The sequence below is a fragment of the Moraxella boevrei DSM 14165 genome (genome assembly GCF_000379845.1).
Taxonomy (GTDB): Bacteria; Pseudomonadota; Gammaproteobacteria; order Pseudomonadales; family Moraxellaceae; genus Faucicola; species Faucicola boevrei.
In genome coordinates this window covers 1-57,671 of the sequence record NZ_KB903779.1, presented here as the reverse complement: position 1 = coordinate 57,671, position 57,671 = coordinate 1, and the positions used below count along the sequence as shown (strand labels likewise).

The window sequence follows — 57,671 nt, the reverse complement described above, 5'->3', positions numbered from 1 at the left end:
ATGATGCCAAAACTAAAAAATAACGACACTTTAGAAATTTTAAACGACAATCCAGTTATTACTAATCCTAAACGCAAAGAGCGTTTAGCCCACCTTATCAAAAATTTGCCAAATTTACCCGGCGTGTATCAAATGCTTGGTAAAAATGGTGATATTTTGTACGTTGGCAAAGCCAAATCCTTGAAAAATCGGGTATCTAGCTACTTTGCCAAAACCATTGAACACCCAAAAACTCGTGCATTGGTGCAACGCATTGACAATATTCATACGCTGATTACTCGCTCGGAAACCGAAGCGTTATTGCTTGAGCAAAATTTGATTAAACAGCACCGACCCCCGTATAATGTACTGTTACGAGATGACAAATCCTATCTGTATGTGTTTGTTTCTGCGGATAAATTTCCCCGTTTGGCATACGGTCGTGGTAAAGGGCAACACCAAAAAGGACGGTTTTTTGGACCTTTTCCGTCTGCACATTCTGCCAAAGAAACCTTGTTACTTATGCAAAAAATGTTTCAAGTGCGTCAATGTAGCAACGCTTTTTTTAACGCTCGCAAACGCCCTTGTTTAGAGTACCAAATTAAACGTTGCCGTGCCCCTTGTGTGGGTTTGGTTTCACAGGCAGATTATTTAGAAGATGTGAATAATACCCTACGATTTTTAAAAGGGGAAGGCAACGAATTACAGCAAACCTTGATTGAAAAAATGGAACAATCGGCGGAAAATCTAGACTTTGAACAAGCAGTTTTTTACCGAGACCAGTTGTCTATGCTCCGTGATGTACAGGCAAAACAAGCAGTTTACACGGTCAAAGGCGAAGCGGACATTATCGCCATTAGCCAACAGGCAGGGATTACCTGCGTACACGTCATGAATGTGCGTGGCGGACGAATGCTCGGCGGTAAGAATTATTTCCCCGATGTGGATAGTTTAGAAACGTTAAACGATAATTTATCAGCATTTGTGTCGTCTTTTTATTTTCAAGTAAGCGATGATTTGCCTGATGAAATTATTTTAAGCCATGAACTTGCCGATCAACAAGCGATTACCGAAGCATTAAGTGAAACTTTTGCCAAAAAAGTAGTACTAAAAACCAACGTGCGAGAACAACGTGCCGAATGGCTATCTTTAGCAAAACTAAATAGTAGCAATGCGTTACATAGCAGATTAAGCGATTATCTAGAAATTCAATCACGTTACCAAGCCTTAAAAAATACATTAGCAGAGATTTTAAATGGTCGTACGCTTGACCGTATTGAGTGTTTTGACATTTCGCATACCATGGGCGAAGCGACCATTGCCAGTTGCGTGGTGTGCGATAGCGGTGGACTGCGAAAGCGAGATTATCGCCAGTACGCCATTCATGGGATTGTCGGTGGCGATGATTATGGGGCGATGAAGCAAGTGTTGACACGGCGTTACAGCAAAATGGCGTTACCTGACGTGCTACTGATTGACGGTGGCAAAGGGCAACTTAATATGGCAAAACAAGTGCTAGATGAGCTTGGCAAAACTCATGAAACTTTGCTAATCGGCGTGGCAAAAGGCGAAGGGCGAAAAGCTGGGCTAGAAGTGTTGCATTTTATTGAATATGAGCCTTTGGACTTGCCTGCCGATAGCAAGGCGTTGCACTTGATTATGCACATTCGGGACGAAGCCCATCGTTTTGCCATTACCCAACACCGCAAAAAACGGGACAAACGCCGTAGTAGCTCGGTGTTGGAAGTTATCCCAAATCTTGGTGAAAAACGGCGACGAGATTTGCTATCACATTTTGGCGGTATGCAACAACTGCTAGGGGCATCGCAAGCGGAAATTGAACAAGTCAAAGGTATTGGCAAAGTCATGGCAAATACCATTTATAAAGTATTGCATCAGTAATTTTGCTAAAAATATGCCCAAAATTCTCACTAAAATTGTGCTAAAATAACCAATACGTAAGTAATTTAGCCGTTTATCATGGATTTTTTCACACTCACACCCGAAGAATGGGACATTATCCGCCTATCCTACAAAGTCGCCCTGTGCTGTCTGTTGGTGAACCTTATCCCTGCCATCATCACAGGCTATCTTTTGGCACGGGTAAATTTTTTTGGCAAATCGCTTGTGGAGACGCTCATTTATCTACCGCTTGTGCTACCGCCTGTCGTTCCGGGCTTTGTGCTACTGGTGTTATTTGGTAATAATGGCGTGATTGGTAAATATTTGTCGCCTTTGGGCATTGAGTTTGCCTTTAACTGGAAAGGGGCGGTACTAGCAAGTGCGGTGATGGGCTTTCCGCTCATGGTGCAGTCTGTGCGACTTGCTTTTGAGATGGTGGACACACGCCTTGAAAATGTCGCCAAAACCTTGGGAGCGTCGCATGTTGCCACGTTTTTTAGTGTAAGCCTACCGCTTGCTAAGTCTGGCATTTTGGTGGGGACGATTTTGTCATTTTGCCGAAGTTTAGGCGAATTTGGGGCGACGATTACCTTTGTTGGTAATGTCGAAGGCGAAACTCGGACGCTACCGCTTGCCATGTACACTTTTTTGCAGTCGGTGGATGGTGAGAGTCAAATGGTGCGTTTGCTTGTGTTTTCGGTGGTGGTGGCGTTTAGTGCCTTATGGTTTTCGCAGTGGTATGGACGGCGTGAGCGAGCGAAGTTGCAAAATTAAACTTTTGAAATTATTAAGACAATAGGTTCGAGTTTTGTTCTCGCTAAATTTGTGTTTGCATAAAAAAACGATTACAGTTTGACAAGCTTACTGCGAACAGTTTTTAAGTTTATAAAATTACAATCTTTTAACAATCATTTTAAACTTTATCATCATGCAATTTGACTGTCAATTCACCCTAAAACTTGGCAAAAAAATCATCAATGCCGACATCAGAACCGACAATAAAGTCGTCGGTCTGTTCGGGCATTCAGGCTCTGGCAAAACCAGCATCTTAAACGCCGTCGCAGGTTTATTTGTACCTGCAGACGGACATATCCGTGTGGGTGATAGTGTCTGGTTTGACAAAAAAACAGGTGTAAATGTTAAAGTTCAGCACCGCCGTGTGGGACTGGTTTTCCAAGATGCCCAGTTATTTGTGCATAAAACGGTGCTAAAAAATCTAACCTTTGGCTTTGATAGAATTGACAAAACCGAGCGACAATTTAGCCTTGATGAGATTGTGACTTTATTAAAAATTGAACCCTTATTAGACCGCTTACCGCAATATCTCTCAGGCGGTGAAAAACAGCGTGTGGCACTTGGGCGTGCATTATTGTACTCGCCAAAATTATTATTATTAGACGAGCCGTTATCGGCGTTAGACAGCGAGCATAAGGACGAGATTTTGCCATTTTTTGAGCATATTCGGGATAATTTTGACATTCCGATGATGTATGTGAGTCATGACAAAGCGGAAGTGTTGCAGTTGACCGACCACATCGTTTATTTATAACTTCTTATTTTCCATTTTTATAAGGTATATAAAAACGCATCAGCAAGTTGTTTATAGCTATCAATCGTTACGCTCATATCCCTAATCCGACCATTGTTCAAATCATAAATCCAACCATGCACTGCCAATTTTGCCCCACGATACCACGCATTTTGCACAATCGTGGTGTGGCAAACGTTGGTAACTTGGCGTTTTACATTCAATTCCGCCAACAAATTTACCTGCTCGTCAAGGCTCAAGCCTTCAAAGGCTTCCAAATATTGAAAGTGCATTCCTTTTAGCGAGCGTAGCCAGTTGTCAATCAGCCCATATTCCTTATGCCCCAATGCCGATTTGATACCGCCACAACCGTAATGTCCGCACACGATAATATCTTCCACTTCCAGCACGTCCACCGCATATTGTAACACGGATAACACGTTCATGTCAGTGGCGACCACCATATTGGCAACGTTGCGGTGCACGAACAACTCTCCGGGCATCAGCCCAACCACTTCGTTGGCAGGAATACGACTGTCAGAACAGCCAATCCACAGGTATTTGGGGTTTTGTTGGCGTGCCAAACGTGGAAAATAATCTGGATCACGAGCGGACAAAGTACTTGCCCAAAATTCATTATTGTCTAATAAGTCTTGTAACATGGTTTTGCCATTTTGATAAAAATTGATAATAATCAATAAATTAGCAAATAAAATCTAATTTTACCATGCCTAAAAAGGATAAAAACGTTCAAAGTTTTGGCTAAAAGTGGTAGCTATCTTTAATCATTTAATCCGTAAAAAAAGCCGATCAAAGCCGACTTTTTATTATTTATCAAACTATATTTTGTAAAGTTTAAATTAACAATTAATTTTCTTTTACGAATAAATATCCCTTACTACGCACGGTTTTGATACGTTTTGGATTTTCTGGATCATCACCAATTTTTGGACGAATGCGTGAGATACGCACATCAATTGAACGGTCTTGTCCGTCATATTCAATGCCACGCAAACGTTCAAAAATATCTTCACGTGACAAGATACGCCCTGCATTTGATGCCAATAACCACAATAAATCATNTTCTGCACTGGTGAAATCCACCAACTCATCATTCAACGTTACCGAACGACCGCCGTTATCAATCACCAAATCACCAAACTCAAGACGTTGGTCAACTTCATCAGTCGGTACAACGTCCGAACGGCGTAACAATGCACGAATACGAGCAAGCAATACACGTGGCTGAGCAGGTTTTGCCACATAGTCATCCGCCCCCATCTCCAATCCAAGTACTTGATCCATATCATCAGTACGAGCGGTCAACATCAAAATTGGATTATGATAATGCGGACGCACTTCACGGCACACCGTCAAGCCATCGCTCCCTGGTAACATCACATCAAGCACCACAATATCAGGCTGTTCGTTAATGATACGGCGAATGGCTCGTGTGCCATCCGTTTCAATCGCTACGTCCAAGCCATTTTTACGCAAATAATCCTGCGTTAAGGTCGCCAAACGCTCATCATCTTCTACGATTAACACTTTGGGGGTTAATTCTTCTTCAACCATAGTCATCTCCAAAATTTCATGACAATGCAACTGTGTGTCCAATACACAAGCTTTATCATGACAATAAAAAACATCACAACCTTTGACAACCAACTTGCTGAAGGATAGCTATCAAAATTTTAGTATTAGTAATGTAACGAAAAAACAGCAGTTTTACTATTGTTAAAACGTAACAATATCAAAATTGTAGCAAAAACTGCTAAAAACACAATCATTTTTTGCGAAAAAACCAAAAATAAATTAAAAAACTTACCAAGAACGAAAAAAGATAGTAACCATTGTCACTATCTTTTTTATCAATTCATCGCCATGTTTGACAAGCAATTACGCACGATTGCGGTATTTTTGCAAGGTTTGTAATTGTGCCAACGATTCTGCCAAGGCTGCCATCGCTGCAGATGTATCGATATCTGCTTTTTGATTTTGCAACATTTGCTCGGCTTGACGGCGTGCTTCTGCAATTTTAGCCTCATCAAGGTCATGGGCACGTACTGCAGTATCCGCAAGTACCGTTACCATGTGGGGCTGAACTTCAAGCACACCACCTGAGATATACACCATTTCGTCATTGCCATTGGCGGTTTTGATTTGCATCGCACCAGGTCGCAACATCGTGATATATGGCGTGTGTCCTGCCAAAATCCCCACTTCACCTTCTACACCTGTAGCAATCAGCATACTGATTTCACCTGTGTAAATGGTTTCTCTTGCACTGACGACATTACATTGTAAAGTTGCCACAGTTTTCTCCTAAAGATGATGTTGATGTTTTACAAGGTGTCAATTTATTTTTTTATTTAAAAATTGCTTAAATTTAAATAAAATTTTTTTAATAAATTGACACCGTTAACACGTTATCAATCAATTAGCCACGCAATTTTTCTGCCGCAGCAACAACCTCTTCAATACCACCTTTCATATAGAAAGCTTGTTCTGGTAAGTCATCATATTCACCGTTCAAAATCGCTCTGAAACTTTGAATAGTTTCACGAATTGGTACATATTTACCAGGAGCCCCTGTAAATACTTCGGCAACGTGGAAAGGCTGTGACAAGAAACGTTGGATTTTACGAGCACGGTAAACCACCAATTTATCATCTTCTGACAACTCGTCCATACCCAAAATCGCAATGATGTCTTTTAACTCTTTAAAACGTTGCAACACTTCTTGCACACCACGAGCCACATTATAATGCTCTTCACCGATAACTTGTGGGTCAAGCTGACGAGAAGTAGAATCTAGTGGGTCAACCGCAGGGTAAATACCTTGTGATGCGATATCACGGCTAAGTACAACGGTTGCATCCAAGTGAGCGAAAGTAGTTGCAGGCGAGGGGTCAGTCAAGTCATCCGCAGGAACGTAAACCGCTTGAACAGAAGTAATAGAGCCAGTTTGCGTTGAAGTAATACGCTCTTGTAGCACACCCATTTCTTCTGCCAATGTTGGTTGATAACCTACCGCAGAAGGCATACGACCTAACAATGCTGATACTTCTGTACCTGCAAGGGTATAACGATAAATATTATCTACGAACAATAGAACATCACGACCTTTACCGTTTTCATCTTTTTCATCACGGAAATATTCCGCCATGGTCAAACCTGTTAACGCAACACGTAAACGGTTTCCTGGTGGCTCATTCATCTGACCATAAACCATCGCAACTTTGTCAAGTACACCAGAATCTTTCATTTCGTGGTAAAAGTCATTACCTTCACGAGTGCGCTCACCAACACCAGCAAACACAGACAAACCTGAGTGAGCTTTCGCGATGTTGTTAATAAGTTCCATCATGTTAACGGTTTTACCAACACCTGCACCACCGAACAGACCAACTTTACCACCTTTAGCGAACGGACATAGCAAGTCAATCACTTTAATGCCTGTTTCTAAAAGCTCAGTTGAGTTAGATTGTTCATCATAACTTGGTGCTTCACGATGGATTGACCAAGTTTCTTGATGCTCCACAGGACCTGCTTCGTCAATTGGGCGACCCAACACGTCCATGATACGACCCAGCGTACCTTTACCGACTGGCACAGAGATTGGGTTGCCTGTATTGGTTACAGGTAAGCCACGTTTTAAACCTTCGGTTGAACCCATTGCAATGGTACGCACGATACCATCACCTAATTGTTGTTGCACTTCTAAGGTTGTTTCTGTATTTTCAACTTTTAAAGCATCATAAATTTTTGGCACGCTTTGACGGTCAAATTCAACATCAATCACCGCACCAATAATCTGTACAATACGACCGCTACTCATTACGTTCTCCTTGAATTTAGGTCAATTATGAAACAGCAGCCGCACCGCCAACGATTTCCGAAATTTCACGGGTAATCGCCGCTTGACGCAGCTTGTTGTAAACTAATTGTAATTCTTTAATTAAGTTACCTGCATTATCTGTCGCTGCTTTCATCGCAACCATACGGGCAGACTGCTCAGATGCAATATTTTCTACCACACCTTGATAGACAACAGATTCCACATAACGCCCCATCAAACTATCTACCAAATCTTTAGCAGATGGCTCATAAATATAATCCCAACTATGCTCACGTTTTGCCATGGTTTCATCGTGCAATTCACTTGGAGAAATTGGCACTAACTGATGCACGTTTGGTTTTTGGGTCATGGCATTGATAAACTCATTGTACACCAAATAAATTTCATCAATTTCACCACGATTAAACGCATCAAGCATTACTTGAACAGGCGTACTTAATTGTTCAAAGCTTGGGTTATCACCATAATGCGACTCTGCCGCAATCACCATACCACCAAATGTTTTAAAAAAGCTTACGCCTTTTTGACCAATCACAGCAAAACGGGTTTCAACCGATTGGCTATTTTTTTCTTTGACGTGTTGCATCAATTTTTTAAACAAATTGATATTCAAACCACCTGCCAAACCACGGTCAGACGTTACCACGATATAGCCCACACAGTTAACAGGACGAGTCAACAAATAAGGATGCTTATAATCGGGTGATGCTTTTACCAAATGTGAAACCACTCGACGCATACTGTCAGCATATGGGCGACCTAGTTGCATACGCTCTTGAGCTCGACGCATCTTACTCGCCGCAACCATTTGCATGGCTCGAGTAATTTTTTGGGTACTTTTAATACTAGCAACTTTTGCTCGAATTTCTTTTAAACTTGCCATAAGTAATCCATACAGCTGGGTTTCATGATTAACAGGATTTCGATCAAGCTCATCCTGTTAACAAATTTTTGAAAATAAACAAAGTAAAACTATAACCGATTACTTTGTTTATCGTTCTATGACAATTTACAATAAAACCTATCGGCTAATTAAAATGAATGATTTTGTTTAAATGTTTCAATTGCTGTTTTAAACGTATTTGCAATCTCATCATTGTAATTTGCCGTGTCATCAATTTCTTGCATAAATGCACCATGTTGGTCACGCAAATAACGCAGTAAACCTGCTTCAAAAGCACTAACTTTATTGACAGGTACGTCTGCTAAATAACCTTCGTTAGAGGCATAAATCACCGCAGCTTGTTCAGCGATTGACATTGGTGCGTATTGATGTTGTTTCATCAGTTCGGTAACACGTTGACCGTGGTCAAGTTGTTTACGAGTCGCATCGTCAAGGTCAGAGGCAAACTGAGCAAACGCCGCTAATTCACGATATTGTGCAAGAGCTGTACGAATACCGCCTGACAATTTTTTGATGATTTTGGTTTGGGCTGCACCACCCACACGAGATACTGAGATACCTGCGTTCACCGCTGGACGGATACCTGAGTTAAATAGGCTTGACTCAAGGAAAATCTGACCATCAGTAATTGAAATCACATTGGTTGGTACGAATGCAGACACGTCACCCGCTTGCGTTTCAATGATTGGCAATGCAGTCAATGAACCTGTTTTACCTTTCACTTCACCGTTGGTGAATTTTTCAACATAATCTGCATTAACACGAGATGCACGCTCTAGCAACCGTGAGTGTAGATAGAATACATCACCAGGGTAAGCTTCACGTCCTGGTGGACGACGTAATAGCAATGAGATTTGACGGTAAGCAACCGCTTGTTTTGACAAATCATCATAAATAATTAACGCATCTTCACCACGGTCACGGAAGTACTCACCCATGGTACAACCTGAATAAGGTGCAATGTACTGTAGTGAGGCAGGTTCTGATGCAGATGCCACAACAACGGTTGTATAAGCCAGTGCACCTGTTTCTTCTAATTTACGCACCACGTTAGCAATGGTTGAACGTTTTTGACCAACCGCAACATAAATACATTTAATACCAGAGTCTTTTTGAGCAATAATCGCGTCAATCGCCATTGCAGTTTTACCTGTTTGACGGTCACCGATGATAAGCTCACGTTGACCACGTCCAATTGGAATCATGGTATCAACTGATTTATAACCAGTCATCACAGGCTCATCTACCGATTGACGATCAATTACACCCGGTGCGATTTTTTCAACTTTGTCGGTCAATTTGGCATTGATTGGACCTTTACCATCGATAGGATTGCCCAGTGCATCTACCACACGACCTAGTAACTCAGGCCCAACTGGTACTTCTAAAATACGACCTGTACAGTAGGCTTTTTGACCTTCTTGTAGGGTTAGGTAATCACCTAATACTACCGCACCCACTGAGTCTTGCTCAAGGTTTAATGCCATACCATAGATGCCACCTTCAAACTCAATCATTTCGCCGTACATGGCATCTTCAAGACCATGAATCTGTACGATACCGTCAGATACCATGACAATAGTGCCTTCATTTTTTGCTGTGGCACCCGCAGTCAGGTCTTGAATTCGCTGCTTAATCAGATTACTGATTTCCGCTGGATTCAATTGTTGCATTGCACTGTTTCCTTAAATAGATACCAATTGCTAACCATGGATTTTTGCGATGTTGCAAAAACGCATCAACTTAGGCAATTAGCTGTGTTTTTAACTGTTTTAATTTGCCACGTACAGAGTCATCAATGACTTTATCACCGACTTTAATCGTGATACCACCAATCAAATTTGGGTCAACGTCAACGTGTAGCACTACATCTGCATTAAATGAAGTTGCCAAACGGTTTTCCAACAATAGCTCTTGTGCTTTAGTGAGTGGATAAGCAGACGTGACGTGAGCATTGATTTCTTTGGCATCGGTCGCTTTTAACAAACCAAAACGCTCATGGATATAAGGCAATAATGCCAAACGCTCTTGCTCGGCAAGTTGTGTTAAGTAGTTCACAAATGCGTCACTATTTACCTGTTGTCCACCGTCAATCGCTGTGCTTAAAGTTTTAAACACATTATTGCTATCATCAGGTGCGGTTTGGTTATAAAGTTCGGTTAAAGTGGTAACTTTACTCGTGGCTGCAATCGCTGGATTATGTAGATACTCTGCAAATGCCTTATCGCTTACGATGGCATTCATCACCGCTAAGTAGTCTTGCCATTCATTGATAGCATGATGCTCTTTAGCATAATCAAATGCTGCTTTTGCATAGGGTCTTGCTAAGGTTGATAAATCAGCCATCATATCCTCACTGTACTGTTGCCACTTATAACTTTGCCGCCAATTGGTTTAGCATATTGGCATGGGCTTCTGGATTGACCTTTTCTTGTAAAATTTTCTCAGCACCTAATACAGCAAGTTCGGCAACTTCGGCACGAAGGCTTTCACGGGCTTTGCTAATTTCTTGGTCAACTGCATCACGGGCTTGTTGGCGAATACGTTCACCTTCAGCTTGTGCTTGCAGTTTGGCATCTTCAATCATTTGATTGGCACTTTTGTTGGCTTGCTCAATGAGTGATGCCGCTTTTGCTTTTGCTGCTGCCAGTTCTTGTTCTGCAGCCGCACCAGCGGTCGCCAAATCAGCTTTTGCTTTTTCGGCAGCATTCAAACCATCTGCAATTTTGCGTTGACGGTCTGCAATAGCGGCAGCCAATGGTGGCCACACAAACTTCATGCAAAACATCACAAAGATGGCAAATGCAATGGATTGTCCGATTAGGGTTGCATTGATATTCACGTAGAATCCCTCGTTAATTAAGTTTCTTCAATTCCTCGCCCACACACCTAATCGTTGTGGACGGTGTACTGACAGCTTACCTATTAACCTGCTAAAGGATTAGCGAATAACAATAGCATTGCGATACCAACACCAATCATTGGCACAGCATCAAGAAGACCCGCTACGATGAACATACGAGTTTGTAATTGTGAGCCAAGTTCTGGTTGACGGGCTACGCTCTCTAAGAATTTACCACCTAAAATCGCAAAACCAATACCTGTGGCTAATGCACCTAAACCGATAAGTAAAGCAACGGCTAATACGGTCATGCTTGCTAGTTCTGGAGTCATCGAGATATCCTCATTGTTAAAAAATTAATGGTCAGTTTGGCTTGCAGCACTTAGATAAATGATGGTTAACATCATAAAAATAAACGCTTGCAAAGTGATTACTAAAATGTGGAAGATAGCCCACGGAACAGATAATACCCATTGCAAATAAAACGGCATCAGGGCAATCAACACAAAAATCAACTCACCAGCATACATATTACCAAAAAGTCGTAAGCCTAATGAAATTGGTTTTGCGATGAGCGTTACAGTTTCTAAAATGAAGTTAACAGGGATTAACGCAATTTTAGCCACCGGATTGTTAGCACTAAATGGATGTAGGGTTAACTCACCAATAAATCCACCAAAGCCTTTTTCCTTAATAGAATAAATAATAATCAACGCAAATACTGACAATGACATACCCAAAGTTACGTTCGGGTCAGTACTTGGTACAATTTTCATATACACATGGTGCGGGTCATGCCCCATTGCTTCACCGATTTTTTGTGCCAAAACTGGGATATAATCAATTGGGATTAAATCCATCAAGTTCATTAAAAAAATCCACACAAAAATCGTTAACGCAAGTGGTGCGATTAACTTTGACGTACCATGATACGATTCTCGCACATTACTATCAACAAATTCAACAATCATTTCAATAAAGGCTTGTAATTTTGATGGAATGCCTGACGTTGCTTTTTTACCAACCAAATAAAACAGTCCACAAAAGAAAATACCAAGCCCAATTGACCATAGCATAGAATCTAAATGAATGGCATTAAAGCCCATCGCTGCAGCTTCAGCTTGCGTTTCAGCAACTTTCCAGCCAAGCTCTGGGTGATGACCATACGTCCAGTTTGTCAAATGGTGCTGAATATACTCATTTGAAGTAACTTCGTGTGCGTGAGCGGTTGCGTCTGCCATAGTCTTCACTTTTTTGTCTATTGTGAGTCAATAAAAAAATTTTGGTGCAACCGATTAGCTAAATTTAAATAAAAAAGCTACCATTCGCACCTTTTTGAAAATCCCGTGTATATTAATGCAAATGTTACCTTTTTGTAAAGGTTTAAATTAAAAATTTTTGTATGAAATTGCATTTTTTTTTACAAAAAATTAAAATTTATTAAAAAATATCGGTAAATATCCAAAAAATTAAAATTTTCGTCATTTTTTAAGATATTTTGCAAAAAATTTATCTTGCAAACATCTTATTTTTTGTAATTAAATTCTTACGTATTTCTATCAAGATTGTAACTGAAAACTTAATACCGCATGACTAATTTGTAGCACGATAAAACCAACAAACACCCAAACTGCTAACAACGGCTTTAAACCAATAAAAATCCCTGCAAATCCGACAAAAGTAATGAACCACTTTACCATGGTCGCCTGATACATCCGATGCACGATTTGGCGTTGCTGACTTGCCCCAGTTACACCCAACGCAATTTTGGCAAATACCAACTGCCCTACCCACGCCAACACCGCACCTGCCAACAAATTTTTACTAATGACAAAACCCACCTTAGCAAAAATGATATCCAAACCAATACCTATCACCACCAACGCCAATATAATCCAAGACTGTCGACCAATGGCTTTTTGAATGTGGTACGGTTGAAAACGGGGTTGCGGTTTTGTCATGATAGGCTAAATCTGGTGGAAAAGGCGTTTAAATGGCAAATTAAGACAGACTGGCTTGAAAAATGTGAAAATACGCCTTATTATAGTGGGTCATAACGTTTGGTGCAAGTTTTCGCCTTTGGCTATTGTAAGAACCTGCATTCACAACCTTACGCAGTTAATTTTCACTTTGAAAAATAAAACCAAAGTTTGCTTTTGCATGAAAACTGGCTAAATCTTGCTTTTCCGCGTCGAAAACTTGATTGATAGAATGACTATCAACCTGCGTTTTTTCCTTGAAAAGCGGGCGATTTATCGCATTTTTCATTGCAAAAACGTTATGAATACAGGTTCTAATTTTTTTTGTGGTGAGTTTATGTCTAAAACCCTTTATCAGCACAGCCCACACCCCATTCAACACGTGGACGGTACACTCGCACCAAGTGATGCGGTGGCACATTCTGCCAGTTGCCAGCATTGTCATCAGCCTGACAGTATTGAACGCTCGCTTGTGTTAGCCAAAGAAACCTGTGCCAGTCAAGGCGTGCGTTTTACACCACTGCGTGAACAAGTGTACCGATTAATTTTGGAATCTGCAACGCCGATTGGGGCGTATGAGCTGTTAGCAAAACTGCAAGAAACCTCCGAAAAACCCCTTGCCCCACCGACCATTTATCGAAGTTTGGATTTTTTATTGGAACTCGGTTTTATTCACCAACTCAGTGGTACTAAAACTTTTTTTGCCTGTTGCCGACCCGACGACCAACATACCGCAACTTTTTTAATTTGTCAAAAATGTGGCGATGTGCAAGAATTAGGCCACGACACGCTAGATAATTTGCTCGGCGAACTTGCCAAACAAGCCCAATTTGTCATAAAGTCTAGCGTAATTGAGCTGTCAGGCATTTGCCAAAAATGTCAATAAAGTTAGCATTTTGATATTATTTAGCAAATATTTTTTAGCTTTTTTACAAAATAAAATTCTATTTACCCTTGATTTTGTTTAAAATTCATGTAAAATACATCATTTTTTAATCAATAAATGTCCACATTCCAACAAAGGATATCGCTTTTGAGTACGTCTGTTTGTTTGCATCATCGGACCGCTTGCCCGCTTGATAATTTACAGGTTGTCGAGTCAATCATTCCCAAAAATTCTGAATTTGTGCAATTAGTACAAATTAGCGATTTGCATTTATATGAAAATACGGAACAATTGTACTGTAATATCAATCCCAAAGCCAATTTGGATGCCATTATGGCAATGATAGAGCAGGATTTTGCCAAGCGAGATTTGTTGGCAATTACAGGCGATTTGTTACAAGAACCGACCGAAGCGAACTATACCCAACTTTTTGATTATTTTGATAAATTTAGTTCCCCTTATGTGGCGATTTCGGGCAATCATGATGTGACGATGGAGTTAGACAGTCATTTGCCATTTTTTCAGCGTCGTCATGTCGGTATTCATGCCGATAAACGCCTAAAAAATTGTCATGTGGTGGCAACGCCGATTTGGGACATTGTTTTTTTGGATAGCAGTTGTAAAGGTGAGATTTGGGGCTGTTTTTGTCAACGTAGTTTAGATTGGTTAAGTCAAACTTTAGCCACTCGGCAAAAACCGTGTATTATTTTTTGTCATCATCCGATGTTTAACGTCGGTTCAGCATGGATTGATAATCATCGACTGAAAAATAGCGATGATTTTTGGCAAGCAATTTTACCCTTTAAGAGTCAAATTAAAGGGATTTTTGTGGGTCATGTACATCAGGAATTTTCTAGTATTATCAATGAGATATCCGTTTTTACCACGCCATCCACGTCCGCTCAATTTCTGCCAAATCAAGATGAATATGGGATTGATAATAGCCATGCAGGTTTACGTTGGATAACATTATATAACAATGCAACACTTGCAACAGGCGTTAAAAGAATACAAACTGTGCCACCTTTTTAAGGTTAGCTAGAATTAGCGTTGAATTTTTGCGACTTGCCCCCATTGTTTAGGGCAAATTTTAACATTTGTGATTGGTAAACTTTTGTTTATAAATTTGTAAAAATCTGTTTTTACCTTTTTTTAACCAATAACAAATTTTTTGGAGAACTGTATGACAGCCACTCAGACTGAACAAAATGTTAGTTTTACCCCATATCAAGCCAAAGACGGCGAAGAATATATGAACGACGCTCAGCTCGAGCATTTTACCCAAATTTTAGAAGCATGGAAAGCTCAGCTATTAGCCGAAGCAGAAAGTACCAAGTCTTATATCCAAGACGAATCAACGGCGATGCCTGATATCAACGACCGTGCGACACAAGAAGAAGAATTTGCCTTAGCCTTGCGAACTCGAGACCGTGAACGCAAACTCATTCGCAAAATTGATAAATCATTGGCAGAGATTGAAAGTGGCGACTATGGTTTTTGTGAAACCTGTGGCGTGGAAATCGGACTACGTCGCCTAGAAGCTCGCCCCACTGCCACCCAATGTATTGACTGCAAAACCTTATCAGAAATCAAAGAAAAGCAAGCATGGGGACATGCTTAACCGACCCTTTGCCCTGTCCATATTGTTATGCTAATGTCGCCATCTGCCACAACGACAACGCCTGTTATCGGGCGTTTTGCACCGTCTCCGACAGGTAGTTTGCACATTGGCTCACTCGTCACCGCCGTTGCCAGTTTTTGTCTTGCCAAAAAAGCAGGGGGCAAATGGCTATTACGCATTGAAGATGTTGATGATGAACGCTGTCATGCTAGGTTTAGCCAACAAATTTTGGCAGATTTAACACGATTGGACTTACATTGGGACGGTGATGTTTATTATCAATCGCAACATCTTGATTTATATCATGAAATTTTGGAAAATCAACTCGGTTCGGTGAGTTATGGTTGTGATTGTAGCCGAAAATCTATTCAACAGTTTTACCAAAACCAGCCCAGCTTTGCTGATAAGCTATCAGAACAAAATCCGCTGATTTATCCAAAGATTTGTGAGCATAAAAATTTAGGCAAACATCATGCGGTACGCTTAATCATGCCTGATAAGAATATTGATTTTTTTGATAACTATCAAGGACTTATCATTGATAACCCACAGTATAGCCAAGGTGATATCGTGGTACGTCGCCGACAAGTTTTTAACCAAAATTCACAAAACACACCGCAAAAAGGTATGATTAATTATATGCTTGCGGTGGTGGTGGATGATATCGCCCAAGGCGTTAATCAAATCGTGCGTGGTTTGGATATTTTGCCGTTAACCACTGCTCAACTGGCGATTTATGACTATTTACAAATGCCGATTGTCAAAGATTATTACCATTTGCCGATTTTGATTAATGATAAAGGGCAAAAACTTTCTAAACAAACCCTTGCCGAGCCGATTGAGCATTATAATGCCCAAGATTTGTTACAACTTGCGTTAAAGTTTTTGGGGCAACAACCCGTTGAAAAAAATTCGCCCGAAGTGATGTTACAACAGGCGATAGCACAATGGCAAGATGAGAAATTGGTTGGCAAACAGCAGTTATTTTGTCCGCCATTATCAGATTTGATTTAACCATTTATTGAGAAGTATTAATAATAGCGAGCTTCTGTGGGTGAGATTTTTGGGCTATCTTTAATAATTCTTAATAAAATACCGATTATAATTAAGTTTACCACCATAGACGAGCCACCATAACTAAAAAATGGCATGGTTAAACCCTTAGTTGGCAAAATCCCAAGCGTCATGCCTGCATTGACGAAGGCTTGCCCAAAAAACAATACTCCCACGCCAAACGCAAAATAACTCAGACGGCTTTGACGACGTTTTAGCGTGTCATAACTGATTTTCATTACCACCCAAATCAGCAAAATTTGTAAACTTAGCAAAAATACCACGCCGACCAAGCCTAATTCTTCGCCTGTAATTGCCAATAAAAAGTCCGTGTGAGCTTCGGGCAGATGGGCTAGTTTTTGGATACTTTCGCCATAGCCCACGCCTGTCCATTCGCCACGTGCGAACGCCACGATACTGCGTCCGAGCTGATAATCGCTATCTCGCAAATCATCAAATGGATCAATAAATGAAGTTACTCGCTTTAAACGATAGCCTGCGGTTAGAATCGCAAGTACCACACCAACCGACACCGAGCCGAGTAAAATCATCACCAATCGCATGGGCAAGCCTGCTACAAAAATCATCGCCCCCATACAACCGATAATAATCACCACCGAGCCAAAATCTGGCTGAAGCATAATCGCTAAAATCATAAAAAAGGCAACACCACACAAACGGATAAAGCCTGTTGCCTGATACCGTACTTCATCTACTCGCCTTACCAAGAAATCAGCGGTAAACAAAATCATCGCCAACTTCGCCAATTCTGCAGGTTGAAAATTAATTGACCCAATCTCAATCCAACGCCGACTACCGTTAATTACCGAACCAAATATCACGGTATAAATAATCATTGCCAAACAGCCAAGTAACACAAAAAAACTGGTATTGGTACGAAAAATCGTCCGCAACGGTACACAATACACGATAAAACCAAAAATAATCCCAATCATCATATATGATAATTGATTGATAAAAAATTTGAGTGGATACATATTGTTAAGTTCGGCAAACGAAATCGATGCCGATGTCACCATGAGCAAGCTCATGACCATAATCATGCCAACACAGCTGATTAACACGGACGACAGCGACGGTAACCAGCGTTTTTCCTTGGCCGTTGGACTTGCTAGATGAGAAAAAGAAGAACTGCGTATTGGCATAACCCAACCTAATCTTAGATTTTTTAATTAACACAAAAGTATTTTTGACATTATTTCTCAAAAATATTTAAAAAACTATTTAAAATGATTGACTAAATCTTTAAACACTTGCCCACGTTGCACATAACCTGTAAATTGGTCAAAACTGGCACACGCAGGCGACAATAGCAACACGCCAATGCTCGCATCACGTCCACTATCGGCAATCGCTTGGTTAAAGGCATTTTGCAGGGTTTGGCAGTGTTTTAACATGACATTGTCGCCAAGCTTAGCATTTTGTAAATCATTGGCAATTTTGTCGGCATCTTCCCCAATCAAATACACTTGACTGGCAAACGTGGTTAACGGTTTGGCAAGTTCGGCAAATTGTTGTCCCTTGCCTTGCCCACCCAAAATCACCGCTAGTTTTTTGCCTTTTGGCTGATATACATTGCCCAAACCTAGCACGGCGGCGAGCGTAGAGCCAATATTTGTACCTTTTGAGTCATCGTAACAATCTAGTTTATGATTGGCAATGTTTAAGGTTTTGACAAATTCACAGCGGTGGGGCAAGCCGATAAATTGTTTAATCGTGCTTAACATACTTTCCATGGAAAACCCTGCCAATTCACCAATTGCCAATGCGGATAATACATTAATCAAATTATGTTGACCTTTAATCGGCACATCTTTTTCATGTAACAAGCGTTGACTGCCACGAGCTAGCCACATATCACCATTAGTATCAGTCAAAATGCCATACTGATTGATATCAGGTGCGTTCGCCCCAAAGCTGATAGTCGGCATATCATCAGCGACAAGCGGTCGGCTAAGTGGGTCATCACGATTGACGACAATGGATTTCACCCCTTGAAAAATACGATGTTTTTCCCGATGATAACCGAACATATCGCCATGACGGTCAAGGTGATCAGGCGACATATTTAACACAGTGGCAACTTGGGCGGACAGATTGGTCGTGGTTTGTAATTGAAAGCTGGATAATTCTAGCACCGCAAGCTCAATCGGCTCACGCAACAAATCTAACGCAGGTGTGCCTAGATTACCGCCAACACCGACATTTTTGCCTGCATTTTTTGCCATTTCCCCCACGAGTGTGGTAACGGTACTTTTGGCATTTGAGCCGGTAATGGCAATGATTGGAATATTTTTTTGTTGGCAAATTTCATGAAATAGCTGAATATCGCTTACCATGGCAATCTTTTTGGCACGCACCACGTCAAATACAGGCGATAATGGGTCAATCCCTGGGCTGATGATAATGCGACTTGCCGTTGCCAACAGTTCACTGTCAATCTTGCCAAAATGGGTGCTGACATTACTCGGCAATTGTTCAGCAAGGCTCGGCTGTCCACTGTCCGTTACCGCCACTTGATAACCCAATTCATACAAATAATTCACCGTTGCCAAGCCTGACTTACCCAGTCCAACCACCACTTGCAAGCCGTCGCCACGCTGTAAAATCTTTGGGTTTTCGTTGTTTGCTGTCGTCATTGTCATTCCCCATTTTCAGAACTTTGTCAAAATATTTTCAAAGCATTGTCAAAAATGACTTATTATAGCATTTTATTAGCAAGGCTTAGCGATTTTTTCTGCTAAAATTGTGATGAAAAAGTTTTGCCAAAAAATCACCAAAATCATGCAAATTCATCATTTTGGTGCAATGTTTACATGGATTAAGGATTTTATTAGCCCAAATCTATTTTTTTAAGTATAATAGGAAAAATTGCGATTTTACCCCAACAAACCACACAAGTGATTATCACAAAAATTTTATTATTATTTCAAATGGTTAACCATAAATTGTTTAAATTTCTCTGTTTAATTCAGACCTTTTTTAAAAATTAGTATAACCATTTGAAATGGTTAGTTATAGATAGATAAACAATTGTTTTTTATCAGTTTTTATCAATCATCGCTAAATTTTTTGTGTTAAAATGAAACTGATGTTTATTTATTTAAAAAGGAACATACCATGAAATTAATTACTGCGATTTTAAAGCCGTTTAAACTTGACGATGTGCGTGAAGCCCTATCCGAAATCGGCGTGCAAGGCGTAACAGTAACGGAAGTGAAGGGTTTTGGTCGCCAAAAAGGACATACCGAGCTGTATCGTGGAGCGGAATATGTGGTGGATTTTTTGCCAAAAGTCAAGCTAGAAATTGCGGTGGCGGACGATATGGTTGAGCCTGCGATTGAAGCGATTATCCGTGTGGCAAATACAGGCAAAATCGGCGATGGCAAGATTTTTGTGACCAATCTGGAGCAAATCATTCGTATTCGTACTGGCGAAACAGGTGAAAATGCGGTTTAACATTTAATAAAACCGTTCTATCTTGATAATTTTAATCAAACCTAATCCTGATAGCAAGCGATTGGGGAATGTTTTTTATTTTTCAGAATTTTACTAACTTTAATATCAAAAAACTTATGCTAATGACAAAAAACGAACAAGCCTATTTGGATTTAATCCGCTACGTTTATCAACATGGCACGCAAAAGGGTGACCGCACAGGTACAGGCACCCGCTCTGTATTTGGGGCTCAAATGCGGTTTGATTTAAATGACGGTTTCCCACTGTTAACCACCAAAAAAATCCACACCAAAAGCGTGATTTACGAACTTTTGTGGTTTTTAAAAGGCGATACCCACGTCAAATATTTGCAAGACAATGGGGTGCGAATTTGGAACGAATGGGCAACCGCAGAACAAACGGCAAGGTTTGGCAGACAAGCAGGCGATTTGGGGGCAGTTTATGGGCATCAATGGCGAAATTTTGGAGCAACCACCGATGAAAACGGTCATTTTAATGATGACGGTGTTGACCAAATTCACCAAGTCATTGAACAAATCAAAGACAATCCCAACTCTCGCCGACTGATAGTAACAGGTTGGAACCCAAAAGAAGCCGACCAAGTGGCGTTACCGCCGTGTCATACGCTGTTTCAATTTTTTGTGGCGGACGGTAAACTGTCTTGCCAACTGTATCAACGCTCGGCGGATTTATTTTTGGGCGTGCCATTTAACATCGCTAGTTATGCATTATTAACCCACATGGTGGCACAGGTTTGTGGGCTTAGTGTGGGTGAATTTGTGTGGACAGGGGGCGATTGTCATTTGTACAGCAACCATTTTGAACAAGTGGAAACTCAACTCAACCGTGAGCCCTTTACCTTGCCAACATTACAACTAAATCCAAACATTGATAATATTTTTGACTTTACATTTGATGATATTGACATTATTAATTATCAAAGCCACCCAACCATTAAAGCCGAAGTTGCTGTTTAAATTAAAGAGTAAAGTATGACACAAATGATTGAAATCGCTCAAATTGTTGCAAAAAGTGAGAATAACGCTATCGGAAAAAATAACGATTTGCCTTGGCATTTGCCTGCTGATTTGCGACATTTTAAACAACATACCAAAAACGGCATTGTCATCATGGGTCGCAAAACTTTTGAATCTATGGGGGCGAAACCCTTACCAAACCGTACCAACATTATCATTAGCCGAAACGCTGAATATCAACAAGTTGAGCAACAATTTGCTTCAGTAAAAGTGTTTGCTGATTTAGCAACCGCAATAGATGTTGCTAAAAATCTTGCAAAAACCCAAGCAATATCAACAATTTGGATAATCGGTGGTGAAAAAGTTTTTGAACAAGCCTTATCAATCTCACAACGTTTAGAGATTACTGAAGTGCAAACACAGATAGATGGTGCAACCGCTTTTTATCCACAAATTCCCGAAAACTTTCAACTACAAACGGTAAGCGAGTGGCTGACTGATGAAAAAAGTGGGTTAAATTTTCGGTATTTAACCTATCTAAAAAGTTAAAAATCTTTTTGTCAAACCCGCTAAAAATGCTATAATCCTGATTATTTGACAAAATTTTTAATAAATTTGGATAAAATCATGTCAGGATTTACTTTTTCACCCCAATTTTCACAACGTTGGTATGCCACCGCCACACCAATCAAGCAGACCATTATCAACGAACTTGATGACATTTATCAAGTGTTGCAATCTGAAACCGATTTGGATAATTTTCAATTTCGTGTCGCCAATTTGCATGATAAAGTCGAAGAAATCATCGCCGAACAACGCCGTGCCGAAGAACAAGAAAAACAACGCCAACAACGTGAACGGGAATTGCTTGAACAACGTCTTGCCCAAGAAAAGTTGGAAAAAGAACAATTAGAAAAAGAAAAACGTGAACAAGAGCGTTTGGAACAAGAAAAAACTGAACAAAATTCATCAAAACAAAACAATGATGACGATACCGACACCACCATTTATGTATTAAAAGACAGTGAAAACCATTTTAGCTTGCCAAATGTTGCCTTCAATCCCACAAAAATGCTCCATGCAACCGCTAAAACCGATACTAATCTTGTCAAAGATAATCATGCAGAAAATCCTAAAAATGGGTTAAAAATCAGCTCGTTAGATTTTGACAGCATTGAAAAAATCAAGGAAGAAATCATCAATAATTTAAACCACAAAATTGAAACCTATCTACTCGATGCCATGGCAAATATGCATCAAGATTTGCAAAGCTGGTTAGCGGACGCAGTCAATCGCCAATTAGAAAGTAAACTTACCGAGCACAAAACCGACAATCCCCGTGCCGAATAAACCGAACATTATGCCGTCTAAAGCAACGCAACCGATACCAGACAACGTGGTAAACCGCCCTATCACCGCACTATCAGGTGTAGGAACAAAAATCGCCGAACAGCTTGCCCAACTTGGTATTGAGCGGATTTTTGATTTATTGTTGCATTTGCCACGAGATTACGAAGACCGTAGCCGACTGGTGAATATCGCCGAGGTTGCCAACGGTCAGTCCGTACTCATTCAAGGCAAAATCGTCAAATCCGACAATAAACGCACAGGCATGAGCGTGGTGCTACAAGATGCCACAGGACAGCTGATGTTACGCTTTTTTCATGTGTATCGTGGGCTTGCCGATGCCATGCGAGTTGGCAACGTGTTGCGTGTGTTTGGTGAAGTCATCATTAACCAATATGGCACACAAATTTCGCACCCAGAATTTGAACTCATCACCGAGCAAAAACCGCTTGCCAATACAGGGCTTGTGCCGATTTATCCAACGGTTAAAGGCTTGCATCAAAACAAGTTGCGTAGTCTTATTAAACTTGCCTTACAAACAGTGAAACAAAATCAACCAAATAGTTTAATTCAGCTTAACGATAATGAATGGCAAAGCATAGAACATCAATTAACCGTTCAATTTCCACTTTTAGCTCGACTAAAAAATCCATTTGCCGAATTTAGCTGGATGGATGCCTTGAGTTTTATTCATCAACCACCGATTTACACTGATTTAGCCAAACAATATCAAGTGTTAGAACAACTGAAAAACCGCTCACACCCCACTTGTCAGCGATTGATTATTGAAGAAATGTTGGCAAATCAGCTAGGGCTATTGTACCGCAAACAGCACCTTTATCAACACAAAGCCCCACGTTGCGATGATACGAGTGCATTGGCTAAAAATTTGTTAGCAAACCTACCCTTTAGCCCAACCAACGCCCAAGCTCGTGTGGTTGGCGAAATTGTGCAAGATTTAGCCACGTCCAAGCCCATGCTTCGCCTTGTACAGGGCGATGTCGGTGCGGGCAAAACCTTGGTGGCTGGGTTATCGGCGTGTTATGCGTTGGACAGCGGTTGGCAAGTGGCGATTATGGCACCGACTGAGATTTTGGCAGAGCAACATTTTATCAATTTTAAAAACTGGTTTGAACCGCTTGGCATCGGCGTCGGTTGGCTCGCTGGCAAACAAACTGCCAAAGAACGCACGTTAGCCTTGCAACAAATTGCCGACAATGACGTGCAAATCGTGGTCGGTACACATGCTTTATTCCAAGACAGTGTACAATTTGCCAAATTGGGCTTGGTCATCATCGATGAACAGCACCGTTTTGGCGTAGAGCAACGTATGGCATTACTCGGTAAAGGTTTGGCACATACCACGCCCCATCAGCTGATTATGACTGCCACCCCCATTCCACGCACACTTGCCATGAGTGCGTTTGGTGATATGGACACCTCTATTATTGACGAACTACCGCCGAACCGCACGCCGATTACCACGGTTACCATTAGTCGAGACCGCCGAGATGAAGTGATTGAGCGGATTGCGGTGAACTGCGAACAAGGCAAACAGGCGTATTGGGTCTGCCCCTTGGTAGAAGAAAGTTCAGTTTTGGACGCTCAATCTGCCGAATTGACCTATGCCGACCTTGACAACCGCCTAAATCTCAACATCGGTTTGGTACATGGCAAAATGAAACCTACCCAAAAACAACAAGTCATGCAAGATTTTAAAGATGGCAAAACGTCACTATTGGTTGCCACCACTGTCATTGAGGTGGGGGTAGACGTGCCGAATGCGTCCTTAATGGTCATCGAAAATGCCGAACGACTCGGACTGTCGCAACTACACCAACTGCGTGGGCGAGTCGGTCGTGGCTCACAAAAAAGTTTTTGCGTACTACTCTACCAAACACCATTATCCGAGTCTGGCATTGAACGGCTCAACGTGCTAAGAGATAGCACGGACGGCTTTGTCATCGCCCAAAAAGATTTGGAACTACGTGGGGCAGGTGAACTACTTGGCAAACGCCAAACAGGATTTGACAGTTATTATATCAGTGATTTGGTAAGAGATGAATTTTTATTGATAATTGCCCAAAGTTTGGCGAAATACTTATTAAATCAACCTGACAAAAAAACCATTTTGCACCAACTTATTGAGCAATGGACACCTAATGCGATTAAATTTATCAATGCTTAAATCAAATTTTATACTGCATTTCCGTTCTTGGTGTAAGAAGCACTGCTTCACAAGACGAGCTTAGCGAGATAACAACCGAAGCTTCGACAAGCTCACTGCGAGCGGTTTCCTTTTAATAAATAAACTTTTAGCCAAATTATAATTAAAATGTAAACAATGTAACGCTGTGTAACTATTGTAAAATAGAATTTTTTGCAAAAATTTCAGCCTAAATTTGACCCAAATCAATTGTTAAAAAACACGGATAAACTGCTAAAAGATATCTATTTTTTGCAAAAATTTTGCGTTTTGTTGGCTTTCTTTACAAAAAATAACTCTATCCTTTTGAAATAACCATTTATCAGATTTACAAAAAATTAGCAGAAAATCATAAAATTTTTGGGTACAATAGTTTTATCAAAATTAATAGCAAAACTTTGTTTTAGATTTCAACTTCTAAAAAATCAATGAAAGTTGGTTATTAAATCTCCATTTATGTTTCAAAAAAAAGGATATATATCATGCCACAAGCTAAATACGAAAATGTAAAAGTTGCTGATAAAGCTGCAGCAGATGACCTAGCGAAAAAACTTGAAGGTGTTGCTGGTGTTAAATTTGTCAACGTAAACCACGAAACAGGCGTGGTTGTCGTAACTCATGGCGATGACTATGATGAAGGTAGTGCAAAGTCTGCCATAGGTGTATAACCGCTTTATCGCTTAACTTTAGTTTAAGCCTAAATAAAGTTTTCATAAAAATCGCCTTAGCAAAATAGCCAATATTCTAATCTGAATGTTGGCTATTTTGCTTTTTGGCGTTTTTGCTTTCTGCATTTGCTTAAATTTAAAAAAAAATTTGTTAAGTATATGGCAAAAATCGTTTATTTGTGTTAAATTTTAGCACTTTTTTACGGTTTTAAAGGCAACATAGTTATGTTTGATTGGTTTAACAATTTAGTAAACAACCTAAACGGGGTGGTTTGGGGAAATGGCGATTGGCTTATTCTTAATAACCCTTGGTATGGTTTGATTGTTTTTTTATTGGTCGGCGGTGGGATTTATTTTACCGTGGTGACACGCTTTGCCCAATTTCGCCATTTTTTCCATCTGTGGAGTTTGCTCAAAGTATCTGGGCAAGGTGGTCGTACAGGCGGTATCAGCTCGTATGAAGCCCTAATGACGTCCCTTGCTGCTCGGGTCGGTACAGGTAATTTGGCAGGGGTGGCGATTGCGATTTATTTGGGTGGACCAGGTGCGGTGTTTTGGATGTGGATGACCGCAGTGCTAGGCATGGCGACGAGTTTTGTGGAGTCTACCCTTGCCCAAGCCTATAAAGTACCCCATACCGATAATGTGTTCCGTGGTGGACCTGCATATTATATCCAAGCAGGTTTAAAACAAAAATGGTTAGCGATTGCGTTTTCACTATGTTTGTTGGTGGCGTTTGGATTGGCGTTTAATGGCGTGCAAGCCAATACCATTGCCGCAGCAAATGAACAAGCGTTCGGTATTCCAACTTGGGTATCTGGGATTGGTTTGGTGATAATTACCGCTCCGATTGTGTTTGGTGGCATGAAATCGGTCGCCAAAGTCGCAGGTAAAGTCGTACCGTTTATGGCGATTATGTATATTTTGTTAGCATTGTTTATCATTCTTACCAATTTATCTGCATTTCCACACGCCATTGCCACGATTTTTAAATCAGCATTTGGGCCTGAACAAGTGGGTGGTGGCGTACTGGGCTATACGGTGGCTCAAGCAATGATTAACGGTATCAAGCGTGGTTTATTCTCTAACGAAGCGGGTATGGGTTCTGCACCAAATGCGGCGGCGACCGCTCAATCGCACCCAAATCACCCTGCGGTGCAAGGTTTTATGCAAATGCTTGGCGTATTTATGGACACGTTGGTGATTTGTACGGCGACAGCATGTATCGTGATTTTATCAGGTGTGGTTGACCCAAGCACCGAGCAACAAGGCATTCAGCTAACCCAGTTGGCTTTGTCAAAATTTGTTGGTGATTTTGGGGTGTATTTTGTGGCGATTGCGATTTTCTTTTTCTCGTTTACGTCTATCATCGCAAATTACAGCTATGGTGAGAGCAATATTGAATTTCTGTCAGGCGAACGCAATGCAAAAATGGCGATGCTCGGTTTACGCATTGCACTGTTAGCGATGGTGTTTATCGGCTCGGTGGCGAACTTGACATCGGTTTGGAATTTTGCCGATTTGAGCATGGGGATTATGGCGATTATCAACTTGATTGCGATTGTATGGCTATCGCCTGTGGCGTTGCGTGTGTTAAAAGACTATGAACGTCAGTTAAAATCAGGTGTGCCTTTGGAGCAAATCAGTTTTGACCCTGATAATTTTCCAAAGCTCAAAGATGAAGCAGATAGAACGGCTTGGAAAGACTAAACAAACTTGAGTAAAAACAAAAAGAACGCTCCTTGTGGGCATTCTTTTTTACTTAATACATGGTTTTTAGGTTCAAGTTACCACTTCGCTAACAATATTGACCCGTTCGTCCCACCAAAACCAAAACTATTAGAAATCACATAAGCCAAATCACTCACCTGCCGAGCGACATTTGGCACATAATCCAACGTACAATCAGGGTCTTGATTATCCAAATTAATGGTTGGCGGTAAAATTTGCTCTTGCAAGGCTTTGACACTAAAAATCGCTTCCACACTGCCTGCCGAACCGAGCAGATGCCCTGTCATTGACTTGGTAGAACTCACCGCAAAGTTTGGATTATCAGCAAACAAACTCGCAATCGCACGGCTTTCGGCTACATCGCCAAGCGGTGTACTCGTACCGTGGGCGTTAACATAGCCGATTTTTTTTGCCCCAATCCCTGCATCCGTCAATGCCAATTGCATCGCACGTTTTGCCCCATTGCCATCTTCAGGCGGTGCGGTGATATGCGTGGCGTCATCGCTCATGCCAAATCCTGCCACTTCTGCCAAAATCGTCGCCCCACGAGCTTTAGCATGGCTTAACCGCTCCAACACCAACACCCCAGCCCCGTCGCCCAACACAAAACCATCACGGTCTTTGTCAAATGGACGGCTTGCTTTGGTGGGTTCATCATTGCGAGTAGATAAAGCTTGCATCGCAGCAAAACCGCCCATACCAAGCTGATTGGAGGCTTTTTCGCTCCCACCTGCCACAATCACATCGGCATCGCCATACACAATCAAGCGACACGCCAAGCCAATGGCATGGGTGGACGTGGTGCAAGCCGTCGCCACCGCCAAATTCAAGCCTTGAATGCCATGGCGAATTGCCACTTGCCCTGCGGTCATGTTAATAATCGCCGACGGAATAAAAAACGGTGAAATTTTGCGAACGCCATCATGGATAAGTTTATTGGCATTGTCTTCAATATTGCTAATCCCGCCAATTCCTGAACCAATCAACACGCCAATTCGTGTCGGGTCAATATTTTTCACGGTTTCAGCTTGCAATCCATCAATCAACCCTGCATTTTGCAAGGCTTGCGATGCTGCCGCCACGCCATATTGCACAAAAACATCATACCGCCGAGCATCTTTTGCCGACATATATTGACTCACGTCAAAATCATTGACTAACCCTGCGATTTTTGAACGTAAATCTTGGGTGTCAAACGCATCAATGGCACGGATACCACTTTTTCCTGCAACAACCGCTTGCCAACTGCTATCCACGTCCAGTCCCAACGGCGTAATCGCTCCCATGCCTGTAATCACCACACGTTCGTCATCGGTGCGTGAAAAATGGGGCGTTTTTTGACGACTTGTCATAATTATTCCTTTCATTTCAATTTTTTAGCAAGAGTTTTTAGCAAAACCATATTAAAGCAAATTTTTAAACGTAATTTGGTAAAATTTTGTTACAATTCAAGCAAACTTAGGCAAAACACACCGTGCCAAGCACCACCGCTTTATTTGCCCCTGTTACCGCAGGCAAGTTACCCGTTTCGCCAATAATCGTCTGACGAGCCAACCACGCAAATGCCATACTTTCCACCAACGTTGGCAACACGCCAAAGTTTTCAGAATTTTTGACGTGCCAATCGGCTAAGTTTGCTTTTAGACGACTGATTAAATGACCATTTAACGCCCCACCACCGCACACCACAAGGGTTTTTACCACATCAAAGGCCTGTAAATGATTGGCAATACTCACCGCCACCATTTCGGTCAAAGTCGCTTGCACATCCGCCGACGATAGGGCAACTTGGGTAAATTCACGGCTAAACATTTCTAGTTCATGGTCAAGCCACGCCATGTTAAACGCTTCTCGCCCTGTGGATTTTGGAATAGATTGGCTAAAAAATGGGTGAGTTAAAAATTGTGCCAACAACGGCTCAATCACTTCTCCTGTGCTTGCCCAAGTCCCGTTTTTGTCAAATCGCTCGCCTGTATGACGCTCGCACCATGCATCAATAAGCAAATTCGCAACGCCTGTGTCAAAACCAAGAACGGGCTCACTCAAAATTGTCAAATTGGCAATACCACCCAAATTTAACACCGCCCCAATCGGCTCACGGGTAAATTCACGGCTAAAAATCGCCTGATGAAAGGCAGGGACTAAAGGAGCTCCTTGCCCACCGACTGCCATATCACGACGGCGAAAATCACTCACCACCGTAATACCTGTGCGTTCAGCAAGCACATTTGGGTCAAGCAATTGCAAGCTAAAGTGCCAGTGGGGACGATGACGCACGGTCTGCCCATGACAGCCGATCGCGTTAATATCGCTTGGGGAAAATTGGGCTTGATTGAGTAACGTTTTCACCACGCCACTGGCAAATTCAGCATAAAACACACTCGCCCAGCCGTATAAATCCAACTCACTTTCAAACGCCAAATTATTGGCATGAATAAACTCATTCGCCCCATTTGGCATCGTCAAGGCAAATAGTGCCATGCGTAAATCGTCAGGAAACGCCACGCTCACGCTATCTAGCACTTCAATCTCGCCTGTGTCATAAAACTGGCAAAGCACCGCATCCATGCCGTCAAGGCTCGTACCGCTCATCATGCCGATAAAATACGGCGAATTTTCAAGGCGTTCACCCATGGCATCGCCCACAATTTCGCCAAAATGGCTAAAAAAATTGTCATCATCAAAATTAATCGTTGTCATATTTTTTACCTAATTTTTGTTAAATTTTTAATATTTAAATCATTGAAAAATTAAAGTTTTCCGTTCGTCATGAGCTAAGTCGAATGCCATAAAACCTATTATGTTTTGACAAGCTCAACATGAACGGTTGTGAATGAAATCTGTCTCAAATTAAAAATGCCAAAAGTTATTTTAACCCAAACACATCATATCTTGCCAAAATTTCCACCGCCCAATTGTTATGGGTAGCAGGTTCTAGCATCATATTGTCTTGTTTAAACACCGCTTTGGCATCAGCATGTAAAATCGCTTGAGCCTGTGCCAATTCGTCCTTTGACACCTGAAACGCCGTTTGGATAATGTCAATTTGGTTTGGGTGAATAACGGTTTTGCCGACCAATCCCAACGCCACATCTTGTTGCACTTCTGTTGCCAACAATGCAGGCTTGTCCAAAAATTCGCACACAGGGGCAGTTAAATAAAAACCATACGGTACAAAACAACCCAGTAACCGATAAATTAACGCCCCAATCGGTGAATGATACAACGTGGTATCGCTCGGACGACGTAAGCGTAAACACGACAACAAATCATTCCCCCCCACCCGTAACGCCAAAATCGGCTGAGCAAAACTTTCGGTTAACGCAATCGCCAGCTCATCATTATGCGTGGCATGAAAAATAGAGGCGGTTTCTAAGGTTGGCATCAAAAAATGGTTATTGTCCAAATGTTGGGTTGCCAATCGCCAATCAGCAAGGCTTGTCATATCCACTTTTGGTAACACAAAACCATCCACCAACGCAATACCGTCCACGTCTGCCAACTCACGCAACATTTTGGCATGACGTGGACGGATAAAAACCAACGGTCGCTGTGCAAACCACGCAGAATTTTCGGTGTGTTGCTGTTGCCAATTTTTTAACAAATCGTGCAAATTTGCCAGTGCCTGTGCCACATCATCAGCACGTACCGCATCTTCAAGACAGATAATAATACTGTTAATATTTTCTAACTTTTCTCGTCTAATCACCGCCAAAATATCCGAACGTGTCGCAGGCATATACAGACTCGCCCCCAAATGATAGGGGTGCAAACTTGGCGGTGTCATCGGCAAAATCGTATGATTAGGTAAATTTAAAATCGTCATAATGGCTCACGAAAAGTTAGCTATTTGGGGGTTATATTGATAAATTTATTGGCGTTTTTTAATCAGCGTAATCGCCTGATACGGTGCAATTTTATCACCAACCACATCAATTGCAACTGCTTTTTGCTCACACAAATGTCGCAATAGCACGATATCCTCGCTATCCAAGCGTTGCACCAACACCCGCTCAGGCTCACGGCGTAGCACTGCTCGGGTCGCTTCGGCAATAGTCGGCTTTATCCGATTAAAATTCACAATGCCAAACTCGTCTGCTAATTGTAAAATCAAGGCTTGCGTGGCAAAACTCGGCTGTGATTTTGGCGTTAATAGGGCTAATTGTGAAAAATTTGACAAATTTTGTTGAATTTCTTGTAAAATCTCATCAAGAAAAAACAGGCTATTATCAAATTTTTCTAAATTATCATAATAAAGACAACCGTGAAAATCTGTCGGATTTTCATTAAGCAAGGTACGAGAAATCAACCCTGATACCGTACTATTTAACAAACTTGCAGGAATTAACCAATCATCATCACTCGCTGATAACCAAGACACCCCCGCAGGGTCAGCTAGCGTAACCAGTGGAATAGTTAATGCAGAATTTTCGCTAATTTGCGTGTTTTGTGATAAGTTTTGATGAAAAATATTGGCAAAAAATGGATGCGAAGAATTGTTAAATTCTGCTAAACTTTGTTGCAATTCCCCATAAATCGCTCCCTTGCCTGTCCAACCGTCCACAAACAATAACGGACTATCAGGATACGCCTCTAAAATGGGGGTTAACGCCTGTTTATCCAAGCCACGTTCACGGATAATACTCACACCAAAATGCACGGATGCCAAGTCACAACCCATTGATTTATCAGTAAAAATCCGTTGCAATAACACACCAAGCGGAACACCTGCTCGCACCAAACTTACCAGTAACAAGGGTTTTTTGGCAGTCAAATTATGCTGAGAAAATCGCTGATACAAAGTGTTAGCAAGCTGATAAACGTCGCTCGCCATGCGAGTTTTGCCCATTGCCAACGCCTGTAAAAATAACTGCTGATGCCTATCAGTCGGTGGGTTTTCCACAGTCAACATCTGCGAATAATGTCGCTCACCTGACTGAATAAGCTGTTCTTTTTTTACCACATCGGTGTTGCTAACTTGTTGTTTTGACAGTTTTTTTAACAAAAAATTAACATCAGTTGGCAAATAACTGCCTGAAAATATCGGCTGAATTTTCATGTAATTTTTTCCTATTTTTACGTTTGATACAGCATTTAACTGTTGCCAATTTTACTAAATTGGGCGTGCAACTGCCCATGATTTGGCGTGCCATACCAGTCCAATGCCTGCAAAAACGGCAAATCTGCCACACTATCGCCAAAGCCAAAACAAGGACGGTTTTTATCTAAATGCTTGTTTAATAAGTAATGAATAGCGTGTTTTTTATGAATAAAATAGGGCAAAATCGCCAAATTATTGGCATTAATATGCACGTAAAAATCGTCGCTAAAATTTGGCAAAATAGGCATTAATAACTTAGATAATTGTTGACAAAAATTGGCTAATTTAGCTTCATCTCGCTGTTGGTGTTTGATTGCCAAATAAATCGGCGTGCGGTCAGCGTGCTGAAAATCATCATCGTGCAAGGTAAATTTTAAACCTAAGTTTTGCTGTTGGTTAATTCGTTTAAGCGTTTGATTTAACAAAAAAATTTTATCGTAAAAAGCCTGTAATTGTCCAAAAATCTGCTGTTGCCACACGCTATCAACTTGTTGACTAGGCGTAATAATCACCGCCCCATGCGTCAAAATTTGCCAACTGACAAACGGTAATTTTACCCGCAAAATTTCATCGCTATCCCTTGCGGTAACAGGGATTAACTCGGTGGTTTGGCTGAGCCAATTAAAAAAATGCCGTTGTTTTTCACTAAAAAAACTCAACGCTTCGCCTTGTTTATTCACGCTTGCTACAGTCAAATTTTCACTCGGCAGCTGCCAAGTTTGCATTTTTCGCAAGGTTTGAAATAAGGTATCGTCCAAATCCATTAAGGCATACGGGCGGTTTAGTGGGGTTAACACATCGGATTGAAAATAGGGAAAATTGGCGGTATCGTGCATGGCAGTTCGGTCGATAAGGTGCAGAAAATCAGCTTGAAAATTAGCAAGAATAGTATAACACAAGCCCAATCAGAAAAAACAAAAACCCTAAAATATAAAATTTTAGGGTTTTAACAAAAATCAAAAGAATAATTATTTGATTTTTTTCCAGTTTTGGCTACCTTTTAAGGTAGAAATGGTTAGGCTGTTACCATTTACTTTGATGTTGGCGTTCACTGAAAAGCCCCAACGCGGGTCTTGTGCTTTGCCTTTATATTTGCCGTCGCCTTGTGCGGTTAAGTTTTTTAGAGCAGTTTTACCAACGTATTGTTTTGCTTTTTCGGTGTTACCTGCCACGATTTTACCTGTGAAAGTATTACCTGACTGGCTGATTTGCACTTGAGCTTTGGCTTGACCGTCTTCATAAGTTTGCCAAGTCCCCACGATTGGGTCGGCCGCCAATGCTGAAACGCTCAAAGTTGCTAAACCTGCAAAAACAATTGATTTGGTAGAAAGTTTCATAGACGCTTCCTTGTGTAGTATAAAAAATGGATTTAAAATGATTGAAATAACATTAGATAAAAGTTGATAAAAATCAATAGTTTAAAAACCTTGTCTAACTTATTGAGTTTTTATTATAACTGTTTTTTGCATAAGGTAAAGCATTTTTTGACAATATTTTTCTATATTTTGTTAAATAATGTTACCCTAAATTTACCAACCAAAATTTGTTGAATTTAGCCATTTGATTTTATTAACTTTTTAATAAACCAATGAGCCATTTGAACACTTCTAATAATAAGTTGATAAAAAACACCAAAATCTCATCTTCAACTTTTGTTTTATCTTGCGATTGTTTATCAAAATTCGCATCAAAACTGTCGGTCGGCAACGGCATGGCAATCTGTTGAACATTCATAGGCACGCTTGGCATCACGTTCATGCCTGTGCGTAGGGTAAGCTCTTCTAGGCTAATCACTTCTAAGTACTGGCTGGCGTCATTGGGGGCGAAATACACGCCTGCTTGGTTCAGACTTGGGATATAAATTGCCTTGTATAAATGGGTGGGAACTAGGATTTTTTGATTGATTTTTTTGACATTTTTCCCCAAAAAAGCGGTGCCAGTTACTACATAGACTTCATGATATTTTAAGGTTAAATAACGTGTTCTTGACTCAATGCCACGCCAAAGGTTGCGATTATTATCAGGGTTTTGTGGTACGACATTCGCAAGACTAAAGCTATCGTATTGTTGCTCAGTGCTCGCCATATCGCCATTTGGAGCGAGATGTCCACGGTCATAGGGCTGTTTTTTATAGTCGTTTAACGTGGCTTGGATACGGGTTGGCAAGCGTTGTTCGGCATGAAAACTGTCTTTTCGTTCAAGCAAACCTGCCTGCTCAATCCTATCAGCGGTCAAATGCTCCGCCGACCATAGAGCGACTTTGCCATCGGCAGAATACCCCACCGCAAAACCATTAAAACACAAATAATAAATTTCTAAATGCTTGGTTTTGTTGATAATTTGTGGGTTTTGTTGTTGATAATAATGTTGTGGGCACTCGCTTAAATGTTTTTGTTGATAATAATTATTATCTTGTAATGAATTTTCGGACGCAAAGACAGGGGCTTGGTAAAAAACCACGCCAAACATCACCGCACACGCCGAAAAAAACTGAAAAATACGCATCAATCATCACTTTGCAAAAAATAATTGCAAATTATACATGACAATTTGGTTTTTTTTGGGTAAAATATGCGTTCTTTGTAAAAAATCTTTTGCAAACATTTTGGAGACGTGGCTGAGTGGTCGAAAGCGCACGCCTGGAAAGTGTGTATACGTTAATCGCGTATCGAGGGTTCGAATCCCTCCGTCTCCGCCAAATTGTATTTTTAACGTTTTCTAAAATTTTTCAAAATATTCGTAAAACCCTTGAAAATAAATATTTTCAAGGGTTTTTTAGTTGCTTAACATTTCCTGTTTTTTCCAAAACTTTCTGATACGAGCTAAATATTGTGTTGGTATAACGTTTTCTTTACTTTATTAAAAGTGCGTGATGATACTAACAGATACCAAAGTCAAAAATCTAACACCAAGCGAGCGTTGTGCCAACTCATAACCCCTTACCTATTAGAAAAACGCGTTAAATTAAGGCGTTTTTTGATTGGTAAATTTTACTAAATTTATCATTATAACTGGTTAACCTATCATTACTTAGCGTTACTTTTCCTCCGAGTTTTACCTTTGCCACGGTTGTTAAATGTCGCTTTTGTTAGTTGTGCGACAAGGTCAAAGTCAATTTGTTGCGTGTCCATATTCACACCTGCCACCTTGATGCGTAAGCTATCGCCTAGCCCAAATACTAAGCCTGACTTTTCACCGACCAACTGTTGGGCTTTTTCGTCATAGACAAAGTAATCTTGTCCAAGATGAGAAATGTGAATTAAACCGTCAATTAACAGTTCTTTTAACGTCACAAATAAGCCAAAATTGGTGACAGTGGTTACTACGGCATCGTATTCTTCGCCCAGATGTTGGTGCATGTAGTGAGCTTTGAGCCATTGTTCCACAAAACGACTGGCTTCATCAGCTTGGCGTTCGGTTTTGGAGGTTTGTTCACCTGCTTCTTCTAGTGTGTAGTGTAGTTTTGGCAATTTTTTACCTGCCACAAAGGCTTTAATCGCTCGGTGCAACATCAAGTCAGGGTAACGGCGAATGGGCGATGTAAAGTGCGAATATTCATCATACGCCAAGCCAAAATGTCCGATGTTGGTCGGTGAGTAATTCGCTTGCATCATGGAGCGTAACAACACGCTATGGATACTAACCGCATCTGGGCGGTCTTTGGTGGCTTCAATCACACGTTTGTAGTCGGCTTGGGTTGGGTTTTCTTCGGGAAAACTTAAGCCAAAATGCTTGACAAAATCACTGACTTTTGCAACCCGCTCGGCATCGGGTTTATCATGGTTGCGATATAACACAGGCAATTCATGTTTTAGGGCAAAATTTGCCGAACAAGTGTTTGCTAATAACATCATTTCTTCAATCAGTTTGTGCGAGTCACCCCGTGTACGTGGAATAATTTCGCTGATATTGCCTGTTTCGTCAAATTTGATGTAAGTTTCTATGGTTTCAAATTCCATCGCATGGCGTTCTTCTCGTTTTTTTAACATCAGTTGGTATAAATCATAGAGAATATCAATGGATTTTTTGACTGCTTTATTGCCCGTAATGCTGTCAGGGATTGGATTTTTGGCGGTTTCGCCTTGCATCATGGCAAAATAATCGTTGACTTGGTTATAGGTTAAACGTGCTTGTGAGTGCATGACGCTTGGGTAAAATTCATAGGCGGTTACTTTGCCTGCTTTTGACAAAATAATATCGGCAACCATACACAAACGGTCAACGTGTGGGTTTAACGAACACAAGCCATTGGATAATACTTCTGGTAACATCGGCACGACAAAATGCGGAAAATACACAGACGTGCCACGCTGATAAGCCTCATGGTCTAAGGCAGAATTTGCCGTCACATAATGGCTGACATCGGCAATTGCCACCACAAGGCGAAAACCACCGCCACGGCGTTTTTCGGCATATACCGCATCATCAAAATCACGAGAATCTTCACCATCAATCGTTACCAACGGCAACGCACGCAAATCCACACGTCCTTTATAATCTTTGGCGACAGGCTCTTTGTAGGCATGAGCTTGTTTTAACGCTTCTGCACTAAATTCATGCGGAATATCATAATTTAACAACGTGGTTTTGATAATTAATTCTCTATCATTATCATTCACCAAACTTTCGGCGATTTTACCTGTGGCAAATTCTTGTTGGGTGGGATAATCAATCAATTCCACACGCACAGGGTCGCCGATTTTAACCTGCATTTCGGCAACATTTTCGGCGGTTACACCAATGGGTTGATGGGCATTTGGACTGGCGAGTGCTACAAAATAACCATCCGCATCTTGTTCCAATTTGCCAATCATTTGTAACTGGGTATGTTCAACCACTTCCAAAATCTTACCGCTCATGCGTCCACGATTATCGCTGTACGTGGCAACGGCTTTTACCTTATCACCATGAAACACCCAACGCATCTGCTCTTCGGACAAAAACAAATCAGGCATATCCTCCAATACCACAAAACCAAAACCTTTGGCATTGCTCGCAATCGTGCCAATCACGGTATCTTGTTCATTAATTGGACGGTAAATAAAAGGCTTGCCACCGTTGGCATCTCGGCTGATTTGCCCATCACGGAACATCGCTCGCAAGCGATTGCCAAGGGCTTCGTACTCATTATCATCAAGGTCAAAAATCAGCGAAAGCTCGTGTTGCGTGGCTTCGCCTTTTTCGGTTAAAGTCTGCAAAATTAACAGTCGGCTTGGGATTGGGTTGACGTATTTTGATGCTTCTTGACTGGCGTTCGGGTCTTGCCATTTTTTATTGATTTTATTGTTCATCAGATTTCCTTTGTTAAATATTTTCAATGAATATTTTAATTAAATTTATTGTAAAAATACGGTAAATGATTGAGATTTGTTTGTATATTGATAATTTATCAGATTGACAAATATTGTTTGTTATAATAGCATAATTTTTTAAGATTGGGTTGCTTAAAATGTGGCGTTTTCGTTGTCAACAATAAACTTAGGTTTTCTATTCGCACCGAGCTTGTCGAAGTGTTGGAAAACCATTGATGTTTCGACAAGCTCAATACGAACGGTTTTATTTTTATAATTATCCCATTTTATCCATTATTTAAAAAATTTAGGAATAACAATGACTTATATCTTTGAACCTGCCAAAACTGTCGGCTTACCGATTTTACAGCATGAGGCTCTTTTTCCTGTCCGCCGTGTCTACTGTGTCGGTCGTAACTACGCTGAACACGCCAAAGAAATGGGGTCTGATCCTGAGCGTGAACCGCCATTTTTCTTTTGCAAACATAATGATGAACAGTCTATCGTACCCATTAGCAAGGGTCAAACCGTGCATATCCCTTATCCTAGCCAAACGCAACGCTATGATTATGAGGTGGAACTGGTCGTTGCTTTGGCAAGTGGTGGCAAAAATATTGCCGTAGCAGATGCAATGCGTTGTGTATTTGGCTATGCGGTGGGGCTAGATATGACTCGGCGAGATTTACAAAGTTTAATGAAGCAACAAGGTCGCCCATGGGAAATTGGCAAGGCGTTTGATTTTGCCACACCGATTGGCGAGATTTGTCCGATTGCGGATGCTAAAGACATTGAGAACGCCACTATTCGCTTAACAGTGAATGGCAAAACCGCACAACAAGGCAATACAAATGAGTTAATTTGGAATGTGGCAGAAACGATTAGCAAATTATCCGACTTGTTTGAACTGCGTGCAGGCGATTTGATTTTTACAGGCACGCCAAAAGGGGTGGGTGCGGTAGTTTCAGGCGATGAAATGGTTGGTGAAATTGACGGATTAGCCAGTATTCAGGTGGTGGTGGATTAAGAATTTTGTTATTTTTTTTAAATTGTAATTGAAAGGTGGGTTATACGTTAACAACCCACCCTACAAAATTTTATCAATTTAACCTGTCAATTGTTTGGTAATCAAGGCTTTTAACGGTGGTAAGTTATTGCTAATACGTAAAATGGCGGAACGTGCCAATTTTGCAGGTTTGCTGTCGTTGGTAAACAGTTTGACAATGGCATTAGTGCCGTGATACATCGGACGAGTTATCAACATATGTTCACGTTCGTAACGAGACAGGATTTTTTGTGTACCGTAGTCTTGGTTCTTGGCAGTTGCATTGTGAATGAATTTTGATAAAATTGCCACACCATTTAAGCCCAAATTAAAGCCATGAGCGGTTACAGGGTGCATGCCGACCGCACTATCACCGATTAGCACCGCTCGCCCTTGATAAAACCGATTGGCATGCACGCCAACCAGTGGGTACAAATGTTGTGTGCTAACCAGTTGCATTTCGCCCAGTTGTCCGTCAATAAATTGGGTGATTTTTTTGGCAAAGTCATCTGGCGATAGGGCTAAAATTTCTTGGGCTTCTTGGCTGTTGGCGGTGAGTACACAGTTGGTCAAATTCTCGGTCAATGGCAACAACGCCAACGTTGTGCCATAATAAAAACATTCTACCGCTCGGTGCTGATTGGATAATGTATTTGACATTCGGCAAACAATCATACTACGTCCAAAATCATGACTATCCGCCGAAATACCAAGCTGTCGGCGACTATTTGAGAAACGGCTGTCGGCAATTACCAAAAGTGGCGTGTCCCACGTTTCCCCATTTTCCAGTTCTACATAGGCACAGATATCATTGGTATGGACGTGTTTTACCCCAGTTCCACATAAAAGTTGGATATTTTGTTGGGTTTTGACACTGTCATAACAGGCTTTGCGGATAAGATTGTTAGAAATCAGATAGCCCAAATTTTCCACTTGATTGCCAAATAGTTTGCCTTGAAATTGGCTTGGTGTGCCAAAATATAGTTGGTACGATGAGTTGCCGTCCAATACGCTGGCATCTTTTAACAAAAAAATCTTTTCATTATCAATCTGTTGCCAAATATCCAAATCTTGCAAAAGGCGTTTTGATGCGTGCGTTAAGGCGATTTCTCGTCCATCATAGGCAGGATTGGCAAGGCTTTCTTCGCTACTTTTTTCAATGACAACAACGCTTAACCCTGTATCGGCAACTGAGCGAGCAAAGGCAAGTCCCGCCGGCCCACCGCCTACGATGATGATGTCTGCAGTTTTATGATTGGTTGTTTTTGTTGTCATATGACTACCCTTTTTCAAAAGTTTTGTCTATGCTAAAACTTTTGGTAAATAAAATCAATGGTAAAAAGGTAGTAGATTGGCAAAATGTTTTTGAAACCCGACTATTTTACTCAACTTTATTAACTTTAAATAAAAAATTTGGTATAATGTTAAATGAAGCAACCATTTTATTTTTTAGTTGAAATTAACTTTTCTAGCCAAAATATTAGCCAATTTTAAGTGAAACCCCATGACAAATCCACAAACCACCAAAAAACCCGAACTTCTCTGCCCTGCTGGCACCTTTAAAAATATGCAATACGCCTTTGCCTATGGAGCGGATGCGGTGTATGCAGGGCAAGCCCGTTATTCTTTGCGAGTGCGTAATAATGATTTTGATGAAGAAAATCTTGCCAAGGGCATTGCCTACGCCCATTCGCTTGGCAAACAATTTTATGTGGTGGTCAACATCCAAGCCCACAATGCCAAATTAAAAACCTTTATTGAAGACATTCGCCCCGTCATTGAGATGAAGCCTGACGCTCTCATCATGTCGGACGCTGGCATGATTATGATGGTCAGGGAGCATTTTCCAGAGCAAGTCATTCATCTGTCCGTGCAAGCCAATGCCGTGAACTGGGCAACGGTGAAGTTTTGGAAACAAATGGGCGTGTCTCGTGTCATTGTCAGCCGTGAACTCTCCTTAAAAGAAATTGAACAAATCATCACAGAAGTCCCTGATATGGAAATTGAAGTTTTTGTCCATGGGGCGCTCTGTATGGCGTATTCGGGGCGGTGCTTGCTATCGGGTTATATTAACAAACGAGATGCCAATCAAGGCACTTGTACCAATGCGTGTCGCTGGTCGTACAACACTTATAAGGCGGTGGAAAACGAAACAGGCGATATCGTCCCTGCCAGTCCAGAAGTATTTGTCCCCAGTCAAGGCGAGATCAAAAACGTCAATCTAAATGGCGATGTCGTCATGGGTGATGATTATGTAGAAAAGCCGTCCGATGAAGTGGTGCTGATTGAAGAAGAAGGACGTAAAGGCGAGCTTATGGCGATGTACGAAGACGAGCATGGGACGTATATCATGAACTCTAAGGATTTGCGTGCGGTGGAGCTGGTGCCTGATTTGGTAAACATGGGCGTGCATTCACTCAAAATTGAAGGGCGTACCAAATCGCATTATTATGTCGCTCGCACCGCCCAAGTGTATCGCCGTGCCATTGATGATGCGGTCGCAGGAAAGCCATTTGACACAAGCTTGATTACCGCTTTGGACGGTCTTGCCAATCGTGGCTATACCGAAGGGTTTTTAAGACGGCACATTCATTCGGATTATCAAAATTATGAATACGGCTCATCAAAAACCGACCATCAGCAATTTGTGGCGGAAGTTTTGGACATTAATGATGACAAATTAACTTTGACCGTCAAAAATAAATTAAGCAAAGGCGATGAAATTGAAATTATGACCCCGCAAGGCAATTTGATTTATACCCTTGATAAACTTTGGGACAAAAAAGGCAATGAAATAGACTCCGCCTTAGGCTCTGGTTGGATTTGCCAAATTAACAATCCCTTTAAAGAAATGGACAAAGAAATCTTAAAATTTGCCCTTGTAATGAAAAAGGTAGATGAACCGATTTTTACTTAAAAAAATCCATAAGGAGTTTAAATGAATTTAAATCCTAACATTAACATCAGTGCAGGGCGGTTATATACCGCTTTGCAGGACAATAGTGTTTTTGTTAAAAAACAAAATAGCGATGATGTTGCCAAGGTTACGCTAGAATTGGATTATTCTACTTTTATGCAACTACAAGAATTGTTGTCTGATTTATCGCCAAAAAAACCAACAAAACCAAAAACTTTATATGATGCGTGTATGGAATATAAGGCGATTGGTGATATGGATTTTGACATTCCTGAATTTAAAGATTTGCCACCAAATTTTAGCGAATTGGAAACTTTATTTGATGATTGAGAAAGTACAATGATTTTACTTGACACCAATGTGATTTCTGAAATCAGAAAAATAGAACAAAATAAAGCCAACGCTAATGTAGTCGCTTGGGCAAACACTTTGGATTTTTCAAAAGTGTATTTAAGTGCGATTGTGATTGGAGAATTAAAACTTGGGGTTTTACTAAAACGCCATAATCACGATTTTGTGCAAGCAGATGTTTTGGAAGATTGGCTAAACAACTGGGTTTTGGTAAAATTTGCCAATAGAATTTTGCCAGTTGATGAACAAGTGGCTCAAATTTATGCCAGTTTAAATGTCCCAAATCCAAAAGCTTTAAATGACGCTTATATCGCTTCAACCGCCATTGCCCATAATTTAACGGTCGCTACTCGCAATGTTAAAGATTTTGACGGTATGCCTGTTAAGTTAATCAATCCTTTTGAATTTCTAGCATAACCACTTAGGAGACCTTATGAACATCAAATACCCTGCTTTGATACTGTGTGCCATTCTAGCCCAAAGTCCTTTGACCGCTACCGCCTTTACTCACACACCTACCCACAGCACCACATCGGGACTCACCTATCGCATTATCCAAGATGGTCATGGCAAAAAACCCGCCTTGCACGATGAGGTAGAAATTCTTTTTACTTCCTATAATGCCAAAGGCGAGGTCTTGGAGGGTACGTTAAACGGTGTGCCTGTGATTTTGCCTGTCAGCGAAATGTTCACAGGATTAAAAGAAAGCCTGCTTTTAATGCCTGTGGGTGCAACTTATGAATTTGACATTCCCACTCATTTAGGCTACCAAGAAGAAGGCAAAAGCGGTAGGCAAGCCGCCAAATACCGCATTGAGCTTTTGCGTATCAATCCTTAATTTTAGTACATAAACATTATGTGCGATAATGCCTATTATTTTTTAAAAGGAACAGCTATGACCACTCAAACCCGCATTAACGAAATCCAAGCCATTTATAAAGAATGGCTTGCCGTCCACGAACGCCTAGAAATCGCCAAACAAGACTTGGCAAAAAGTGCCGATCTGATGGGCAAATTGGAGCATTTTTATTTTGATGGCGAGTACCGTGAGATTTTTGAGCAGATTGAAGATGGCTTAGAGCTGGATTTGACCACCGATGGCGAGTACAGCGTGATGAGCGAAGATGCCATCTGGAATGCGGTACACGACCATGACAGCACGCTGTGGGATTTTATGCGATTTGCCGTGAAGCACTTGGACAAAGCTGGCGAATAATGGCACTTAAAATCACCGCCGAGTGCATCAACTGCGACATTTGCGAGCCAGAATGCCCAAACGATGCCATTTTTTATGACCAAAAAGGGCAAAAAACCTATGTCATCAACCCCGACCTATGCACCGAGTGCGTGGGCTTTTATGATGAGCCAACTTGCGATAAAGTTTGCCCGATTGACTGTATCATCAAAGACCCCGGGCGAGTAGAAACAAACGAACAACTACTTGATAAATATAAAAAAATTTGGGGGAAATAATTTTTAACGATTGTTTAAAATATTTAAAAATTCTACCCATTTTTTTTAACTTGGTTGAAATTGCACAAAATTATCCGCCGACAAGATTGGATTATTCGTATCAAAACGATATGCCGTCAAAAATCCACTGCCCCCTGCCGAATAATCCACGCACACCACTTGCTCTGATAGCACATTTGGCGTATCTACCAACCAATAATGCCCAACAAAAATCGGTTTTTTTGTAGTCAATTCAAAATCTACTGTTTCACTTAACGCATCAATCGGCACACTCGCCAAGTCGCTCTGTGTGGCTCGTGCAATCTGATGAATGGGCTGATTTGACAGTTGGGACAGCCACCATTGCACTCGTATATTTTTGCGCTGGTTTTGCTCTTTGTCAAAAAAATAAACCCCGTCAGGCAGACGAATTTCCACGCCTTTTAGCACCCGTTCTAAAGCACTAAACTCTGCCGTGCTTTTGTAACTGCTTAACTGTAAAGCCTTTTTTGTCAATTTATTATCATCCGTCAAATGCGGTTTTAGCACCGACATGGCGTGCGTATCCCAACACGCATGGACAAAACACGCCTGCTCAAGCTCCAACCACAAAGGCAATTCATAAAAACGTTCTAGCCAAAAATAGTGCAAATCCGTGCCAAATCCCACTTCACCCAAAAAGGCTTGGTGCTGTAGCGTGTGTTTTGGCTCGTGGCTTCGCAGGTATTCATTTGGGTCACGTGGGTCAGGCGTGGCATACGCCAACGCATTGTATTCATGATTGCCCATGACCGCAAGGGCTTGTTGATTATCAATCATGTTAAATACAATATTTAGTGTTGCTAATTGTTTACTCCCCCTATCCACTAAATCGCCGATAAAAATCGCTTGCTGATTAGGCGGTGCAACAAAAAATTCGCCGTTGAATTGATAACCTAGCTTGGTCAATAACCCTATTAATTTATCTGCTTGACCGTGAATATCACCAATAATATCGTAAATCATTTATTAACCACGCTTTATAACTTTTAACAAAATTTTTAAATTAAAATTCATTTACTGATAGTTTAAATTAACCAAAACTTAAAAATCTTGGGTGCATTAACGCATTAAAAAAGTGCGGTACAATATTTGGTTCAATGGCAATGGTCGCCAACATCCCAAATACACCACCGACCAAATGTGCCGAATGGTTGACATTACCACGCCCATGACCATCCGCCCACACGCTATAGCCGACATACAGCCCTGCAAAAATAATCGCAGGTACAGGCACAAAAAACACGAGCAACGTCGCCCACGGGTTCATTAACACATAACTAAACACCACCGCCGACACCGCCCCCGATGCCCCTAAACTTGAATAACGGCGGTCATTTTTGTGTTTAACAAAACTAGGTAAAATCGCTACCACAACTGCCACGACATAAAACAACAAATACCCCACCACCGACACCCGACTGGCAAAAAACCGCTCCACCACTTGTCCAAACGAAAACAAGGTAAACATATTAAAAAACAAGTGCATACCGTCCGCGTGTAACAAACCATGCGTAACAAACCGCTCCACTTGCCCACGCTGTATCGCAGGCGGATAAAAAATCAGTCTATCCATTAATTTTGGCGACTGCCACGCCAATAAACTCACCGCCACCGTCAACGCAATGATAATTAAGGTCATCATTTACAACTTTCTCACTTTGTTAAGATTAAATTTGTTAATATCAAAAATAAATCGCTACTATACTGTAATTTGACAAAATTTTCTGTTATCTTTTTGAACCACATTTTTACAAGAATGATTAATTTTATCAGTTTTTAATAAAATCCAATCCGTTAGCCTTTTTTGCTAAATTTTTGTTAACATAATCTTTACGTTTTAGTTACTTTAATATAACTGAAGCAAAAATTGATTTAGGTTAATATACGCACCATTCTAAGTAGTTTTTTAAAATTTTATCAACGTTCTATCAAGTTTAAAAAATTATAAAACTACTCAACAAAATAATAGTGATAAAGATAACGAAAGCCTTGTTTTGGGATGTTTATGCGTTTTTATCATTCAAACCAACTTTTTTAGAGGACATTTTTATGAGCATCAATATCATTGAACATCTAGTGCAAACCGTTAGTCCTGCAATTTTGGGTGACAAAGCTGGCGACAGCGTACGTAACGAATTGCTAAAAAAAGCATACGCAATTTTTCTTGCCCGTTTTATGGACAAAGATGTCTATGCTGATTTAGCAACTAGCACCCCAAGCAATAACTTTTTAGAGCGTCTGTTTCCACAAGCCAACCAACGCAATGATTTGATTGGTAAATTAGCTCAAGAATTCAACGTCTCAAATGACGAAACCTTAAACCTAGTTTCTGATTCTGCACCTGTCGCATTTGCCGAAGTACAAAACCTTGCAGGTACAACTCCTGTGGTAGATTTCTTGGGTGCAAATTTAGGTTCATTGGCAAGCCTAATTCCAACTTGGGCGTATGCACTTATCCCAGCGGGTGTTTTGTCATTGTTAAACATCAACCCAGCTGTAGCGAATGTAAATCACACTCAAACTACAACTCATGTTCAAGAACACCTAGTTGCCACACCAAAACCAGAAGAAAGCAGTGGTTTACCAAAATGGTTATTGCCATTAATCGCTTTGTTAATTTTAGGTGGTTTAGCAGCGATGTTGCTAAAAGGCTGTGGTAAAGATGAAACCGCACCACGTGTTCAAACCGCTGATACTGTAGCGACTGACCCTGCATCAGTCGCATCAACCACTGAAAGCGTAGCCATCGCAAGCGTTGCATCAACCACTGACGCAATGGTTGTCGGTAGTGTACCCGCCTCTACTGCAAGTGCAGTTGCCGTAGCTCCTGTAACTGATGTAGTAATTTCTACAACTGAACCATCGGTTTACTTAGATAAAGGTCGTTTGTCGTTTTACTTCGTTACTGCAAAAGCAGACCTTGCTCCACAAGCTAAAGACAAATTGATGGAGTCAAAGTTGTTAGATGCTGTACAACAAGGCAAGAAAATTGGCATCAGTGGCTACACTGATAGCACAGGTAATAAGGCATTTAATGATGAATTATCTGAAAAACGTGCTAAATCCGTCAAACAATTCTTGATGGATAATGGTGTGCCAGAAGCTCAAATTGAGCTAATTAAACCAGACGATTTTGTGGGTGCGGAAGGTAAAACTCAGGAAGGTCGCCGAGTTGACGTTTATCTTGTTGACGGTCCAGGCGTCGTAACGACTACCGTTGCAAGCGTTACTCAATAATTTTAACCTGACACATTAAAAGAAAAAAATCCTGTCAGTCGGCAGGATTTTTTTTGGCTTGCGAAATGTTTGCATAAATTGTTGCATCATTTTTTGGCAAAAGCTAAACCCAAAGAAGTATAGCCAAACCGCCCTATTTTGATGATAATTGTCGTAAATTTTCTGATAGGATAAGCACAATGAGCGTCAATACTTTTAACCCAAAACAAGCAGAACAAACCAACGCTGAAGCAACAGGCTGTGGCAGTGGGAATTGCGGTTGTGGTGACGGTGGTAAACATCAAAATAGTCATGAGCATCACCGCCATCATGCCCATGAATATAACCATGAACATTATCACCACCACCATGAACACGATGACGGTATCCGTATTATGCCAACATCTGACGACCTAAAAAAACCCAATTCGGATGCAAAATTTATCCAAAAAGCCCTTGCCGAAGAAAAATCCAACCACGCTAATTTAATCGCAACCAGTCGTGAAACCTTACCAAGTATTACGGTAAATGGTATAAAAATTGAGCCCGAACAAATCGCCCAAGAAGTGCAATATCACCCTGCCGACAGCAAAGACGATGCGTTATACCTATCTGCTCAAGCCCTTGTGATGCGTGAATTATTACGCCAAGCGGTACTTGCCGAGCCAAGTTTGGGACAGTCGGCGTGGGATGCGGACGAAGAACAGGCGATTGGCGATTTGCTTGGCAAAAACGTTGAACCAAAAGCCCCAACTGATGCTAATATCGAGCAATATTATCAGCAAAACCAAGCCCAATTTACCACACCGCCAATCATCAACGTGCGTCATATTTTGCTCGCAAGTCCGCCAGAAGAAGGTGATGAACGCCTAAAACTCAAAAAACAAGCCAGCGATATCATTGAAAAAATCAAAACCAGTAACAACCCTGATGCCGAGTTTTTATTTCACGTGCAAAGTTTATCCGCTTGTCCGTCCAAAGATGATGGTGGCAATTTGGGGGTAATTGCCAAAGGTGCGACCGTGCCAGAATTTGAAAGTGCAGTATTTGCGTTACCCCAAGGGCTTGGTGTTAATCCGATTGAAACCCGTTACGGCATTCATATCGTGGATGTGATTGACAAAAAAGACGGAGTGGCGTTAAGTTTTGAACAAGCAAAACCGATGATTACCAATCACTTAACCCAACAATCTTTTCATCATGGCTTGGTTGATTATTTGTTTAAACTTTCGCAAAATGCCAAAATAGACGGCATTGAGTTAAATATGAATGAAGAAAATGTGTATCGTGGCTAATTAATCCTTGTTAAAAACAGATAAAGAAGTGCCTTAAAAATAGTCACCACGATGATATGGGTGATGATTGATAATGGTCATCGCCCGATACAACTGCTCCATTAAAATCACTCGCACCAAAGGATGTGGCAAAGTCAAACTTGACAACGACCACTTAAAATCCGCCTGTGCCAACACCGCTTTTGACAAGCCGTCCGCCCCACCAATCACAAAACCCATATCCTCGCCCATTTGCATGGCATCACTGATTTTTTCCGCCAAATCTTCGGTTGACAGATTTTTGCCACGCACATCTAGGCAAATCAACCGCTCTCGTTTGGCATTGGCGTGAGCTTGCAAAATCAAGCCCCCTTCAGTTGTCGCATATTTTTCTAACTCCGCCACGGATGGGTTTTTACTGCGTTTACAGGCAGGGATTTCCACAATTTCGGTACTTAACATCGGCTGAATACGTTTGAAATAATCATCAAAACCCGTCTGCACCCACGTTGGCATTTTTTGTCCAACGGCTAAAATTCTTGCTTTCATATTCTTCTCAAATTTTAACAACCATGATAAAGGATAAAAACCTTGTAAAAAATTGGCTTATTGTAGCAAAAAATCGTTATAATAAGCCAATTTATTTTCGCAATTTATCAAATATGTCTAAACAAAGCTTACAAAAATTTTTATTAAAAAAACTCATTGCCAGCATTATACTTGGCTTTATTCTTGGGATTTTTATCAATATTTTAATCAATGAACAGCAAATTTTAACCACATTTTGGCTGATTAATTTGGCTTGTATAGTGATAGTATTGTTAATATTTAATTTATCATTAATTCATTATTTTAAACGATTACAACGTTTTTTGGACAATCCAAAACAATTTAGCGAATTTGGTTTCAACCCATTTTTTAACAAAACTGCCAAAAAAATTCAGCTAATTCAATTTGAAAAACAACAACTTAGCGAACGCCATCACCGCCTTGACACCATGCGAAAAGATTTTGTTGCCAATGTATCGCACGAATTACGTACGCCACTCACAGTCATTATGGGTTATTTGGAAACGTTTAGCCAACAGCCTGAGCTTGACCTGCGTTGGCAACGAGCGTTTGGGCAAATGTTGCAACAAAGCGACAGAATGAATAATATTATCAATGACTTACTACTAATCGCTCGCCTTGAAAATAACGAAAACAGCGAAAAACCCACGCTGATTGATATGCCAAAATTACTGTCACAACTGTTTGACGATGCCCAAATTTATAATCACAACTTTGAACATCTCATTCATCTGCACATTGACAGCCAACAGCACATTATGGGATATGAAGATTTTTTAAATAGTGCTTTAAGCAATTTAATCACCAATGCCATAAAATACACGCCCAAAGGTGGTGAAGTCAGCATTAGTTGGTTTGAAAAGACAGACGGTTATTATTTTAGCGTGAGTGATACGGGGATTGGCATTGACACTCCACATATTGAGCGGTTGACCGAGCGTTTTTATCGGGTGGATAGTGGACGAAGCCGTGAAACAGGCGGAACAGGGCTAGGTTTGGCGATTGTCAAACACGTCATTCATCAGCATAATGCCAAACTTGACATTCAATCCAAAGTTGGCAAAGGTTCAACGCTTAATATTATTTTCCCAAAAGAATAACAAATTTTTGATAAAAAACTAATCAATCCCAACAAAGTCAAAGTTAATTTCAAGCATTTTCCTTGTACGATATCGCTAATCGCTTTCACTGAACCGTTAGCATGCGTCCAAGCCAACGTGTCATGCCTTGTATTTAGGTATAAATTATCAATCCTCAAAGTTTTTGACATTTAACAAAAAAGCCCTAATCAGACGATTAAGAAATTTTAAAATACTTAAACAAACAATTAAATTATTTACTCAATTTTGCACTGATTTCACGCAGTAACAGTACTTCTTCTGTCGGTTCTGCTGGTGCTTCTGGCTCGGCTTTCGCTTCTTTACGCATTTTATTCATGCCTTTCACCAACATAAAGACGATAAACGCCAAAATGATAAAGTTAATCAAAATGGTGATAAAGTTACCGTAAGCAAGCACAGGCACGCCCGCTTCTTTTAACGCCGTGTAAGTCATCGCTGTACCTGCTGGCACGTCGCCAAGCACAATAAACATATTGCTAAAGTCAATTTTGCCACCCATAATCGCCGAAACGATAGGCATAATCACATCTTCTACCAAAGATGTGGTAATTTTACCGAATGCACCGCCGATAATCACACCGACTGCTAAGTCCATCACGTTGCCTTTTACCGCAAAATCTTTAAATTCTTGCATCATACTCATAAGATGAGTCCTTAATTTTTTAGCTTTTTGGGTTCAAGTATTCATGGACCCTAAAAAAGCTTTTATTCAATATTAGAAATTTAAATTTTTATAAAACCTTATCATTAGCAAGGTTTTAATTAAAAAATTTAAACGTATTTTTGCGTTGCGTATCGTAAAACAAAAAGCCTATTCTCTTGATAGACTTTTTGTAATTTTTCGTAAAGATTTTATCTAAAATTAAATACACTGATTAATTAAATTTAATAAAATTACTTACGAGCGTTACGTTTACGGTCATTTTCTGTCAAATAACGTTTACGAATACGGATAGATTTTGGTGTGACTTCAACGAGCTCATCATCTTGGATAAATTCTAACGCTTGTTCCAATGTGTATTTGATTGGTGGCGTTAAAATGATGTTTTCGTCCGAACCTGATGCACGGATATTGGTCAATTGTTTGGCTTTGGTTGGGTTTACCACCATGTCATCGCCACGAGAGTTGATACCAACAATCATGCCCTCGTACACTTCCAAACCGGGTCCAGCAAACAATTTACCACGTTCTTGTAAATTAAATAATGCATAACCCAAGCAAGTGCCTGTAATCATGGAAATCAGAACACCGTTGTTACGTCCACCAACATCGCCAACTTTTTGTTCGCCATAATGTGAAAAACTTGACGTTAAAATACCCGTACCTGATGTCATGGTCATAAATTCTGAACGAAAACCAATCAAGCCACGCGATGGAATAACCGCTTCAATACGGATACGACCTTTGCCGTCAAGCTCCATGTTAGTCATTTCGCCTTTACGCAAGCCAACTTGTTCCATGACCGCACCTTGGTGCTGTTCTTCTACGTCAAAAATCACGTTTTCGTATGGCTCTTGTTTTACACCGTCCACTTCTTTGACAATCACTTCTGGACGAGAAACGCCTAACTCATAACCTTCACGACGCATATTTTCAATCAAGACAGACAAATGCAACTCACCACGACCTGAAACCTTAAATTTATCAGGGCTATCCGTATCTTCCACACGTAATGCCACATTGTGGATTAATTCACGTTCCAAACGTTCACGGATATTACGAGAAGTTACAAACTTACCTTCACGACCTGCAAATGGCGAGTCGTTTACTTGGAAAGTCATCGAAACAGTCGGTTCATCCACACTAAGCGGTGGCAATGCTTCTACATTTTGTGGATCACAAATCGTATCTGAAATATTCAACGCATCAATACCTGTGATACACACGATATCACCTGCTTGGGCAAATGGTACTTCAATGCGTTCCAAACCATGATAGCCCATGATTTGTAAGACACGACCGTTGCGTTTGTTGCCTTCTTTGTCAATAATGGTTACAGGCGTGTTGGTTTTCACCGAGCCACGCTGAATGCGACCGATACCGATTAAGCCTTTAAAATTGTCATAATCCAAACTTGAAATTTGCATTTGGAATGGACCTTCGGTATCCACGTGCGGTGCTTCTACCACATTCACGATAGTTTCAAATAGCGGTTGCATATTTTCTGCCATCTCATCTGGCGACAAACCTGCAATCCCATTTACCGCAGACGCATAAACAATCGGAAAATCCAACTGTTCATCAGTCGCACCTAAATTATCAAATAAATCAAATACTTGGTCCATCACCCAATCAGGTCTAGCACCGGGTTTATCAATCTTGTTAATCACCACAATCGGTTTTAAACCACGAGCAAAGGCTTTTTGAGTGACAAAACGAGTTTGTGGCATTGGACCATCCACCGCATCCACCAATAACAACACGCAGTCCACCATAGACATCACACGCTCTACTTCGCCACCAAAGTCAGCGTGACCGGGCGTATCCACAATGTTAATGCGATATTCTTCGCCGTCTTTTGGATTTGTCCAACGGATAGCGGTATTTTTAGCTAAAATGGTGATGCCACGCTCTTGTTCTAAAGCGTTAGAGTCCATCACACGTTCCACTTCGGCAGCACGTTCACCAAAAGTACCTGATTGTTGTAAAAGTTTATCAACCAAGGTAGTTTTACCGTGGTCAACGTGGGCAATAATCGCAATATTGCGAAGATTTTTAATCGAATCTGACATAAAAAAATAACTCTTAAAAGGTAAGAAAATTAAAGCAGATAATTATAACATTTTTATAAAAAAATTTTTGATAAAAATTCTAAACTGTTCAATATTTAAGATAAAACTAAAAATACAAAAAAGCTACCCAAGTTTTGGATAGCTTTTTTTGTAATCAAACTAAGAATTAGTTCATATCTTTAGTCTGAGTTACGGTTTGTGTTTTGTTACCAGAGATAGTAGCGTAAACACGACGGTTCATTGCTTGACCTTCTTTAGTCGCATTGTCAGCGATTGGACGGTCAAAACCATAACCGACAGTGCTGATACGTGCTGGGTTGATACCGAATTGGTTAACTAATACGCCTTTCACAGCGTTTGCACGAGCTTCGGATAGACGTTGGTTATATTTTGCACTTGAACGTTTCGTATTTTTAGAGGCGTGACCTTCAATCGCAGCTGTTGCATTTGGATATTCGTTCATTTTCTCTGCAACTTTTTGGATTTCTGGTTTGTATTGGTCTTTGATAATGGTTTTGTCATTGTCAAAGAATACACGCAATTCCATACGTAATTGGTCATCAATTACTTGTTTTGCTGGGCAACCAGTTGCATCAACCACAACGTTTAATGGTGTGCCTGGGCAAGCATCAACACTGTTCAATACGCCGTCTTGGTCGTCGTCACCATCAACAGTATCAATTACTACTGGACCAGTTGGTACAGGAGTTGGCTCAACGATTGCTGCTGCTGGTGCTAAGTGGCCGCCTAAAACAACATTCAAGCCAGCCAATGCCATGCCTTCCCACCAGTTGTTGTCAAAGTTGTGAATGGCACGTGCTTCACCACGTAAGCTTAGGGCATCGTTGATACGATAATACGCACCTAGACCCAAGTTACCGATAGTGTCTTTAGATTCGGTAACTTCCTGACCCGCTGATGCTTGACCATGTTTTTTTTGAGCTTCAATAGAGATATCAGAAACACCACCACCGATTAATACATATGGTTTGAATGGGCTATTAGTGTAGCCAGTGAACGTTTCCGTGCCCACCGTGAAGTTAGCAGAATACATTTTTTGTTTTGCATCGAATTCGTAGGCATCACGTGATGCTTTATTTGAATAAGCATCTGTATTTTTTTCGCCGTATTCAAGTTCTAATGCGATGGTTGGGGTTAGTTCGATACCAATACCTGCCCCTGTATATAGATCGCTATCTAATGCAACGCCATTACCACGACCGGTTACATTTTCACTTGTACCTGCGTTAGTTACAACGGTACTGCCTGTATCTAGAGTGCCACGTTGTTTTTTTGCAGTGTCTTTAATATCATTAGATACATGATAACCCAAAATTAGTGGGGTTACCGTTACACCAGCATTTGCAGATGCAGATGCTGCAGTTGCCAAAATAGCCAAAGCTAATTTGTTATAAGCTTTCATAATTCCTCCAAAAGGATTTGTCTAAGTTACAATTGATAGTCTATCTATCGTGATAGGTTGTCATAATATTAAAAATACTAAAAACTGCCTACCATACAACCTCAGTCGTTAATAGCTTAACGTGTTATCATAAAAATGACAACTGTTTTTTTTACTTTTTGACACAATATTGCCAAATTATCCCTACTTTTTAGTTTATTTAAGCAGAATTGTTCAAAAAATAACCACCATAGACAAACTATATCAGCTGTCGGTATGTGCTAATTTTAATATAGAATGAATTTTTTAGCTAGTGTTTTGATAGAATTTATCACGAAAAACTACATTTTTTTTACGTTTTTTTACGTTTTAAGATTTTTTGGTGGTTTTTTCTACTTGTTTTGGGTATGATAACTTATTAATCATTTTAAGAACCTGTATTCATAACATTTTTGCAATGAAAAATGCGATAAATCGCCCGCTTTTCAAGGAAAAAACGCAGGTTGATAGTGATTCTATCAAGCAAGTTTTTGACGCAGAAAAGCAAGATTTCGCCAGTTTTCATGCAAAAGCAAACTTTTATCCATTAATTTCACAACAAATCCTAATTTGCGTAAGGTTGTGAATACAGGTTCTAACTTTTTTACGACTCCAGGCTATTTTTTAGATAGATAAGGAAATCTCATGCCCTCTTGTGCTGTTTTTCATCGTGGCGGTTATTTGGGATTTACTTTGCTAGAATTAATGATAACCATTATCATTATGGGCATTGTGGCAAGCATCGCTGTACCGAACGTGCTAAATCAACTTAAACAATCTGAAAGCCAACGTATCGCAATGACCCTCAGTACATTTTTAAGTGCTGCTAAACAAGATACCATGATTTATCAAAATATGATAACAATTTGTGTTGCTAATGAGCAAGATCGATGTGTTGCCACCAACGGCACAGTATTATTAAGTTTTGTTGATAAAAATGGCAATCATATGTTTGACAACGGCACGGATATCATTAAAGAACGCACACCACTCATGCTAAAATACGGTACAGTTCGGCTTAATATTGCGTTAAATAAACCCTACATTGACTTTAAACCCAGTAACGGCAACCCTATCGGGCATATGGGAAATATCCGCTATTGTGCCAATGACAACAACGCAGATAATAGTTTTAAAGTCACTTTTAACCAAACAGGTATGGTAAAAATTAAATCCCGCCAAGAAGAACCGAGTGGTTGTTAAAATGCCTGTCGCATCGCTTTTACCGCATTTTCAAGCCCCATAAACACGCTATCTGCAATGATAGAGTGTCCAATATTTAACTCATAAATACCGTCAATTTGGGCAATCAGTGCGACATTTTCTCGGGTCAAACCATGCCCAGCATTTACCAGTAAATTTGGATTTTTTGCTTTGGCATAAGCAACTGCTTGGCGGATTTTTTGCAATTCTTTTTCAATACTTTCTCGATGATTGGTTAAAAAAACTTCCGCATATGCCCCTGTATGAATCTCAATCGCATCGGCATTGATGGCAATGCTTTTGTCAATTTGTTCAATATTTGGGTCAATAAATAACGAAACTTTTGTACCATTTTGTTGTAAAATTTGGATAAAATTGGCAATTTTTTCGGCATTGCCAATCACATCAAGTCCACCTTCGGTGGTGATTTCTTGGCGTTTTTCTGGCACAAGGCTTACCCATGCAGGTTTAACATCAGAAGCTATGGCAAGCATTTCATCAGTTACCGCCATTTCCAAATTCATGCGAGTGGTCAAAACTTTTGCCATACGATAAACATCGCTATCTTGAATATGACGGCGGTCTTCTCGCAGATGAAGCGTGATGCCGTCTGCCCCTGCCTGCTCGCAAAGCAATGCTCCTGCCACAGGGTCTGGGTAATCTACGCCACGGGCTTGGCGAAGGGTGGCAATATGGTCAATATTAACGCCCAAAAGTGGTGTATTTTTCATGAAAAATCCTTTTGATAAATGGTTAATTGTCGCCATAATTCACGACTTTTTAGTGATTGATAATTCAATAAATTATCTAATATTTGTCGATAAATCACGCCGATTTTTCGTAATAATTCATTAATTTCTGCCAAATTAGTTGATAAATTTTTATCAAAATCATATGAATTTATCAAAAAATTTTGCCAATCAATCAGCTGTTTACCAAGGATAAACGTTTGATTATTCTTTGTTTTTTTTAAATTTTGGTTATAATTTGGCACAAAACCTTGTTCTAATTCATAATAATAATTGGCTTTCGGATTGATGGATTGTTGCAAGAAATCTTGTGAAAAATCAATCGCATAGCCCAACTCGTCTAGCAATACCGTTTCAAATTGACGTAATGCAAATTGCCAACGCTGATGTGGATTTGTGTTTTCGCTAAAAATCTGTACCAAACTGCATTCGTATTGTTGCCAAGCGTTCGGCATGGCATCTTCTACATTAGCAATGCCGAGTATTTTTAACAATAATTCATTTAAATACAAGCCGATAATCATGGGTTTGCCAAAATTTTGTGGGATTGGCAACGCTTTATTTGTCAATAAAAGTTGACTTTGGCTAAAAGTTTTTAGGCTATTTTTACCCGTGGCAAACAGCGAAATCGGCATAAATAGCGGCAGATTTTTTTTACCAACGCCATGTACCAAACCGAACTCTTTGGAAAAAAAATAAATCAAGCTACGGCTTTCGCCATAGGGTTTTTGGTATAGGATATAGCCTGTGAGTGGTTGGTTTCGCAAATTAGTATCCCAAACTGGTCAATGCCCTTTCATCATCGCTCCAGCCTTTTTTCACCTTGACCCAAAGGGTAAGCATGACCTTTTTTTCAAACATTTTTTCCATGTCAAGGCGTGCGTCTATGCCAATTTGTTTGATTTTTTCACCCTTATCACCGATGATAATTACCTTTTGTCCACGTCTTTCCACAAAAATAGTTGCATCAATAAAGGTAACGGCACGTCGCCATTTGCCTGTTTTTGGGTCTTGATGAGCAGGTTCGTCTTTGAAGGTGTCAATTTGCACGGTCAAATCATACGGAATTTCATCGCCAGACGTTCGCATGACTTTTTCACGGATAATTTCGCTTGCTAAAAAGCGTTCACTGCGGTCGGTAATTTGTTCAGCGTCATAGATTGGCTCTGTGATTGGCAAATGTTTTTTGATGACATTTAACAACTCAGCCAAATTATGCCCACGCAATGCAGAAATCGGTACAACATCGCTAAAAATACCTGTATTGTGAAGTTTTTCTAATAAAGGAAAAAGCTCGCCTTTTTGTTTAATGGTATCGCTTTTGTTAATCACCGCAACCACAGGCACATCAAGGTTTTGCAGTTTTGAAAACACCAGTTCATCATCACTCACCCATTTTAAACTGTCAATCACAAATAGCACCACGTCCACATCAGTAAATACGGACGTGGCAGTTTGGTTCATACGCTCGTTGATTGCTCGTACTTCGTTGGCATGAATGCCCGGGGTATCCACAAAAATCGCCTGCATGGTTTCATCGGTATAAATACCCGTGATACGGTGGCGTGTGGTCTGCGGTTTGCGACTGGTGATGGACAATTTTTGTCCCAAAATATGATTCATCAGCGTGGATTTTCCCACATTTGGGCGACCGACAATCGCCACATAGCCTGTGCGAAAATCTTTTGCACGTTCGGTTATTTGTTCGCTTGGGTTAAAAAATTGACTGATAATGTCTTGGTTATCATTATTTAAATTTTCTAAATGAATTGACATAAAATAACTTCTCAATAATATAAGTATGATTATTGGTTATTATAAGGCAAATGTAAGAATATTTCCGTTATTTTTTTTATCATTTTAAAGTTTTATAAATTTCTGTATTGACAGAAATAAATAAAAAGTCCAAAATAACGCTAATTAACAAATAAAGGTTGTAGTGGTCAAGTTTAATTAGACAGCTTTTAAGAGATTTTGGTTAAAAAACTGATTTTCTTTCTCAACAGGTGTTAAATAATCATTAAAGCTATGTGGTCTAACTTGACAGTAATAACCTAAAATATAACTCGCTACATCGACTCTTGCTTGAGATAAATCGTCATAGCCTTTCTTGGGCATCCATTCTGTTTTAAAGCTCCTAAAGAACCGCTCGGTTGGAGCATTATCCCAACAATTACCACGTCTGCTCATACTATGCTTCATG

Annotated in this window: 57 protein-coding genes and 1 tRNA gene; 26 read left to right on the top strand and 32 right to left on the bottom strand. The window is 40.5% G+C overall.

Annotated features, from left to right (window positions below; all coding sequences use genetic code 11):
- Positions 1 to 3: 3 nt before the first annotated feature.
- The 3 genes from uvrC (at position 4) to A3G3_RS0105040 (ending at position 3,430) form a co-directional block, all read left to right on the top strand.
- Positions 4 to 1,881, top strand: coding sequence for an excinuclease ABC subunit UvrC (gene uvrC / locus A3G3_RS0105050; RefSeq protein WP_083908843.1), 1,878 nt, complete (start codon positions 4 to 6; stop codon positions 1,879 to 1,881).
- 78 nt (positions 1,882 to 1,959) lie between these two features.
- Complete coding sequence (gene modB / locus A3G3_RS0105045) at positions 1,960 to 2,655, top strand: molybdate ABC transporter permease subunit (RefSeq protein ID WP_019519454.1); 696 nt, start codon at positions 1,960 to 1,962, stop codon at positions 2,653 to 2,655.
- Between the two features lie 154 nt (positions 2,656 to 2,809).
- Entirely contained in the window at positions 2,810 to 3,430 is a 621-nt protein-coding gene (locus A3G3_RS0105040) for an ATP-binding cassette domain-containing protein (RefSeq protein ID WP_019519453.1), read from the top strand.
- Positions 3,431 to 3,447: 17 nt separating this feature from the next.
- Here the strand turns inward: A3G3_RS0105040 and can are convergent, their stop codons facing one another.
- The 11 genes from can to A3G3_RS0104980 form a co-directional block, all read right to left on the bottom strand.
- Positions 3,448 to 4,071, bottom strand: a complete 624-nt coding sequence (can, locus tag A3G3_RS0105035; RefSeq protein WP_026212854.1) for a carbonate dehydratase — start codon at positions 4,069 to 4,071, stop codon at positions 3,448 to 3,450.
- A 205-nt stretch (positions 4,072 to 4,276) separates the two neighbouring features.
- Complete coding sequence (locus A3G3_RS0105030) at positions 4,277 to 4,984, bottom strand: response regulator (RefSeq protein ID WP_019519451.1); 708 nt, start codon at positions 4,982 to 4,984, stop codon at positions 4,277 to 4,279.
- 324 nt (positions 4,985 to 5,308) lie between these two features.
- Complete coding sequence (locus A3G3_RS0105020) at positions 5,309 to 5,725, bottom strand: F0F1 ATP synthase subunit epsilon (RefSeq protein WP_019519449.1); 417 nt, start codon at positions 5,723 to 5,725, stop codon at positions 5,309 to 5,311.
- A 124-nt stretch (positions 5,726 to 5,849) separates the two neighbouring features.
- Entirely contained in the window at positions 5,850 to 7,250 is a 1,401-nt protein-coding gene (gene atpD, locus A3G3_RS0105015) for a F0F1 ATP synthase subunit beta (RefSeq protein WP_019519448.1), read from the bottom strand.
- A gap of 25 nt (positions 7,251 to 7,275) precedes the next feature.
- Positions 7,276 to 8,154, bottom strand: coding sequence for a F0F1 ATP synthase subunit gamma (atpG, locus tag A3G3_RS0105010; RefSeq protein WP_019519447.1), 879 nt, complete (start codon positions 8,152 to 8,154; stop codon positions 7,276 to 7,278).
- Between the two features lie 149 nt (positions 8,155 to 8,303).
- Positions 8,304 to 9,848: a F0F1 ATP synthase subunit alpha gene (atpA, locus tag A3G3_RS0105005; RefSeq protein ID WP_019519446.1), complete on the bottom strand. Its 1,545-nt coding sequence runs from the start codon at positions 9,846 to 9,848 to the stop codon at positions 8,304 to 8,306.
- 70 nt (positions 9,849 to 9,918) lie between these two features.
- Positions 9,919 to 10,521, bottom strand: coding sequence for a F0F1 ATP synthase subunit delta (locus A3G3_RS0105000; RefSeq protein ID WP_019519445.1), 603 nt, complete (start codon positions 10,519 to 10,521; stop codon positions 9,919 to 9,921).
- A 25-nt stretch (positions 10,522 to 10,546) separates the two neighbouring features.
- Positions 10,547 to 11,017 (bottom strand): F0F1 ATP synthase subunit B, encoded by a 471-nt coding sequence (locus A3G3_RS0104995; protein ID WP_019519444.1) that lies wholly within the window; start codon positions 11,015 to 11,017, stop codon positions 10,547 to 10,549.
- A gap of 83 nt (positions 11,018 to 11,100) precedes the next feature.
- Entirely contained in the window at positions 11,101 to 11,328 is a 228-nt protein-coding gene (gene atpE / locus A3G3_RS0104990; RefSeq protein WP_264622234.1) for a F0F1 ATP synthase subunit C, read from the bottom strand.
- A 45-nt stretch (positions 11,329 to 11,373) separates the two neighbouring features.
- Positions 11,374 to 12,258, bottom strand: coding sequence for a F0F1 ATP synthase subunit A (gene atpB, locus A3G3_RS0104985; protein ID WP_019519443.1), 885 nt, complete (start codon positions 12,256 to 12,258; stop codon positions 11,374 to 11,376).
- Between the two features lie 318 nt (positions 12,259 to 12,576).
- Positions 12,577 to 12,978, bottom strand: coding sequence for an ATP synthase subunit I (locus A3G3_RS0104980; protein WP_019519442.1), 402 nt, complete (start codon positions 12,976 to 12,978; stop codon positions 12,577 to 12,579).
- A gap of 355 nt (positions 12,979 to 13,333) precedes the next feature.
- Here A3G3_RS0104980 and A3G3_RS0104970 point away from each other — a divergent pair, with 355 nt between their 5' ends.
- The 4 genes from A3G3_RS0104970 to gluQRS all read left to right on the top strand — a co-directional run bounded on the left by A3G3_RS0104970 (position 13,334) and on the right by gluQRS (position 16,517).
- Complete coding sequence (locus tag A3G3_RS0104970; RefSeq protein ID WP_156802101.1) at positions 13,334 to 13,882, top strand: Fur family transcriptional regulator; 549 nt, start codon at positions 13,334 to 13,336, stop codon at positions 13,880 to 13,882.
- Positions 13,883 to 14,029: 147 nt separating this feature from the next.
- Entirely contained in the window at positions 14,030 to 14,914 is an 885-nt protein-coding gene (locus A3G3_RS0104965) for a metallophosphoesterase (protein WP_019519439.1), read from the top strand.
- A 151-nt stretch (positions 14,915 to 15,065) separates the two neighbouring features.
- Positions 15,066 to 15,503, top strand: coding sequence for an RNA polymerase-binding protein DksA (dksA, locus tag A3G3_RS0104960; RefSeq protein WP_019519438.1), 438 nt, complete (start codon positions 15,066 to 15,068; stop codon positions 15,501 to 15,503).
- Between the two features lie 33 nt (positions 15,504 to 15,536).
- Positions 15,537 to 16,517, top strand: a complete 981-nt coding sequence (gluQRS, locus tag A3G3_RS0104955; protein WP_019519437.1) for a tRNA glutamyl-Q(34) synthetase GluQRS — start codon at positions 15,537 to 15,539, stop codon at positions 16,515 to 16,517.
- A 17-nt stretch (positions 16,518 to 16,534) separates the two neighbouring features.
- Here gluQRS and ftsW read toward each other — a convergent pair whose 3' ends face one another.
- Positions 16,535 to 17,722 carry a putative lipid II flippase FtsW gene (gene ftsW, locus A3G3_RS0104950; protein WP_083908842.1) on the bottom strand — a complete coding sequence of 396 codons (1,188 nt, stop codon included), beginning with the start codon at positions 17,720 to 17,722 and terminating at the stop codon, positions 16,535 to 16,537.
- Between the two features lie 75 nt (positions 17,723 to 17,797).
- The gene (murD, locus tag A3G3_RS0104945) at positions 17,798 to 19,216 is read right to left on the bottom strand and encodes a UDP-N-acetylmuramoyl-L-alanine--D-glutamate ligase (RefSeq protein ID WP_019519435.1); all 1,419 of its coding nucleotides are present in this window, start codon (positions 19,214 to 19,216) and stop codon (positions 17,798 to 17,800) included.
- A 481-nt stretch (positions 19,217 to 19,697) separates the two neighbouring features.
- On the opposite strand from murD, the gene glnK reads away from it, so the two are divergent.
- The 7 genes from glnK to A3G3_RS0104895 all read left to right on the top strand — a co-directional run bounded on the left by glnK (position 19,698) and on the right by A3G3_RS0104895 (position 26,944).
- On the top strand, positions 19,698 to 20,036 hold the full coding sequence (gene glnK / locus A3G3_RS0104935; protein WP_019519433.1) for a P-II family nitrogen regulator: 339 nt from the start codon (positions 19,698 to 19,700) through the stop codon (positions 20,034 to 20,036).
- A gap of 116 nt (positions 20,037 to 20,152) precedes the next feature.
- Positions 20,153 to 21,013 (top strand): thymidylate synthase, encoded by an 861-nt coding sequence (locus A3G3_RS0104930; RefSeq protein WP_026212850.1) that lies wholly within the window; start codon positions 20,153 to 20,155, stop codon positions 21,011 to 21,013.
- A 15-nt stretch (positions 21,014 to 21,028) separates the two neighbouring features.
- A complete protein-coding gene (locus A3G3_RS0104925; protein WP_019519431.1) occupies positions 21,029 to 21,562 on the top strand; it encodes a dihydrofolate reductase in 534 nt (177 codons plus the stop codon).
- Between the two features lie 78 nt (positions 21,563 to 21,640).
- A complete protein-coding gene (locus A3G3_RS0104920; RefSeq protein WP_019519430.1) occupies positions 21,641 to 22,363 on the top strand; it encodes a hypothetical protein in 723 nt (240 codons plus the stop codon).
- Between the two features lie 10 nt (positions 22,364 to 22,373).
- Positions 22,374 to 24,548, top strand: a complete 2,175-nt coding sequence (gene recG / locus A3G3_RS0104915) for an ATP-dependent DNA helicase RecG (protein WP_019519429.1) — start codon at positions 22,374 to 22,376, stop codon at positions 24,546 to 24,548.
- Positions 24,549 to 25,048: 500 nt separating this feature from the next.
- Positions 25,049 to 25,234, top strand: a complete 186-nt coding sequence (locus A3G3_RS0104905) for a hypothetical protein (protein ID WP_019519427.1) — start codon at positions 25,049 to 25,051, stop codon at positions 25,232 to 25,234.
- A 225-nt stretch (positions 25,235 to 25,459) separates the two neighbouring features.
- Entirely contained in the window at positions 25,460 to 26,944 is a 1,485-nt protein-coding gene (locus A3G3_RS0104895) for an alanine/glycine:cation symporter family protein (protein WP_019519425.1), read from the top strand.
- 77 nt (positions 26,945 to 27,021) lie between these two features.
- On the opposite strand, the gene fabF is transcribed toward A3G3_RS0104895, so the two are convergent.
- The 7 genes from fabF to A3G3_RS0104860 form a co-directional block, all read right to left on the bottom strand.
- Entirely contained in the window at positions 27,022 to 28,317 is a 1,296-nt protein-coding gene (gene fabF / locus A3G3_RS0104890; RefSeq protein WP_019519424.1) for a beta-ketoacyl-ACP synthase II, read from the bottom strand.
- Between the two features lie 106 nt (positions 28,318 to 28,423).
- Positions 28,424 to 29,665 (bottom strand): anhydro-N-acetylmuramic acid kinase, encoded by a 1,242-nt coding sequence (locus tag A3G3_RS0104885; RefSeq protein ID WP_019519423.1) that lies wholly within the window; start codon positions 29,663 to 29,665, stop codon positions 28,424 to 28,426.
- 166 nt (positions 29,666 to 29,831) lie between these two features.
- Positions 29,832 to 30,752, bottom strand: a complete 921-nt coding sequence (locus A3G3_RS0104880) for an HpcH/HpaI aldolase/citrate lyase family protein (RefSeq protein ID WP_040631318.1) — start codon at positions 30,750 to 30,752, stop codon at positions 29,832 to 29,834.
- A gap of 84 nt (positions 30,753 to 30,836) precedes the next feature.
- Positions 30,837 to 32,024 (bottom strand): cysteine protease StiP family protein, encoded by a 1,188-nt coding sequence (locus A3G3_RS0104875; RefSeq protein ID WP_019519421.1) that lies wholly within the window; start codon positions 32,022 to 32,024, stop codon positions 30,837 to 30,839.
- Positions 32,025 to 32,059: 35 nt separating this feature from the next.
- On the bottom strand, positions 32,060 to 32,902 hold the full coding sequence (locus tag A3G3_RS0104870) for an HAD hydrolase family protein (protein ID WP_019519420.1): 843 nt from the start codon (positions 32,900 to 32,902) through the stop codon (positions 32,060 to 32,062).
- A 132-nt stretch (positions 32,903 to 33,034) separates the two neighbouring features.
- Positions 33,035 to 33,403, bottom strand: coding sequence for a DUF2147 domain-containing protein (locus tag A3G3_RS0104865; protein WP_019519419.1), 369 nt, complete (start codon positions 33,401 to 33,403; stop codon positions 33,035 to 33,037).
- A gap of 232 nt (positions 33,404 to 33,635) precedes the next feature.
- Entirely contained in the window at positions 33,636 to 34,571 is a 936-nt protein-coding gene (locus A3G3_RS0104860; RefSeq protein ID WP_019519418.1) for a DNA/RNA non-specific endonuclease, read from the bottom strand.
- Positions 34,572 to 34,673: 102 nt separating this feature from the next.
- Here A3G3_RS0104860 and A3G3_RS0104850 point away from each other — a divergent pair.
- A tRNA-Ser gene (locus tag A3G3_RS0104850) sits at positions 34,674 to 34,764 on the top strand.
- 328 nt (positions 34,765 to 35,092) lie between these two features.
- Here the strand turns inward: A3G3_RS0104850 and rnr are convergent.
- A complete protein-coding gene (gene rnr, locus A3G3_RS0104845) occupies positions 35,093 to 37,357 on the bottom strand; it encodes a ribonuclease R (RefSeq protein WP_019519416.1) in 2,265 nt (754 codons plus the stop codon).
- Positions 37,358 to 37,676: 319 nt separating this feature from the next.
- Here rnr and A3G3_RS0104840 point away from each other — a divergent pair, with 319 nt between their 5' ends.
- Positions 37,677 to 38,381, top strand: coding sequence for a fumarylacetoacetate hydrolase family protein (locus A3G3_RS0104840; RefSeq protein WP_019519415.1), 705 nt, complete (start codon positions 37,677 to 37,679; stop codon positions 38,379 to 38,381).
- A 78-nt stretch (positions 38,382 to 38,459) separates the two neighbouring features.
- Here the strand turns inward: A3G3_RS0104840 and ubiM are convergent, their stop codons facing one another.
- A complete protein-coding gene (gene ubiM / locus A3G3_RS0104835) occupies positions 38,460 to 39,674 on the bottom strand; it encodes a 5-demethoxyubiquinol-8 5-hydroxylase UbiM (protein WP_019519414.1) in 1,215 nt (404 codons plus the stop codon).
- A 229-nt stretch (positions 39,675 to 39,903) separates the two neighbouring features.
- Between ubiM and trhP the strand changes: the two genes are divergently transcribed.
- From trhP to A3G3_RS0104800, 6 genes are read left to right on the top strand one after another with little or no spacing between them, the layout of a single operon-like run.
- Positions 39,904 to 41,316: a prephenate-dependent tRNA uridine(34) hydroxylase TrhP gene (gene trhP, locus A3G3_RS0104825; RefSeq protein ID WP_019519412.1), complete on the top strand. Its 1,413-nt coding sequence runs from the start codon at positions 39,904 to 39,906 to the stop codon at positions 41,314 to 41,316.
- Positions 41,317 to 41,337: 21 nt separating this feature from the next.
- Complete coding sequence (locus tag A3G3_RS0104820; protein ID WP_019519411.1) at positions 41,338 to 41,646, top strand: hypothetical protein; 309 nt, start codon at positions 41,338 to 41,340, stop codon at positions 41,644 to 41,646.
- Between the two features lie 9 nt (positions 41,647 to 41,655).
- Positions 41,656 to 42,084, top strand: coding sequence for a type II toxin-antitoxin system VapC family toxin (locus A3G3_RS0104815; protein ID WP_019519410.1), 429 nt, complete (start codon positions 41,656 to 41,658; stop codon positions 42,082 to 42,084).
- A 16-nt stretch (positions 42,085 to 42,100) separates the two neighbouring features.
- Positions 42,101 to 42,505 carry an FKBP-type peptidyl-prolyl cis-trans isomerase gene (locus tag A3G3_RS13985; protein WP_019519409.1) on the top strand — a complete coding sequence of 135 codons (405 nt, stop codon included), beginning with the start codon at positions 42,101 to 42,103 and terminating at the stop codon, positions 42,503 to 42,505.
- Positions 42,506 to 42,562: 57 nt separating this feature from the next.
- Positions 42,563 to 42,883 (top strand): DUF4298 domain-containing protein, encoded by a 321-nt coding sequence (locus tag A3G3_RS0104805; RefSeq protein WP_019519408.1) that lies wholly within the window; start codon positions 42,563 to 42,565, stop codon positions 42,881 to 42,883.
- Complete coding sequence (locus A3G3_RS0104800) at positions 42,883 to 43,140, top strand: YfhL family 4Fe-4S dicluster ferredoxin (RefSeq protein ID WP_019519407.1); 258 nt, start codon at positions 42,883 to 42,885, stop codon at positions 43,138 to 43,140. The genes A3G3_RS0104805 and A3G3_RS0104800 overlap by 1 nt, the downstream gene beginning before the upstream one ends.
- A 45-nt stretch (positions 43,141 to 43,185) precedes the next feature.
- Here the strand turns inward: A3G3_RS0104800 and A3G3_RS0104795 are convergent, their stop codons facing one another.
- Both A3G3_RS0104795 and A3G3_RS0104790 read right to left on the bottom strand, forming a co-directional pair.
- On the bottom strand, positions 43,186 to 44,124 hold the full coding sequence (locus A3G3_RS0104795) for a metallophosphoesterase (RefSeq protein ID WP_019519406.1): 939 nt from the start codon (positions 44,122 to 44,124) through the stop codon (positions 43,186 to 43,188).
- 67 nt (positions 44,125 to 44,191) lie between these two features.
- A complete protein-coding gene (locus A3G3_RS0104790) occupies positions 44,192 to 44,803 on the bottom strand; it encodes a rhomboid family intramembrane serine protease (RefSeq protein WP_019519405.1) in 612 nt (203 codons plus the stop codon).
- 407 nt (positions 44,804 to 45,210) lie between these two features.
- On the opposite strand from A3G3_RS0104790, the gene A3G3_RS13980 reads away from it, so the two are divergent.
- Both A3G3_RS13980 and A3G3_RS0104780 read left to right on the top strand, forming a co-directional pair.
- Complete coding sequence (locus tag A3G3_RS13980) at positions 45,211 to 46,398, top strand: OmpA family protein (RefSeq protein ID WP_019519404.1); 1,188 nt, start codon at positions 45,211 to 45,213, stop codon at positions 46,396 to 46,398.
- Positions 46,399 to 46,577: 179 nt separating this feature from the next.
- Entirely contained in the window at positions 46,578 to 47,672 is a 1,095-nt protein-coding gene (locus tag A3G3_RS0104780) for a peptidylprolyl isomerase (protein WP_019519403.1), read from the top strand.
- A 33-nt stretch (positions 47,673 to 47,705) separates the two neighbouring features.
- Here the strand turns inward: A3G3_RS0104780 and rlmH are convergent, their stop codons facing one another.
- Positions 47,706 to 48,200 (bottom strand): 23S rRNA (pseudouridine(1915)-N(3))-methyltransferase RlmH, encoded by a 495-nt coding sequence (gene rlmH / locus A3G3_RS0104775; RefSeq protein WP_019519402.1) that lies wholly within the window; start codon positions 48,198 to 48,200, stop codon positions 47,706 to 47,708.
- Positions 48,201 to 48,313: 113 nt separating this feature from the next.
- On the opposite strand from rlmH, the gene A3G3_RS0104770 reads away from it, so the two are divergent.
- Positions 48,314 to 49,321, top strand: a complete 1,008-nt coding sequence (locus A3G3_RS0104770) for an ATP-binding protein (protein ID WP_156802099.1) — start codon at positions 48,314 to 48,316, stop codon at positions 49,319 to 49,321.
- Positions 49,322 to 49,553: 232 nt separating this feature from the next.
- Here the strand turns inward: A3G3_RS0104770 and mscL are convergent, their stop codons facing one another.
- The 3 genes from mscL to A3G3_RS0104755 all read right to left on the bottom strand — a co-directional run bounded on the left by mscL (position 49,554) and on the right by A3G3_RS0104755 (position 53,498).
- Positions 49,554 to 49,985, bottom strand: coding sequence for a large conductance mechanosensitive channel protein MscL (mscL, locus tag A3G3_RS0104765; protein WP_019519400.1), 432 nt, complete (start codon positions 49,983 to 49,985; stop codon positions 49,554 to 49,556).
- Positions 49,986 to 50,236: 251 nt separating this feature from the next.
- Entirely contained in the window at positions 50,237 to 52,075 is a 1,839-nt protein-coding gene (typA, locus tag A3G3_RS0104760; RefSeq protein WP_019519399.1) for a translational GTPase TypA, read from the bottom strand.
- Between the two features lie 166 nt (positions 52,076 to 52,241).
- Positions 52,242 to 53,498 carry an OmpA family protein gene (locus A3G3_RS0104755; RefSeq protein ID WP_019519398.1) on the bottom strand — a complete coding sequence of 419 codons (1,257 nt, stop codon included), beginning with the start codon at positions 53,496 to 53,498 and terminating at the stop codon, positions 52,242 to 52,244.
- A 663-nt stretch (positions 53,499 to 54,161) separates the two neighbouring features.
- On the opposite strand from A3G3_RS0104755, the gene A3G3_RS0104745 reads away from it, so the two are divergent.
- Positions 54,162 to 54,719, top strand: a complete 558-nt coding sequence (locus A3G3_RS0104745) for a type IV pilin protein (protein ID WP_019519396.1) — start codon at positions 54,162 to 54,164, stop codon at positions 54,717 to 54,719.
- On the opposite strand, the gene A3G3_RS0104740 is transcribed toward A3G3_RS0104745, so the two are convergent.
- From A3G3_RS0104740 to A3G3_RS0104725, 4 genes are all read right to left on the bottom strand, one after another.
- Complete coding sequence (locus tag A3G3_RS0104740; RefSeq protein ID WP_019519395.1) at positions 54,716 to 55,450, bottom strand: pyridoxine 5'-phosphate synthase; 735 nt, start codon at positions 55,448 to 55,450, stop codon at positions 54,716 to 54,718. The genes A3G3_RS0104745 and A3G3_RS0104740 overlap by 4 nt on opposite strands.
- Positions 55,447 to 56,235 (bottom strand): DNA repair protein RecO, encoded by a 789-nt coding sequence (gene recO, locus A3G3_RS0104735; protein WP_019519394.1) that lies wholly within the window; start codon positions 56,233 to 56,235, stop codon positions 55,447 to 55,449. The genes A3G3_RS0104740 and recO overlap by 4 nt, the downstream gene beginning before the upstream one ends.
- 1 nt (position 56,236) lies before the next feature.
- A complete protein-coding gene (gene era / locus A3G3_RS0104730) occupies positions 56,237 to 57,244 on the bottom strand; it encodes a GTPase Era (RefSeq protein ID WP_019519393.1) in 1,008 nt (335 codons plus the stop codon).
- Positions 57,245 to 57,421: 177 nt separating this feature from the next.
- A partial coding sequence (locus A3G3_RS0104725; RefSeq protein ID WP_019519392.1) for an integrase core domain-containing protein occupies positions 57,422 to 57,671 on the bottom strand: 250 nt, incomplete at its 5' end.

Bases quoted from the DNA above. Each gene is read 5' to 3' on its own strand.
- dksA (WP_019519438.1), top strand. From the start codon at position 15,066: ATGACAGCCACTCAGACTGAACAAAATGTTAGTTTTACCCCATATCAA.
- A3G3_RS0105000 (WP_019519445.1), bottom strand. From the start codon at position 10,521: ATGGCTGATTTATCAACCTTAGCAAGACCCTATGCAAAAGCAGCATTT.
- A3G3_RS0104815 (WP_019519410.1), top strand. From the start codon at position 41,656: ATGATTTTACTTGACACCAATGTGATTTCTGAAATCAGAAAAATAGAA.
- mscL (WP_019519400.1), bottom strand. From the start codon at position 49,985: ATGAGTATGATGCAAGAATTTAAAGATTTTGCGGTAAAAGGCAACGTG.
- A3G3_RS0104980 (WP_019519442.1), bottom strand. From the start codon at position 12,978: ATGACAAAACCGCAACCCCGTTTTCAACCGTACCACATTCAAAAAGCC.
- atpA (WP_019519446.1), bottom strand. From the start codon at position 9,848: ATGCAACAATTGAATCCAGCGGAAATCAGTAATCTGATTAAGCAGCGA.
- A3G3_RS0104865 (WP_019519419.1), bottom strand. From the start codon at position 33,403: ATGAAACTTTCTACCAAATCAATTGTTTTTGCAGGTTTAGCAACTTTG.
- A3G3_RS0104905 (WP_019519427.1), top strand. From the start codon at position 25,049: ATGCCACAAGCTAAATACGAAAATGTAAAAGTTGCTGATAAAGCTGCA.
- modB (WP_019519454.1), top strand. From the start codon at position 1,960: ATGGATTTTTTCACACTCACACCCGAAGAATGGGACATTATCCGCCTA.
- atpB (WP_019519443.1), bottom strand. From the start codon at position 12,258: ATGGCAGACGCAACCGCTCACGCACACGAAGTTACTTCAAATGAGTAT.
- A3G3_RS0104745 (WP_019519396.1), top strand. From the start codon at position 54,162: ATGCCCTCTTGTGCTGTTTTTCATCGTGGCGGTTATTTGGGATTTACT.
- ubiM (WP_019519414.1), bottom strand. From the start codon at position 39,674: ATGACAACAAAAACAACCAATCATAAAACTGCAGACATCATCATCGTA.
- can (WP_026212854.1), bottom strand. From the start codon at position 4,071: ATGTTACAAGACTTATTAGACAATAATGAATTTTGGGCAAGTACTTTG.
- A3G3_RS0104925 (WP_019519431.1), top strand. From the start codon at position 21,029: ATGACACAAATGATTGAAATCGCTCAAATTGTTGCAAAAAGTGAGAAT.
- atpG (WP_019519447.1), bottom strand. From the start codon at position 8,154: ATGGCAAGTTTAAAAGAAATTCGAGCAAAAGTTGCTAGTATTAAAAGT.
- atpD (WP_019519448.1), bottom strand. From the start codon at position 7,250: ATGAGTAGCGGTCGTATTGTACAGATTATTGGTGCGGTGATTGATGTT.
- typA (WP_019519399.1), bottom strand. From the start codon at position 52,075: ATGTCAGATTCGATTAAAAATCTTCGCAATATTGCGATTATTGCCCAC.
- A3G3_RS0104740 (WP_019519395.1), bottom strand. From the start codon at position 55,450: ATGAAAAATACACCACTTTTGGGCGTTAATATTGACCATATTGCCACC.
- A3G3_RS0104875 (WP_019519421.1), bottom strand. From the start codon at position 32,024: ATGAAAATTCAGCCGATATTTTCAGGCAGTTATTTGCCAACTGATGTT.
- A3G3_RS0104880 (WP_040631318.1), bottom strand. From the start codon at position 30,752: ATGACACCGCCAAGTTTGCACCCCTATCATTTGGGGGCGAGTCTGTAT.
- trhP (WP_019519412.1), top strand. From the start codon at position 39,904: ATGACAAATCCACAAACCACCAAAAAACCCGAACTTCTCTGCCCTGCT.
- glnK (WP_019519433.1), top strand. From the start codon at position 19,698: ATGAAATTAATTACTGCGATTTTAAAGCCGTTTAAACTTGACGATGTG.
- A3G3_RS0104885 (WP_019519423.1), bottom strand. From the start codon at position 29,665: ATGACAACGATTAATTTTGATGATGACAATTTTTTTAGCCATTTTGGC.
- recG (WP_019519429.1), top strand. From the start codon at position 22,374: ATGCCGTCTAAAGCAACGCAACCGATACCAGACAACGTGGTAAACCGC.
- era (WP_019519393.1), bottom strand. From the start codon at position 57,244: ATGTCAATTCATTTAGAAAATTTAAATAATGATAACCAAGACATTATC.
- A3G3_RS0104840 (WP_019519415.1), top strand. From the start codon at position 37,677: ATGACTTATATCTTTGAACCTGCCAAAACTGTCGGCTTACCGATTTTA.
- A3G3_RS0104755 (WP_019519398.1), bottom strand. From the start codon at position 53,498: ATGAAAGCTTATAACAAATTAGCTTTGGCTATTTTGGCAACTGCAGCA.
- A3G3_RS13980 (WP_019519404.1), top strand. From the start codon at position 45,211: ATGAGCATCAATATCATTGAACATCTAGTGCAAACCGTTAGTCCTGCA.
- murD (WP_019519435.1), bottom strand. From the start codon at position 19,216: ATGACGACAGCAAACAACGAAAACCCAAAGATTTTACAGCGTGGCGAC.
- atpE (WP_264622234.1), bottom strand. From the start codon at position 11,328: ATGACCGTATTAGCCGTTGCTTTACTTATCGGTTTAGGTGCATTAGCC.
- A3G3_RS13985 (WP_019519409.1), top strand. From the start codon at position 42,101: ATGAACATCAAATACCCTGCTTTGATACTGTGTGCCATTCTAGCCCAA.
- gluQRS (WP_019519437.1), top strand. From the start codon at position 15,537: ATGTCGCCATCTGCCACAACGACAACGCCTGTTATCGGGCGTTTTGCA.
- A3G3_RS0104800 (WP_019519407.1), top strand. From the start codon at position 42,883: ATGGCACTTAAAATCACCGCCGAGTGCATCAACTGCGACATTTGCGAG.
- A3G3_RS0104805 (WP_019519408.1), top strand. From the start codon at position 42,563: ATGACCACTCAAACCCGCATTAACGAAATCCAAGCCATTTATAAAGAA.
- A3G3_RS0104860 (WP_019519418.1), bottom strand. From the start codon at position 34,571: ATGCGTATTTTTCAGTTTTTTTCGGCGTGTGCGGTGATGTTTGGCGTG.
- A3G3_RS0104770 (WP_156802099.1), top strand. From the start codon at position 48,314: ATGTCTAAACAAAGCTTACAAAAATTTTTATTAAAAAAACTCATTGCC.
- uvrC (WP_083908843.1), top strand. From the start codon at position 4: ATGCCAAAACTAAAAAATAACGACACTTTAGAAATTTTAAACGACAAT.
- ftsW (WP_083908842.1), bottom strand. From the start codon at position 17,722: ATGCCAATACGCAGTTCTTCTTTTTCTCATCTAGCAAGTCCAACGGCC.
- A3G3_RS0104895 (WP_019519425.1), top strand. From the start codon at position 25,460: ATGTTTGATTGGTTTAACAATTTAGTAAACAACCTAAACGGGGTGGTT.
- rnr (WP_019519416.1), bottom strand. From the start codon at position 37,357: ATGAACAATAAAATCAATAAAAAATGGCAAGACCCGAACGCCAGTCAA.
- A3G3_RS0104820 (WP_019519411.1), top strand. From the start codon at position 41,338: ATGAATTTAAATCCTAACATTAACATCAGTGCAGGGCGGTTATATACC.
- A3G3_RS0104920 (WP_019519430.1), top strand. From the start codon at position 21,641: ATGTCAGGATTTACTTTTTCACCCCAATTTTCACAACGTTGGTATGCC.
- A3G3_RS0105040 (WP_019519453.1), top strand. From the start codon at position 2,810: ATGCAATTTGACTGTCAATTCACCCTAAAACTTGGCAAAAAAATCATC.
- fabF (WP_019519424.1), bottom strand. From the start codon at position 28,317: ATGACAAGTCGTCAAAAAACGCCCCATTTTTCACGCACCGATGACGAA.
- A3G3_RS0104870 (WP_019519420.1), bottom strand. From the start codon at position 32,902: ATGCACGATACCGCCAATTTTCCCTATTTTCAATCCGATGTGTTAACC.
- A3G3_RS0104795 (WP_019519406.1), bottom strand. From the start codon at position 44,124: ATGATTTACGATATTATTGGTGATATTCACGGTCAAGCAGATAAATTA.
- A3G3_RS0104930 (WP_026212850.1), top strand. From the start codon at position 20,153: ATGCTAATGACAAAAAACGAACAAGCCTATTTGGATTTAATCCGCTAC.
- A3G3_RS0104970 (WP_156802101.1), top strand. From the start codon at position 13,334: ATGTCTAAAACCCTTTATCAGCACAGCCCACACCCCATTCAACACGTG.
- A3G3_RS0104780 (WP_019519403.1), top strand. From the start codon at position 46,578: ATGAGCGTCAATACTTTTAACCCAAAACAAGCAGAACAAACCAACGCT.
- A3G3_RS0104790 (WP_019519405.1), bottom strand. From the start codon at position 44,803: ATGATGACCTTAATTATCATTGCGTTGACGGTGGCGGTGAGTTTATTG.
- rlmH (WP_019519402.1), bottom strand. From the start codon at position 48,200: ATGAAAGCAAGAATTTTAGCCGTTGGACAAAAAATGCCAACGTGGGTG.